56 protein-coding genes and 3 pseudogenes (2 of these 59 only partly in view) are annotated in these 54328 nt (G+C 74.3%); 31 read left to right on the top strand and 28 right to left on the bottom strand.

Annotated elements, in window-relative coordinates:
- A protein-coding gene (locus ABZ135_RS22720) for a mechanosensitive ion channel domain-containing protein (protein WP_356698038.1) crosses the window boundary here: on the top strand, nt 1-355 show its end. The gene continues 725 nt to the left of window position 1, outside the view; 355 of the gene's 1080 nt are visible here — the last part of the coding sequence; its start codon lies beyond the left edge, outside the window; its stop codon occupies nt 353-355.
- Between the two features lie 75 nt (nt 356-430).
- On the top strand, nt 431-1105 hold the full coding sequence (locus ABZ135_RS22715) for a beta-glucanase (protein WP_356698037.1): 675 nt from the start codon (nt 431-433) through the stop codon (nt 1103-1105).
- A gap of 43 nt (nt 1106-1148) precedes the next feature.
- Here ABZ135_RS22715 and ABZ135_RS22710 read toward each other — a convergent pair whose 3' ends face one another.
- Both ABZ135_RS22710 and ABZ135_RS22705 read right to left on the bottom strand, forming a co-directional pair.
- Nucleotides 1149-1793, bottom strand: coding sequence for a hypothetical protein (locus ABZ135_RS22710; protein ID WP_356698036.1), 645 nt, complete (start codon nt 1791-1793; stop codon nt 1149-1151).
- Nucleotides 1794-1831: 38 nt separating this feature from the next.
- On the bottom strand, nt 1832-2365 hold the full coding sequence (locus ABZ135_RS22705; protein WP_356698035.1) for an HPP family protein: 534 nt from the start codon (nt 2363-2365) through the stop codon (nt 1832-1834).
- Nucleotides 2366-2631: 266 nt separating this feature from the next.
- Between ABZ135_RS22705 and ABZ135_RS22700 the strand changes: the two genes are divergently transcribed.
- The 5 genes from ABZ135_RS22700 (at nt 2632) to ABZ135_RS22680 (ending at nt 7410) form a co-directional block, all read left to right on the top strand.
- The gene (locus ABZ135_RS22700; protein WP_356698034.1) at nt 2632-3615 is read left to right on the top strand and encodes an aldo/keto reductase; all 984 of its coding nucleotides are present in this window, start codon (nt 2632-2634) and stop codon (nt 3613-3615) included.
- 177 nt (nt 3616-3792) lie between these two features.
- Complete coding sequence (locus ABZ135_RS22695) at nt 3793-4617, top strand: N-formylglutamate amidohydrolase (RefSeq protein WP_356698033.1); 825 nt, start codon at nt 3793-3795, stop codon at nt 4615-4617.
- A 10-nt stretch (nt 4618-4627) separates the two neighbouring features.
- A complete protein-coding gene (locus ABZ135_RS22690; protein ID WP_356698032.1) occupies nt 4628-4918 on the top strand; it encodes a DUF6296 family protein in 291 nt (96 codons plus the stop codon).
- Between the two features lie 9 nt (nt 4919-4927).
- Nucleotides 4928-5257: a hypothetical protein gene (locus ABZ135_RS22685; RefSeq protein ID WP_356698031.1), complete on the top strand. Its 330-nt coding sequence runs from the start codon at nt 4928-4930 to the stop codon at nt 5255-5257.
- A 101-nt stretch (nt 5258-5358) separates the two neighbouring features.
- Nucleotides 5359-7410, top strand: a complete 2052-nt coding sequence (locus tag ABZ135_RS22680; protein WP_356698030.1) for a protein kinase — start codon at nt 5359-5361, stop codon at nt 7408-7410.
- A gap of 47 nt (nt 7411-7457) precedes the next feature.
- Here the strand turns inward: ABZ135_RS22680 and ABZ135_RS22675 are convergent.
- From ABZ135_RS22675 to ABZ135_RS22660, 4 genes and pseudogenes are all read right to left on the bottom strand, one after another.
- Nucleotides 7458-8208: pseudogene (locus ABZ135_RS22675) on the bottom strand (chitosanase).
- 53 nt (nt 8209-8261) lie between these two features.
- Nucleotides 8262-8600 (bottom strand): annotated as a pseudogene (locus tag ABZ135_RS22670) (discoidin domain-containing protein); the annotation flags it as partial.
- 348 nt (nt 8601-8948) lie between these two features.
- The gene (locus ABZ135_RS22665; protein ID WP_356698029.1) at nt 8949-10322 is read right to left on the bottom strand and encodes a carbohydrate-binding protein; all 1374 of its coding nucleotides are present in this window, start codon (nt 10320-10322) and stop codon (nt 8949-8951) included.
- A 389-nt stretch (nt 10323-10711) separates the two neighbouring features.
- On the bottom strand, nt 10712-11650 hold the full coding sequence (locus ABZ135_RS22660; protein WP_356698028.1) for a LysR family transcriptional regulator: 939 nt from the start codon (nt 11648-11650) through the stop codon (nt 10712-10714).
- 136 nt (nt 11651-11786) lie between these two features.
- On the opposite strand from ABZ135_RS22660, the gene ABZ135_RS22655 reads away from it, so the two are divergent.
- Complete coding sequence (locus tag ABZ135_RS22655; RefSeq protein ID WP_356698027.1) at nt 11787-12692, top strand: arginase family protein; 906 nt, start codon at nt 11787-11789, stop codon at nt 12690-12692.
- A gap of 90 nt (nt 12693-12782) precedes the next feature.
- Here ABZ135_RS22655 and ABZ135_RS22650 read toward each other — a convergent pair.
- Nucleotides 12783-13514: pseudogene (locus ABZ135_RS22650) on the bottom strand (aminoglycoside adenylyltransferase family protein); the annotation flags it as partial.
- A 150-nt stretch (nt 13515-13664) separates the two neighbouring features.
- Between ABZ135_RS22650 and ABZ135_RS22645 the strand changes: the two are divergent.
- Nucleotides 13665-14117, top strand: a complete 453-nt coding sequence (locus tag ABZ135_RS22645; protein ID WP_356698026.1) for a helix-turn-helix domain-containing protein — start codon at nt 13665-13667, stop codon at nt 14115-14117.
- Nucleotides 14114-14476, top strand: coding sequence for a DUF4180 domain-containing protein (locus ABZ135_RS22640; RefSeq protein WP_356698025.1), 363 nt, complete (start codon nt 14114-14116; stop codon nt 14474-14476). The genes ABZ135_RS22645 and ABZ135_RS22640 overlap by 4 nt, the downstream gene beginning before the upstream one ends.
- 50 nt (nt 14477-14526) lie before the next feature.
- Here ABZ135_RS22640 and ABZ135_RS22635 read toward each other — a convergent pair whose 3' ends face one another.
- Nucleotides 14527-14970, bottom strand: a complete 444-nt coding sequence (locus tag ABZ135_RS22635; protein WP_356698024.1) for a DUF4440 domain-containing protein — start codon at nt 14968-14970, stop codon at nt 14527-14529.
- 158 nt (nt 14971-15128) lie between these two features.
- Between ABZ135_RS22635 and ABZ135_RS22630 the strand changes: the two genes are divergently transcribed.
- From ABZ135_RS22630 to ABZ135_RS22615, 4 genes are all read left to right on the top strand, one after another.
- Nucleotides 15129-16043, top strand: coding sequence for a diiron oxygenase (locus tag ABZ135_RS22630; RefSeq protein ID WP_356698023.1), 915 nt, complete (start codon nt 15129-15131; stop codon nt 16041-16043).
- 53 nt (nt 16044-16096) lie between these two features.
- Entirely contained in the window at nt 16097-17737 is a 1641-nt protein-coding gene (locus ABZ135_RS22625; RefSeq protein ID WP_356698022.1) for an FAD-dependent oxidoreductase, read from the top strand.
- A 109-nt stretch (nt 17738-17846) separates the two neighbouring features.
- Nucleotides 17847-18791, top strand: a complete 945-nt coding sequence (locus tag ABZ135_RS22620) for a universal stress protein (protein WP_356698021.1) — start codon at nt 17847-17849, stop codon at nt 18789-18791.
- A 193-nt stretch (nt 18792-18984) separates the two neighbouring features.
- Complete coding sequence (locus ABZ135_RS22615) at nt 18985-19389, top strand: STAS domain-containing protein (RefSeq protein WP_356698020.1); 405 nt, start codon at nt 18985-18987, stop codon at nt 19387-19389.
- Nucleotides 19390-19427: 38 nt separating this feature from the next.
- Here the strand turns inward: ABZ135_RS22615 and ABZ135_RS22610 are convergent, their stop codons facing one another.
- The 6 genes from ABZ135_RS22610 to ABZ135_RS22585 form a co-directional block, all read right to left on the bottom strand.
- Nucleotides 19428-20153 carry a GNAT family N-acetyltransferase gene (locus ABZ135_RS22610; RefSeq protein ID WP_356698019.1) on the bottom strand — a complete coding sequence of 242 codons (726 nt, stop codon included), beginning with the start codon at nt 20151-20153 and terminating at the stop codon, nt 19428-19430.
- A 261-nt stretch (nt 20154-20414) separates the two neighbouring features.
- Nucleotides 20415-21116 carry an RNase H family protein gene (locus tag ABZ135_RS22605; protein WP_356698018.1) on the bottom strand — a complete coding sequence of 234 codons (702 nt, stop codon included), beginning with the start codon at nt 21114-21116 and terminating at the stop codon, nt 20415-20417.
- Nucleotides 21113-22075: an adenosine kinase gene (locus ABZ135_RS22600; RefSeq protein WP_356698051.1), complete on the bottom strand. Its 963-nt coding sequence runs from the start codon at nt 22073-22075 to the stop codon at nt 21113-21115. The genes ABZ135_RS22605 and ABZ135_RS22600 overlap by 4 nt, the downstream gene beginning before the upstream one ends.
- Before the next feature lie 93 nt (nt 22076-22168).
- Nucleotides 22169-23530 carry a radical SAM protein gene (locus ABZ135_RS22595; protein ID WP_356698017.1) on the bottom strand — a complete coding sequence of 454 codons (1362 nt, stop codon included), beginning with the start codon at nt 23528-23530 and terminating at the stop codon, nt 22169-22171.
- 183 nt (nt 23531-23713) lie between these two features.
- On the bottom strand, nt 23714-24628 hold the full coding sequence (locus ABZ135_RS22590) for an AAA family ATPase (protein ID WP_356698016.1): 915 nt from the start codon (nt 24626-24628) through the stop codon (nt 23714-23716).
- A gap of 2 nt (nt 24629-24630) precedes the next feature.
- Nucleotides 24631-25848, bottom strand: coding sequence for a T4 RnlA family RNA ligase (locus ABZ135_RS22585; protein ID WP_356698015.1), 1218 nt, complete (start codon nt 25846-25848; stop codon nt 24631-24633).
- Nucleotides 25849-26112: 264 nt separating this feature from the next.
- Here ABZ135_RS22585 and ABZ135_RS22580 point away from each other — a divergent pair, with 264 nt between their 5' ends.
- Together ABZ135_RS22580 and ABZ135_RS22575 are read left to right on the top strand one after the other, a co-directional pair.
- A complete protein-coding gene (locus ABZ135_RS22580; protein ID WP_356698014.1) occupies nt 26113-26280 on the top strand; it encodes a hypothetical protein in 168 nt (55 codons plus the stop codon).
- Between the two features lie 16 nt (nt 26281-26296).
- Nucleotides 26297-26968: a methyltransferase domain-containing protein gene (locus ABZ135_RS22575; protein WP_356698013.1), complete on the top strand. Its 672-nt coding sequence runs from the start codon at nt 26297-26299 to the stop codon at nt 26966-26968.
- 38 nt (nt 26969-27006) lie between these two features.
- Here ABZ135_RS22575 and ABZ135_RS22570 read toward each other — a convergent pair whose 3' ends face one another.
- Nucleotides 27007-29049 carry a prolyl oligopeptidase family serine peptidase gene (locus tag ABZ135_RS22570; RefSeq protein ID WP_356698012.1) on the bottom strand — a complete coding sequence of 681 codons (2043 nt, stop codon included), beginning with the start codon at nt 29047-29049 and terminating at the stop codon, nt 27007-27009.
- A gap of 183 nt (nt 29050-29232) precedes the next feature.
- Between ABZ135_RS22570 and ABZ135_RS22565 the strand changes: the two genes are divergently transcribed.
- The 3 genes from ABZ135_RS22565 (at nt 29233) to ABZ135_RS22555 (ending at nt 32974) form a co-directional block, all read left to right on the top strand.
- The gene (locus ABZ135_RS22565; RefSeq protein WP_356698011.1) at nt 29233-30126 is read left to right on the top strand and encodes a PRC and DUF2382 domain-containing protein; all 894 of its coding nucleotides are present in this window, start codon (nt 29233-29235) and stop codon (nt 30124-30126) included.
- A 274-nt stretch (nt 30127-30400) separates the two neighbouring features.
- Nucleotides 30401-31408: an SGNH/GDSL hydrolase family protein gene (locus tag ABZ135_RS22560; protein WP_356698010.1), complete on the top strand. Its 1008-nt coding sequence runs from the start codon at nt 30401-30403 to the stop codon at nt 31406-31408.
- Between the two features lie 198 nt (nt 31409-31606).
- Complete coding sequence (locus ABZ135_RS22555; RefSeq protein ID WP_356698009.1) at nt 31607-32974, top strand: NAD(P)/FAD-dependent oxidoreductase; 1368 nt, start codon at nt 31607-31609, stop codon at nt 32972-32974.
- Here the strand turns inward: ABZ135_RS22555 and ABZ135_RS22550 are convergent.
- The gene (locus ABZ135_RS22550; protein WP_356698008.1) at nt 32919-34163 is read right to left on the bottom strand and encodes an MFS transporter; all 1245 of its coding nucleotides are present in this window, start codon (nt 34161-34163) and stop codon (nt 32919-32921) included. The two genes, ABZ135_RS22555 and ABZ135_RS22550, sit on opposite strands and share 56 nt — an antisense overlap.
- A 38-nt stretch (nt 34164-34201) precedes the next feature.
- Between ABZ135_RS22550 and ABZ135_RS22545 the strand changes: the two genes are divergently transcribed.
- On the top strand, nt 34202-34813 hold the full coding sequence (locus tag ABZ135_RS22545; RefSeq protein WP_356698007.1) for a CGNR zinc finger domain-containing protein: 612 nt from the start codon (nt 34202-34204) through the stop codon (nt 34811-34813).
- Nucleotides 34814-34849: 36 nt separating this feature from the next.
- Here the strand turns inward: ABZ135_RS22545 and ABZ135_RS22540 are convergent, their stop codons facing one another.
- The 3 genes from ABZ135_RS22540 to ABZ135_RS22530 form a co-directional block, all read right to left on the bottom strand.
- Nucleotides 34850-35317 carry a hypothetical protein gene (locus ABZ135_RS22540; RefSeq protein WP_356698006.1) on the bottom strand — a complete coding sequence of 156 codons (468 nt, stop codon included), beginning with the start codon at nt 35315-35317 and terminating at the stop codon, nt 34850-34852.
- Between the two features lie 167 nt (nt 35318-35484).
- On the bottom strand, nt 35485-36147 hold the full coding sequence (locus ABZ135_RS22535; protein WP_356698005.1) for a helix-turn-helix domain-containing protein: 663 nt from the start codon (nt 36145-36147) through the stop codon (nt 35485-35487).
- Between the two features lie 173 nt (nt 36148-36320).
- A complete protein-coding gene (locus ABZ135_RS22530; protein ID WP_356698004.1) occupies nt 36321-37115 on the bottom strand; it encodes a L,D-transpeptidase family protein in 795 nt (264 codons plus the stop codon).
- A 189-nt stretch (nt 37116-37304) separates the two neighbouring features.
- Here ABZ135_RS22530 and ABZ135_RS22525 point away from each other — a divergent pair, with 189 nt between their 5' ends.
- The 3 genes from ABZ135_RS22525 to ABZ135_RS22515 all read left to right on the top strand — a co-directional run bounded on the left by ABZ135_RS22525 (nt 37305) and on the right by ABZ135_RS22515 (nt 39786).
- Nucleotides 37305-37787: a GNAT family N-acetyltransferase gene (locus ABZ135_RS22525; RefSeq protein WP_356698050.1), complete on the top strand. Its 483-nt coding sequence runs from the start codon at nt 37305-37307 to the stop codon at nt 37785-37787.
- A 443-nt stretch (nt 37788-38230) separates the two neighbouring features.
- A complete protein-coding gene (locus tag ABZ135_RS22520; protein ID WP_356698003.1) occupies nt 38231-39310 on the top strand; it encodes a dihydrodipicolinate reductase in 1080 nt (359 codons plus the stop codon).
- Nucleotides 39307-39786 carry a carboxymuconolactone decarboxylase family protein gene (locus ABZ135_RS22515; RefSeq protein WP_356698002.1) on the top strand — a complete coding sequence of 160 codons (480 nt, stop codon included), beginning with the start codon at nt 39307-39309 and terminating at the stop codon, nt 39784-39786. Before ABZ135_RS22520 ends, ABZ135_RS22515 begins: the two co-directional genes overlap by 4 nt.
- 65 nt (nt 39787-39851) lie before the next feature.
- Here ABZ135_RS22515 and ABZ135_RS22510 read toward each other — a convergent pair whose 3' ends face one another.
- From ABZ135_RS22510 to ABZ135_RS22500, 3 genes are all read right to left on the bottom strand, one after another.
- A complete protein-coding gene (locus ABZ135_RS22510) occupies nt 39852-41510 on the bottom strand; it encodes a GMC oxidoreductase (RefSeq protein ID WP_356698001.1) in 1659 nt (552 codons plus the stop codon).
- Nucleotides 41511-41679: 169 nt separating this feature from the next.
- Nucleotides 41680-41928: a hypothetical protein gene (locus tag ABZ135_RS22505; RefSeq protein ID WP_356698000.1), complete on the bottom strand. Its 249-nt coding sequence runs from the start codon at nt 41926-41928 to the stop codon at nt 41680-41682.
- A gap of 79 nt (nt 41929-42007) precedes the next feature.
- A complete protein-coding gene (locus ABZ135_RS22500; protein ID WP_356697999.1) occupies nt 42008-42772 on the bottom strand; it encodes an alpha/beta hydrolase in 765 nt (254 codons plus the stop codon).
- Between the two features lie 128 nt (nt 42773-42900).
- Between ABZ135_RS22500 and ABZ135_RS22495 the strand changes: the two genes are divergently transcribed.
- From ABZ135_RS22495 to ABZ135_RS22480, 4 genes are all read left to right on the top strand, one after another.
- A complete protein-coding gene (locus ABZ135_RS22495; RefSeq protein WP_356697998.1) occupies nt 42901-45474 on the top strand; it encodes a SpoIIE family protein phosphatase in 2574 nt (857 codons plus the stop codon).
- A 110-nt stretch (nt 45475-45584) separates the two neighbouring features.
- Complete coding sequence (locus ABZ135_RS22490) at nt 45585-45857, top strand: type B 50S ribosomal protein L31 (RefSeq protein ID WP_356697997.1); 273 nt, start codon at nt 45585-45587, stop codon at nt 45855-45857.
- 123 nt (nt 45858-45980) lie between these two features.
- Nucleotides 45981-46820 (top strand): NAD(P)H-binding protein, encoded by an 840-nt coding sequence (locus tag ABZ135_RS22485; RefSeq protein ID WP_356697996.1) that lies wholly within the window; start codon nt 45981-45983, stop codon nt 46818-46820.
- A gap of 94 nt (nt 46821-46914) precedes the next feature.
- Nucleotides 46915-47676 carry an alpha/beta fold hydrolase gene (locus ABZ135_RS22480; protein WP_356697995.1) on the top strand — a complete coding sequence of 254 codons (762 nt, stop codon included), beginning with the start codon at nt 46915-46917 and terminating at the stop codon, nt 47674-47676.
- Between the two features lie 102 nt (nt 47677-47778).
- On the opposite strand, the gene ABZ135_RS22475 is transcribed toward ABZ135_RS22480, so the two are convergent.
- Complete coding sequence (locus ABZ135_RS22475; RefSeq protein WP_356697994.1) at nt 47779-48276, bottom strand: peptidylprolyl isomerase; 498 nt, start codon at nt 48274-48276, stop codon at nt 47779-47781.
- A gap of 108 nt (nt 48277-48384) precedes the next feature.
- Complete coding sequence (locus ABZ135_RS22470; RefSeq protein ID WP_356697993.1) at nt 48385-48606, bottom strand: hypothetical protein; 222 nt, start codon at nt 48604-48606, stop codon at nt 48385-48387.
- A gap of 184 nt (nt 48607-48790) precedes the next feature.
- Between ABZ135_RS22470 and ABZ135_RS22465 the strand changes: the two genes are divergently transcribed.
- On the top strand, nt 48791-49318 hold the full coding sequence (locus tag ABZ135_RS22465) for a hypothetical protein (protein WP_356697992.1): 528 nt from the start codon (nt 48791-48793) through the stop codon (nt 49316-49318).
- Nucleotides 49319-49370: 52 nt separating this feature from the next.
- On the opposite strand, the gene ABZ135_RS22460 is transcribed toward ABZ135_RS22465, so the two are convergent.
- Both ABZ135_RS22460 and ABZ135_RS22455 read right to left on the bottom strand, forming a co-directional pair.
- A complete protein-coding gene (locus ABZ135_RS22460) occupies nt 49371-50267 on the bottom strand; it encodes a YhjD/YihY/BrkB family envelope integrity protein (RefSeq protein WP_356697991.1) in 897 nt (298 codons plus the stop codon).
- A gap of 95 nt (nt 50268-50362) precedes the next feature.
- Nucleotides 50363-50836, bottom strand: a complete 474-nt coding sequence (locus tag ABZ135_RS22455) for a helix-turn-helix domain-containing protein (RefSeq protein WP_356697990.1) — start codon at nt 50834-50836, stop codon at nt 50363-50365.
- 172 nt (nt 50837-51008) lie between these two features.
- Between ABZ135_RS22455 and ABZ135_RS22450 the strand changes: the two genes are divergently transcribed.
- The gene (locus ABZ135_RS22450) at nt 51009-51497 is read left to right on the top strand and encodes a PaaI family thioesterase (RefSeq protein WP_356697989.1); all 489 of its coding nucleotides are present in this window, start codon (nt 51009-51011) and stop codon (nt 51495-51497) included.
- A 27-nt stretch (nt 51498-51524) separates the two neighbouring features.
- Here the strand turns inward: ABZ135_RS22450 and ABZ135_RS22445 are convergent, their stop codons facing one another.
- Both ABZ135_RS22445 and ABZ135_RS22440 read right to left on the bottom strand, forming a co-directional pair.
- Nucleotides 51525-51902 carry a luciferase family protein gene (locus ABZ135_RS22445; RefSeq protein ID WP_356697988.1) on the bottom strand — a complete coding sequence of 126 codons (378 nt, stop codon included), beginning with the start codon at nt 51900-51902 and terminating at the stop codon, nt 51525-51527.
- An 85-nt stretch (nt 51903-51987) separates the two neighbouring features.
- Nucleotides 51988-53346: a SpoIIE family protein phosphatase gene (locus tag ABZ135_RS22440; protein ID WP_356697987.1), complete on the bottom strand. Its 1359-nt coding sequence runs from the start codon at nt 53344-53346 to the stop codon at nt 51988-51990.
- 113 nt (nt 53347-53459) lie between these two features.
- On the opposite strand from ABZ135_RS22440, the gene ABZ135_RS22435 reads away from it, so the two are divergent.
- Together ABZ135_RS22435 and ABZ135_RS22430 are read left to right on the top strand one after the other, a co-directional pair.
- Nucleotides 53460-53984: an SMI1/KNR4 family protein gene (locus tag ABZ135_RS22435; protein ID WP_356697986.1), complete on the top strand. Its 525-nt coding sequence runs from the start codon at nt 53460-53462 to the stop codon at nt 53982-53984.
- A 106-nt stretch (nt 53985-54090) separates the two neighbouring features.
- Nucleotides 54091-54328 carry the start of a MoxR family ATPase gene (locus tag ABZ135_RS22430; protein WP_356697985.1) on the top strand. 632 nt of this gene lie beyond the right edge of the window, so the window shows 238 of its 870 coding nt (coding positions 1-238); the start codon lies at nt 54091-54093; the stop codon falls past the right edge of the window.

Genomic DNA, 54328 nt, shown 5'->3' with positions numbered 1-54328 from the left:
CTGGTCGCGGGGCGGTGCGGAGATGACGGGCTCGGTCTTCCTCTACTGCGACCACTCGGTGCCGGTCGCGCGGATGCGGGCACGGCTGCGGGAGTTCCTGGAGACCTGTCCCACGTGGGACCGCCGGGCCTGGGATCTCGCCATCACGGACACGTCGCCCACCTGTGTGACGGTCCGTGCGATCGTCACCGCGAAGGACGCCGACGACCTGTGGACGACGCGCGTCGCGGTACGGGAGGAGCTCGTCGACTGGCTCGTGCGGGAGCATCCCGGGGCGCTGCCCCGGATCGTGACCGACCGGGCGGACGACACTCCTCGGCATGACCTGGCGTGGCGACTTCCTGACAAGGAGTGAGGGGTTCCGCATTGTGGCGGGCCGGGCGGGCAGAACAGCGACGGAGGACGTTCGCCGACGCGAGGAGCACACACCATGTCCACCTGGCCGCCGGCCGAGGAGCCGGTCTTCACCGCGGACTTCGCCTCGACGACACAGTGGGTCGCGGGCCGTAGTTGGGCCTATCCCGACGGAGGGCCGATCAACCCGGGCGACAACAAGCTGGATTACCTGGTGGAGGACCCCGAGTACAGCCGCTCCGGGGTCTTCCGCGCGACGCGCCGCTCGGACGGGCGCTGGGACACGGGCCTGCTGACGACGGAGGGCAGCGACGAGGGCTTCGAGGTCCGCTCGGGGGACGTGCTGGAGGCGCGGGTGCGGCTGCCCGAGGAGATCGGCGCCTGGCCGGCTATCTGGACGTGGCGCGACGGCGGCCAGGAGATCGACGTCTTCGAGTACCACCCCGACAACCCCGATCTGCTGGAGCTGTCCAACCGGGTCCGCGGCAGCCACCGCTACCACCGCGACCCGGCGGTGCGGCCCGGCGGCTGGATACGCCTGCGGACCGAGTTCGGCCCGCGTTCGGTGGTGTGGTGGCTCGACGACGAGGAGGTCTTCGCGGACGGGCGCGGCGTCGGGAGGCGCTGGCACGCCTATCTGATCGTCAACCTCTCGATCTCCGCGGGCCGCTACCACCCGCCGCCGGACGACCACACGACCCGGATGTCCTTCGAGGTCCGCGACCTGCGGGTGTTCCGCCCGGGCGGGTGAGCGGGCAGGCCCGGGTGAGCCGGGGCGACCGGGCAGGCTGCGGTCAGCCGAGGTGCAGGGCGACCCCGCACAGGCCGAGTCCGTCCCGAACGGCGGCCCGCCAGACCCGAAGCGGCCCGTCGAGCACGCTCTCCTCCCCCGCCGCGTAGTACAGCCAGTCCTTGTCCTCCGCCGCCGCGCGCTCGGCGGGACGGAAGGCGAGGGCGGCCTCCACCCTCGGCAGGGCGCGGCGCGTCTCGTCGGCGGTCAGGAGGAAGTTCCCGCACCAGCCGGGCAGAAGGGCGGCGCGGGCGGGGCCGACGGCGTGGAAGAGGGAGGTGACCGCGTAGTCCTTGGCGTGGACGGAGACGAAGATGTGGTCGAGGTCCTGACCGTCCCACAGGTCGTCGACGACGTAGAAGTCCGGGTCACGGACGCCGGCGCAGAGCTCGTCGACCCGGGTTCCGGGCGCCGTGAGGTACCGGAAGGACTCGATCGCCTCCCGGTCGGCCGTGGCGGTGCCGCCTCCGGTCCCGCCGCCGTACCAGGTGCGGTGGTCCGGCAGGGGCGCTCGTCGCCAGGCGTCCCAGCGGGCGCGGGCTCCGGGGGCCTCGCGGTCGGCCTCGATCGCCGGCAGGAGGCGCGGGGCGAGCCGCGCGATGACGGGGTCGGGGTGGGCGCTGATGCCCCAGGCGCTCGTGAATCCCATGCGCGGGACGCTACCGACCGCCTCTGACAGGCCGCGGGTCACCACCAGTAGGCGGGGTACTTGGGCGCCGCTCGGCGGATGCGGGAGAACGCGTACTCCATCGCCACCAGGAGCAGCGTGGCGCCGAAGAGCAGGGGGACGAAATGGGTCGGGGCGGGGGTCTGGAGGACGATCACCACGGCGGTGGCGCAGGCGGGTGAGTGCGGGGTGCGGGCGAGGGTGGTGAGGGCCAGGGTGAGGCCGGCCGCGACGGCGGCGGCCCAGGCGCCGGCGCCCGCCACCGCGAGGGTCGCGTAGCCCGCGCCGGCGGCGAGGAGGTGGCCGGCGACGACGCTGCGCGGCTGCGACAGCGGCAGCGTGGGGGCGCTGTGGACCAGGGCGGCGCTGGCGGCCAGCGGCGGTATGAGGACCGGCTCGTGGATGACCGCGCCGATCGCGACCAGGCCGAGCAGGACGACCGTCACGGCGCTGACGCTGTGGAGGGCCGCCGCGGGTGCCGGGCGGGCCGGGGCGCGGCCGGCGGTGATCCGGGGCTTGGGCGGGGACTCGGGGTCCGCGGTGTCGGTGTTCATACGGGGCGGTTTCGGGGCGGGCGGCCTCGGGCCGGAGGGGCGGGGATCGGAAGGGGCGTGCTACGGAGCCTGTGGTCGACAGGCGGCCCGCCCTCGCGCCCATGCGGGCGCCGCCCTGATCGGGGCGGCGCGATCGCACCGATTGTATACAAAACGTTGAAGCCGCAACCGGCTGGGGGCGGCTCCGCTCGGTCCCTCCTCGCCGCCCCACCGGCCTTGCTCGCCGCCCCTCCCGGCCACCCGCCCGCCTGTGGCAGGGTGTGCCCGTGACCTCCACCCATGTGACCTCCGCCGATGCCCCCGTACCGGCCGTCGGCCCCGCCCCCGTCCTGCTCGGCTGCATGGGTCTGGGCGGGAGCTGGGACACCGGCCCGTACGCCCCCGCCGACATCGACGCCGCCGAGGCGGCGGTCGAAGCGGCGCTGGAGAGCGGCATCACCGCCTTCGACCACGCCGACATCTACCGGCACGGCAAGTCGGAGGCCGTCTTCGGCGAGGTCCTCGCCCGCGCCCCGGGACTCCGCGAGCGGATCACGCTCCAGTCCAAGTGCGGCATCCGGCTCCCCGAGGGCGACCGGCCCGGCCTGTACGACCTGCGCGGCCCCACCATCGTGCGGAGGGTCGAGGAGAGCCTGACCCGGCTGCGCACCGACGTCCTCGACGTGCTGCTGCTCCACCGGCCCGATCCGCTGGCCGACCCGGCCGAGGTCGCCGCGGCCCTGGAGTCGCTCCACCGGCAGGGCCTCGTGCGCCGGTTCGGCGTCTCCAACATGAACGCGCATCAGATCGCCCGGCTCCAGGCCCACCTGGAACTGCCGCTGGTGGTCGACCAGTTGGAGATGAGTCTGCTGCGCCGGGACTGGCTGGAGGACGGCGTGCTCGTCAACACGCCCGCGTCGGCCTCGCTCGGCTTCCCCGCCGGAACGGTCGAGCACTGCCTGGACCACGGGATCTCCCTCCAGGCGTGGGGCCCGCTGGCCCAGGGGCGCTACACCGGACGGCCCGAGACCCCGCAGGAGCACGCCACGGCCGCGCTCGTCGCGGAGCTCGCCAAGGCCAAGGGCACCACGCCGGAGACGGTCCTGCTGTGGTGGCTCCAGCGGCACCCCGCGCGGATCTCCCCGGTCATCGGCACCACCAACCCCGACCGCATCCGCGCCTGCCGGGGCGCCGCCGTCGAGCAGCCCGACCTCACCCACGAGGAGTGGTACGAGCTGTGGATCACCGCGCGCGGCGCCGCCCTGCCGTAGCCGCACCGACGCACGGGCCCTGAGGGCGCCCGGGCGCACGCGACACCCCGGGCGCGCGGGCCCGGCGCGGCCCCACCCTGCCCCGGGCCGCACGGAGCCGCCCGGGCCCCCGACAGAGCCCCCTCCCGCCCCCGCAAGGGCGACCCGGCACTCGACGACCGCAAGGAGCCTCGCACCATGACCGACGCCCCCGCCCCCTTCGAGCTCCTCGCCGGGGCGCCCCACTCCCCCGTCCTGCTCCACGTGCCGCACTCCTCCCGGTTGCTGCCGCCGGACGTGCGGGCCGGCATCGTGCTCGACGACGCCGATCTGGAGCGCGAGCTCGACCACATCACCGACTCCCACACCGACGAGATCGCCGCCGTCGCCACGGCCTCGGCCGGCACCGCTCCCTGGCGGTTCGTCAACCGGCTCTCGCGGCTGGTCGTCGACCCCGAACGGTTCCCCGACGAGCGCGAGGAGATGCTCGCGGTCGGCATGGGCGCGGTGTACACCCGCACCACGCACCGCGCCGAGCTGCGGCCGGCCGGCTTCGACCCCACGCCGCTCGTCGGGCGGTACTTCGACCCGTACGCCGAGGCGATGACCCGTGCCGTGGACGCGCGGCTGGCGGCGACGGGCCGTGCGGTGATCGTCGACGTGCACTCGTACCCGACGGCGGCGCTCCCGTACGAACTGCACGGCGACGGCCCCCGGCCGCCGGTCTGCCTGGGCACGGACGCCTTCCACACGCCGCCGGCGCTGCTCGCGGCGGCGCGCCGCGCCTTCGCCGGATTCGGCGGGGTGGGCACGGACAGCCCCTTCGCCGGGACGTACGTCCCGCTGGCGCACTACGGGCGGGACGCCCGGGTCGGCGCCCTCATGGTGGAGATCCGCCGCGACCTGTACATGAGCGAGCCGGGAGGCCCGGCCGGCCCGGGGGCGCGGGCGCTCGGGGCGGCGCTCGCCGCCCTGGTCGACGCCGTGACCGACGAGATGCCCGGCGCGGGCCCCGCCGCGTAAAATAGGGCAGGTGAGCGCCCCCAGATACGAGCTGGTGTTCTCCGACGCGGTGGGTTCGGCCCGCGACGTCGTGGTCGTCGAGCGCACGTCCGCGACGGGACCCGGCGGCCATCCCGTGTACGCCGATCCGACCGGGATCATCCGGGCGGAGATCAGCGACCGCGACGAGGTGCGTGTCCTCGCCTCCGGCGGTCACCAGCAGCCCCCGCAGGGTGTGGTCGCCCACCGGCTGCGCGAGGCACCGGAGGGTGGGCTTCCGGACGCCGGGGGCCAGGGCGACGGGTCCCGCGACGTCGCCTAAGCTTCGCGGATGACCACCATCGACCCCTCATCCGAGCAGCCCGAGCCGCGGTACGTGCGCGTCACCATCGAGCTCGTCGCCGAGATCACCGACGAGCAGGCGCTGAAGGCCGCCGCGCTGGACGCCGTCAAGGACGACGAGTACCTCGACGACGCGGAGCGCGCCCAGTCCGTCGAGGCCATCGAGCTGGACCCGTCCGGTTCCCTCGCCCACTTCATCGACCCGATCGCCCTCCTCGGGGACGTCCCCGGCGTGGAGCTGACCTCCGCCACCTGGGAGTCCGCCCACACCGAGTACGACCCGGACGACGAGACCTGGGAGGAGCACCCGGTCGACTGACCGGGGCGCCGGCCGAGCGGCGTACGGGCCGCGCCGCTCGACCGGGACACCGTGCGGCTGGTAGGAGATCCCTGCACGGTACGACTTGCGAGGGGGGCACCATGAAGCCGCTGGAGGCGGGGGATCCGGAATCGGTCGGCGACGGCAGATACCGGCTGGTCGGGCGGCTCGGTCAGGGAGGCATGGGCGTGGTCTACCTCGGCCGCTCCCGCTCCGGCCGGGCGGTGGCGGTCAAGGTCGTCCGGCCCGATCTCGGCACCGACCCGGAGTTCGTGCGCCGGTTCGCCCGCGAGGTGGCGGCGGCGCGCCGGGTCGGCGGCTTCCACACCGCCCCGGTGGTCGACGCGGACCCCGACGGGCATCCGGCCTGGCTGGTCACGGCGTACGTGCCCGGTCCCACGCTGCGGGTGGTGCTCGACCACATGGGCGCGCTGCCCGCGGACAGTCTGACGGTGCTGGCCGCCGGGCTCGCGGAGGCCCTGGAGGCGATCCACCGGGCCGGGGTGATCCACCGGGACCTCAAGCCGGCCAACATCATCGTCGCCGAGGACGGGCCGCGCGTCATCGACTTCGGCATCGCGCGCGCCCTCGACGGCACGGCCGCGCTGACCCGGACCGGCCTGCAGGTCGGTACACCCGGCTATCTCGCGCCCGAGCAGCTCACGGACGGCGCGATCACGCCCGCCGTGGACATGTTCGCGCTGGGCGTCGTGCTGTGCCAGGCGGCGGGCGGCTCGCCCTTCGGCGACGGCACGTCGGCGGCCTGGCTCTACCGGGTCGTCCACGAGGCCCCGGACATCGCCGCCGTCCCCGCGCCCCTGCGGGAGCTCGTCGCCGCCTGCCTGGCCAAGGACCCGGCGGGGCGGCCCACTCCCGCGGCCTTCCTGGACCGGCTGACGATCAGCCACCGGGCGGACGGGGGCTGGCTTCCCGACGAGGCCACGGTGCTGCTGTCCACGGCGCCGCAGCCCCCGGAGACCGTCGTCGTACGCGAGGAGACGGAGCCGGCCGGGCAACCGCAGCTCCCCGCGCCCGTCCCCGCACCCGCACCCGCGCCCACCCCCACACGCGCACCCGCACCCGCACCCGCGCCCGTGCCCGCCGCCGGTCCGGAGACCGAGGGCGGTCCGGCGACCAGGCCGGCGGACGGCGTGGACCGGCGGACCGGGCGGCGTCGGGGCCGACGGACGACCGTGGCGGCGGTGCTCGTGGTGTGCGCGGCCGTCGCCGCGGGCCTGCTGGTCTGGCGGCCGTGGGCGCAGGACGCCGGGAACGGTGCCCAGCCCGGCGGCGGCCCGTCCTCCCCCGGCCCCTCCGCGCCCGCCGCGTTCCCCGACACGACCCTGCTGGTGCGCCAGGACACCGCGCCCGGCTGGCCCCGGGAGTGCCACGGGATCATCGCGGTCCGCCCGGCGGGAACGGACCGGCCGCGCCGGCTCGTGCCGGACGGGACGTGCGACTACCTGCCGCAATGGGCTCCGGACCGCGAGTCGTTCGCGTTCACGCGCGTGACCTCCGAGGGCACGGCGGTGTGGACGGCGAAGGCCGACGGTTCCGGTGCGCGGCGGATCGCGGCGATCTCCGGCGGGCGGGTGTCGTGGTCGCCGGACGGCACCCGGCTCGCCGTGCTGCGCGTACGGGACGGTGTGCAGCAGCTCTTCGAGGTGCGGGTGGCGGACGGGTCCGTCCGGCAGCTCACCGACGGACCGGGACGGGTCGAGGACCCGGCGTGGTCCCCGGACGGCTCCCGGATCGCGGTCTGCATGGAGGCGGGTCCGGGTGACTGGCAGGTCCACACGGTGGACCCGGCGGCCCCGGACCGGGTGCCCCGTCAGGTGACACGGCTGCCGCACCCGGCGCTCGACCCGGTCTGGTCCCCCGACGGCCGGACCTTCGCCTACACCGCCGGGTCCTACCGGGGCCCGACCAAGGGGGACATCCGCCTGGTCGGCACCGACGGGAACGGGGACCGGCCGCTGGCGGTGACGGCGGAGCACGAGATGGACCCGGCCTGGTCGGCGGACGGCAAGTGGCTGGCCTTCGTCCGGGGCCCGTACGAGAAGCCGGTCATCTGGGCGGTGCGCGCCGACGGCACCGGAGAGCGTCGCCTCACCACCGGCGACCTCCCCGAGGGGCACCCCGCCTGGCGATGACGGGGGCCCGGTCGAGGGGTGCGGTGCCGCCGCGGGAGCGGGGCGGTTCAGCTTGTGAGGGAGAAGGCGTCCCCGTACACGCTCCAGTAGAGCGGCGTGTTGAGGTCGAAGTTGCCCTCGTCGAGGAAGCGGCGCTGGGCCGTGCTCACGCGCGTGGTGTCGCTGTGGGCCTCCTCCGTGCGCATCTCCTCCTCGCGCGCGTCGAGGAAGGCGTTCAGGTACGTCCGCTCGTCGCCGCCGCGCGACGGCGGGAGGGCGCGGGAGAGGGCGACCGCGCGGATGCTGCGGAAGCCGGACTCGCCGTGCATCACGGCCGCGTCGTAGTAGGCGAACTGGCCGAGCGCGCGCAGGCCGTCCGCCTTCGCCTGGGAGACGGCGGGGTTGAAGTAGACCCGGTCCCGCTCCTCCTCCTGCGTCTGCTGGAACACCGAGTCCTGGGCGGCCCGGCGCCAGGCGTCGGGGAAGCCGGGGTCCAGGCCCTCGTGGGAGTCCGTGCCGTCGACCTTGCGCAGCGCGGGCAGGTAGGGCGCGAGCGGGTTCGAGGGCTTCTTGGCGGTGTACCGCTCGACCAGTTCGAGCATGTCGCCCGTACCGGAACAGAAGCCGATGATCCCGGCGGTGTAGCCGCGACCGTCCCTGATGTCCTCGATGTAGGCGAACTGGGCGCGCCAGTCGAGGGAGGAGTTCTCGAAGGTGGAGACCAGCTTCATGGCGATCTCCTTCTTCGCCGGGTCGTCGAGGCCCGTGCCGGTGGACGGCGGGGTGGTGGCGCCGGTGCCGTACGCCTCGACCTCCCACAGCGAGTAGCCGTACGGGGTGCCGCGCTGAGTGCCGTAGACGCGCAGGTAGCGGCCGGTGCCGTTGACGGTCAGGTCGTCGGTGCCGCCGTCGCCGGCCGTGGTGGAGTGGATCTGGCGCCAGGTCGAGCCGTCGTCGGAGAGTTCGACGCGGTACGCCTTGGCGTAGGCGGCCTCCCACTTGAGGACGACCCGCTTGACGGCGGTTCCGGCGCCGAGGTCGATCCGGATCCACTGGTTGTCGACGCCTTCGGCGCTCGCCCAGCGGGTGCTGAGGGAGCCGTCGACGGCCTTGGTGCCGGTGAGCGTGCTGGTCTCCGTCGAGGAGGTCGTGACGGGGCGGCCTTGGGCGAGGTTGCCGACCGCCGCCGTGGCGGGCGTGAGGACGACCATCGCCGGGAGCAGGGTTCCGGCGGTCGCGGCGGCGACGGCGAGCGCGGCCGTGCGGTGGCGCCGGCGCGCGTTGATGGTGGGAGGCATGCCACTCCACTTCTCGGAAGAGAATAATAGGAAAGCTTCCTAACTTTCGCTGCCGCGAGATTATGGGGCGCACGGGGGCGGCGCAAGGGTCGGGTCGGCCAAGGGAGTTGGCGCGCCGGGCGAAGCGGCGGACACGGAGAGAGGGCGAGGGCGCGGGATCGGCTCCCGCACCCTCGCCCTCGCCTTGGCCTTCGTCCGCGCCCTCGCTCTCGCTCTCGCCTTTGCTCTCGCTCTCGTTCTCGCTCTCCCGGCCGCCGGTGGTCAGACGCGCTGCCAGAGCGCGGGCACGTTCGGCGGTTCCCAGCCGGTCTGGGCCTGGTGGCCCTGGAGGCAGCGGTAGCTCGCGCCGCCGTACGTGACGACGGCACCGGCGGTGTACACCGTGCCCGCCTTCCACGTGCCGCCCGGCTCCGGCTCACCCGGGCCGGGTCCCGGGCCCGGGTCGGAGCCGGTGGTGCGCAGCGTCAGGCCGTAGTTCTGCAGAATCGGGTTCAACGGCTGGAAGAAGGTCGTGCCGCCGCTGGAGCAGTTGCCGGAGCCGCCCGAGGTCACGCCCTGCGCCTGGCTGCCGGAGATGTACGAGCCGCCCGAGTCACCCGGTTCGGCGCAGACCGTCGTGCGGGTCACGCCCGAGATGGTGCCCTCCGGGTAGGTGACGCTGGTGTTGTGCTGCTGGATGGTGCCGCAGTGCCAGCCGGTGGTCGAGCCGGACCGGCACACGGAGGCTCCGACGGGCTGCAGGACGGAACCCGTCACCTGCACGTTCGCGCCGCCGGCGCCCTTGACGTACGGGGTCGCGGTCCAGTTGGTGTTGGTGGCCACCCAGGCCATGTCGCTGCCGGGGAAGACGGATGCCTGGAAGCTGCCCTGGGCGACCTGGTTGTAGCCGGTGGTGGCCGTCCCGGCGCGACCGCAGTGCCCGGCCGTGGCGAAGCCCTGGGTGGTGCCGCGGGTGATCGCGAAACCGACCGAGCAGCGGCCGCCGCCCATGTAGTAGGCGTCGCCGCCCCGGATGTCGTAGAGCGGGCGGGGCGCCTCCGAGGCCCGGACGACGCGCACCAGTTCGCGGGGCACGCCCGTCGTGGCGAGCAGGCGTGCTCCGGCGCCCGGGCGGGTCTCCTCGACGACGATCCGGTTGGCGCGGACGTCGACGTAGCGGACGGGCGTCTCGGCGCCCGCGGAGTGGTCCAGGGTGCTCTTGGCCGATTCCAGGGCGGTCAGACCGTGGGGCACGACCAGCGCCCGGGCCCCGGTGGCGCGTATCGCCCCCGCGTCGGCGGCGCGGGTGGTCGCCACCGTGAGGGTGGCGGACTCGGGTCCGTCGACCCACGCTCCGGCGTACGTGCCGCCGAGGGCCTGCCGGACACGGGCGGCGGTGGCCCCCGCCTCGGCCTCGTGGGCGAGGCGGGTCAGGGCCTGGGTACGGGTCAGGCCCAGGTCGCGTTCCATGGCGCGGAGCAGCTCGGGCGGGGCGGCGTCCGTGCGGAGCGCCGCGGCGGCGGAGGCGGGGCGGGCCGACGGGTCCGGCGGCGCCGACGGGGGCGCCGCGGTGGCGGAGCCGGCCTGGAGGCCGGCCAGCGCCAGTGCGGCGGCGGCCAGCACGGTCCAGGCCGCGCGGGCGGGTCGTCGGGGCATGGGAGGTCTCCTCGGTGTCGTGGGGGAACTGCCGAAACCGTAGGAAGGGCGGTGCGTGCGGCGGGAGTTGTCAGTCGGCCCTCTACGCCGCGTTATGGGCCGGGGAAGGGGCCGTTCGCCGCTCCCGGAGCGGGACGGGTACCGGGCCCGGGGTCGCAGTCGGGGGCGGGTCCGGGTCGGGGTCTGGGGTCAGGGGTCAGGGGGCCGGGGTCGGGGTCGGGGCCCGGGTCCGGGTCTGGGGTCGGGGTCCGGGGTCCGGGGTCCGGGGTTGGGTCCTGGGTCCAGCCATGGAGCGGCCGTCGTCGAGCGCCCGTCGTCGAGCGCCTGTGGCCGTGGTCGAGCGGCGCAGGACCCCCTCCGCCGAGCGTCACCGCCGAGGAGTCGCGGCGTCACGGACCGGCGAAGGCGACCGGTGCGCAAGCCGCGCTGCGGGCCAGGGCGTCGGCGTGGGCCGCTCGGGCGTGGGCGAGGACGGCCGGGGCGTGGCTCGCCGCGCGTCCCTCCGGGTGCCAGCCGAGCAGATGGCGCCAGATCAGCGGGGTACCGGCGAGGGGCCGGGTGACGAGGCCCGGGGTGGCGGGGAAGGTGGCCCGGCACAGGCCGACCGCGCGCCCCACCTGGACCAGGTGCACACAGGAGGCGGTGTCCGTCTCGTACACGCAGGCGGGGGTGAACCCGGCGCGGACGCAGGCGGCGGCGAAGCAGTCGCCGAAGCAGCCGTCGCCGGGCACGTCGGTCCATGCCTCGGCGGCCAGTTCGGCGAGCCCGATCTCGGTCCTGGGCGCGAGCGGATGGCCGGCGGCGAGCATCACGTACACGGGGTCGCGGGCGACCTCGGTCCAGGCGAGCCGTCCCGCCTCGGGCGGACTGCTCTCGCCGCAGACCCCGACCAGCGCGAAGTCCAGGCGCCCGGCGACGACCCCGCCGGCGATCTCCCGCTCCGACCAGGAGGTGTACGTGGTGACGGGGGCGGAGCCCTCCCCCGTACGGGCGAGCCGGTCGACCAGGCCGCCGAGGAGGGGGCCGTGGGTGCCGCCGAGGCGGTGCCCCGTCGCACCCTCGCGGGCGAAGCGCACCGCCTCCTCCTGGAGCTCGCAGACGGCGGGCAGCACCACCCGGGCGCGATCCAGGACGAGGTCGCCGAGCGCGGTGGCCCGCACGCCCTCCCGGCCGCGTTCGAACAGCGCCCCGCCGAGGGCCCGTTCGATGCGTTTGAGCTGGGCGCTGAGGGCGGGCTGGGCCAGGCCGAGGGCGGTGGCGGCCCGGGTGAGACTGCCCGCGTCGGCGATGGCCCGGATCGTCTTCAGGTGCCGCAACTCCAAGTCCATGCGCAGAGCTTGCCGCCCTCCGCCGGAAAGGTCCAGACCAACGGCCGAGGTCGTGGACCGGTGGCGTTCACCCGGGCATCCCCGTGCCGGGGCGGGGCGTTGCGGTCGGCCACGCCGCACGGCGAGGATGCCCCCCATGCGGAACATCGTGGTCGTCGACGCCCCCTCCAATCTCGGTCTGCGACCCCCCACCCCGGGCACCGTGCCCGGTTGCCACAAGCTGGCCGGGGCGCTCCGCGAGAACGGGATCGTCCGGCGGCTGGGAGCGTTCGAGGGCGGGGTCGTGGTGCCGCCCCGCTACGACCGGGGCAACTGGCAGGAGGGGGACGGCGTCTTCCACGCGGCCGCCCTCGCCCGGTACACCGTCCGGCTCGCCGACCGCGTCCGACGTCACGTGGAGGCAGGGGACTTCACCCTGGTCCTCGGCGGCGACTGCTCCATCCAGCTCGGCGCCGCCCTCGCGCTGCGCCGGCTCGGCCGCTACGGGCTGGCCTCCGTCGACGCCTCCCCCGACTTCCGCCATCCGGGCAACTCGGACCGGATCGGCGCGGCCGGAGGCGAGGAGCTGGCGCTGGCGACCGGGCGCGGCCAGGCGGACCTGACCGACCTGGAGGGCAGGCGGCCCTATCTGCGGGACGAGGACGTCCGGGTCCTCGGTACCCGGGACGCCTTCCTGGAGGAGGCCGAGGTCGTCGAGCTGCGCGCGCTGAAGGTGCCCGTCGCCACGGTCTCGCAGCTACGGGAGTGGGGGCCGGGCGACGTGGGGGCCGCGACCGTCCTCAGCCTGGAGACCACGGCCCTGGACGGGTTCTGGACGCATCTGGACGCGGACGTCCTCGATCCGACGGTGATGCCGGCCGTCGACAGCCCCGACCCGGACGGACTGCTGCCGGACGAACTCACCGCGCTGCTACGGCCGCTGGTGCGCTCCCCGCGCTGTGCCGGACTCACCGTCACGATCTACGACCCCGATCTCGACCCCGACGGCACCGCCGGCGCCCTCCTCACGGACATCGTCGTAGCGGCCTTGAGCGAGACCTGAACCTCCTCCCCCGGCCCCTTCCTTGCCCCCCTCCTCGGCGCACTCCTCGACCCCCTCCCCTGCCCGTTCCGCCCGGCGGATCCGCTCCAGCAGGTGGGCGGCGTGCGGGCGTACGGCGGGGCGGAGAGGGGCCCAGTCCTCCTCCGCCTGCCCCGTGTACACGGCGCGCGCGTGGGCGAGGACCGGCCGCTGCTCGGCGGGCAGCCGGACCAGGGCCCAGTCGGCGGCCGCGTCCTTGGAGCGGATCCGCCCCGTCTCCAGCGTGGTCCAGATCCGGGCGAGCGTGAGCACGACGTTGCGGGTGTCGGTGTCGAGTTCGGCCATGAGGTCCGGGACGCCGGCGACGATCGCGCTGCGGACGTCCTCGGCCGGTACCGGGTCGAGGAGCGTGGCGGGCGGGGGCCCGAACAGGGGTGCGTCGCCCGCGCGGACCATGGTGAGCAGCGGCGCCAGGTCGCGGCTGACCTCCGGCCGGGGCGAGCGGCCTCGTTCGTACCCCTCGCGCAGCCACTCCCCGTACAGGTAGTCGCAGACGGCCGGATGGCGCCACGGCCGGATCTCTCCGGCGACCACGACGATCAGCTCGACGGGGCGAGCCGGCCCACCAGGGGCGCCGGGCCCGGAGAGGGCGAGCAGTCCGTCGGTGAGCGCCCGGCGCTCGTCGGCGGTGAGGCCGCGGCGGGCGACGACGAGCACGTCGAGGTCGCTGTGGGGCCGCAGCCCGCCGAGCACGGCGGAGCCGTGCAGATACGCGCCGAGCGCCTCGTCGCCGAGCACGGTGCGGACCAGGCGGACGACGGCGTCGGTCTGGGGCGTGGTCATGGACCCTCCTGCGGTGGCGGCGCGTCGGCGGAGCCTACCGGCGGGCGCCGCGAGAGGCGATTCCACGCCCCTTCCCTCGACTTCCCTATCGGACCCCTTGTGGGTGTACTTTAGGGAGCCTAAGAGGCAATAGGGGCAGGAGGGGGAGCGGTGCAGCGGTTCTACACGGTGGAGCAGGTCGCCGGTCTGCTCGACCTGCACGTCAAGACGGTCCGCGGGTACGTGCGCGACGGGCGGCTCCCGGCCACGCGGGTGGGCCGGCAGTACCGGATCCGCCCGGAGGACCTGGACGCCTTCACGGGCACGTCGCCCGCGCCGGCGGCCGTCGCCCCCGCCCCGGCGCCGCACGCGGACGTGTCCAGCATCGTCCAGGTCGACGGGGTGGACCGGCGCACCGCCGACCGGCTCGCCAATGCCGTCATGGCCACCGCGCTCGGGCGTCACGGGCGGGCGGGCGAGGCGGAAGCCGGGCGGAGCAGGCTGCGGGTCGAGACCGTCTTCGACGAGGAGCGGGAATCCCTCAAGTTCGTCGTCCTCGGGGATCTCGACACCACGGCCGGCCTGCTCAAGGTGATCGACGCACTGATCGGAGACCCGCGGTGAACACGCTTCAGGACATCCACGGCACGACCGTCATGGTCTGCCCGCCCGACGGCCCCCTCCTGCTCGGGGAGCGGGACGCGACCGATCTGATCGGCGAGGGCACGTACAACGGGGCCACGTGGGTGGCGGTGCCGGTCGAGCGGTTCGCCGAGGACTTCTTCTGGCTGAGCACGCGCATGGCCGGGGACATCGTGCAGAAGTTCGCCCAGTACCGGCTCGGGCTCGTCGTCCTCGGCGACATCAGCGCCCACCTGGAGGCCAGTTCGGCACTCCGGGACTTCGTCCGCGAGTGCAACCGCGGCACGCAGGTCTGGTTCGTCGCCGACACGGAGGCCCTCGCCGCACGCCTCGCCCCCTGACGGCGCCCCGCCCCCGTGGCCCCGTGAAACCCTGCCCGTCACACGGGCTTTCAGCCCTCGGGGACGGGCGTGCCCTGGTGGTAGTAGAGGCGCCAGCCGCTGTCGACCCCGACCCCGTCGCCCACGCCCTCCCCCGCGCCTTCCGCCTTGCGCCAGATCGAGCTGCGGCGCGCCCGGCGACCGCCGAAGTCGGTCTCGTACGTCAGGTGGACGAGGCCGGGGGCGAGGAGCACTCCGCGCATGGCCGTCGGCTCGAAGCGCGGGCCCTCGGTGGCAGCGCCGTCGAGCTCGGGGAGCTCGGCGAGCATCTCCTCGTACGTCCAGCGCCGCCCGGAGGCGCCGACCTCGACGAACTCGGGGTCGAAAAGGCGACGGGCCTCGGTGGCGGAAGCGCGCACGGCGGGGTCCAGCAGCCGCAGTTCGCCGTCCACGGCCGCGGCGATCGCGGCGCTCTCCTCGTCCCCGCGCACGGCACTCTCACTGTTGTCGATCATGAAGGCATCCTCCCCCGGCCGGAAGGCCGTGGCAAGGAATTCGGTACCGACGGGTAGGCGGACGGCCGGTCTTGCTATACCTTCCGTCCAACAGCTTGCTAGACACCGCGTCTAACAAGCGACCGTTTCCGCCCCCGAGGTGACCGAGGAGCCGCACCATGGCAAGCAGCACCGTCCAGCCCGCGGACCAGGCCCGCCAGCCCGAGCGCGAGGCTGCCCGCCGCCTGCTGGAGTCCTCCGCGAAGCTCTCGTACGACCCCGCGACCGAGGTGGACTGGGACACTCCGCTCGACAAGGACTTCCACGGACTGAGCCCCGAGTGGAGCACTCTCTACGGCACCCGCTACTGGCAGGAGCTGACCGAGGCCCAGCGCAAGGAGCTGACCCGCCAGGAGTCCGCGTCGGTCGCCAGCACCGGCATCTGGTTCGAGATGATCCTGCAGCAGATGGTGCTCCGGGACATGTACGCCAAGGACCCGACCGACCCGCGCTTCCAGTGGGCCCTGACGGAGATCGCCGACGAGTGCCGGCACTCGATCATGTTCGGCCGGGGCGCGGCCAAGCTCGGGGCCCCCGCCTACCGGCCGCCGCGCTTCGTCCGCGAGCTCGGCCGGGCGTTCAAGACGCTGGCGGTCGGCGAGGCGGCGTACGCGTCGATCCTCGTCGCCGAGGAGGTCCTGGACGTCATGCAGCGCGACTGGATGCGCGACGAGCGGGTCGTCCCCTTCGTCCGGACCATCAACAACATCCATGTCGTGGAGGAGTCGCGGCACATGAAGTTCGCGCGCGAGGAGACCCGCGCCCGGCTCCGCAAGGCCGGCCCGCTGCGCCGCCACCTCCAGGCGCTCGTGGTCTCCATCGCCTCGTACTTCATCGTCACCAGCATGGTCAACCGCGAGGTGTACGCCAACGCCGGACTCGACGTGGAGCGGGCCCTCGCCGAGGCGCGGGCCAACGAGCACCACAAGGCCCTGATGCGGTCGAGCTGTTCGGGCCTGATGGAGTTCCTCGCCTCGGCGCGGCTGCTCACCCGCCCCGCCGTCGCCGTCTACCGGCGCGCGCACCTCATCTGAGCCGCAGACCCCGCCCGACCGCCCGCCCCGGAACCCCGCGAGCTGACGACGACATGACCTACGCCATCACCCAGACCTGCTGCAACGACGCCACCTGCGTCGCCGTCTGCCCGGTCAACTGCATCCACCCGACGCCCGACGAGCCGGACTTCGGCCGCACCGAGATGCTGTACATCGATCCGAAGTCCTGCATCGACTGCGGTGCCTGCGCCGACGCGTGCCCCGTCGACGCGATCTTCCCGGCGGACTCCCTCTCCGCCGGGCAGCAGGACTACGCCGCCGTGAACGCCGCCTTCTACGAGCAGCGTCCCTCGCGGCCCGCGCCGGAGGACGGCCCCGTCTTCCACGCCTGGGGCGCACCGTCCTTCCCGCGCACCCTGCCCGCCGACTTCGCGCCGATCCGGGTCGCCGTCGTCGGCACGGGGCCGGCCGGCATGTACGCCGCCGAGGACCTGCTCCTGCACACCAACGCCGAGGTGACCCTGGTCGACCGGCTGCCGGTGGCCGGCGGCCTCGTACGGTACGGGGTGGCACCGGACCACCCGGCGACGAAGCGGATCGGCGACACCTTCGCCCGGTTCCACACGCACCCCCGGGTACGGATGTACCTCGGCGTCGACGTCGGTACGGACGTCACGGCGGAGGAACTGGCCGCGCACCACCACGCCGTCGTGTACGCGGTCGGCGCGGCGGCCGACCGGCGCCTCGGCATCCCCGGCGAGGACCTGCCCGGCAGTGTCTCCGCCACGGCCTTCGTCGCCTGGTACAACGCCCACCCCGAGGTCGCGCCGGACGCGATCGACCTGTCGGGCACCGAGCGGGTCGTGGTGGTCGGTACCGGGAACGTCGCCCTGGACGTCGCCCGCATCCTGGTCTCGGACCCCGAGGCGCTGGCCGCGACGGACATCGCGGACCACGCGCTCGCCGCGCTGCGGGCCTCCGCCGTGCGCGAGGTGGTGCTGCTCGCCCGGCGGGGCCCCGAGGACGTGTCCTGCACCGCGCCCGAACTCCTCGCCCTCGGCAGGCTCCCGGGCGTGCGCCTGGTCGTCGACGACCACGACCCGCGCGTCTGGGAGGCCGTGGCCGGCGCGGCGCCGCACGAGAAGGCGGCGCTCCTCCGGGACGCCGAGCGCGAGCGCGTGGAGTGGACGGCGGCACCGGGGCCGGAGCGGCGCATCGTCTTCCGCTTCCACTCCGCACCCGAGGAGATCCTCGGCGGGGCGGTGCGCGTGACGGGCGCCACCGGTCCGGTCGAGATCCCGGCGGGAGTGGTGCTGCGGGCGGTGGGCTATCGCGGACTTCCGGTCGCGGGGCTGCCGTTCGACGAGACGACCGGCACGGTCCCGCACCGGGGCGGGCGGGTCGAGGGACGGCCCGGCAGCTACGTCGTCGGCTGGATCAAGCGCGGCCCCTCGGGCGGCATCGGGGCCAACCGGACCTGTGCGGCCGAGACCGTGGGCACGCTCCTGGCCGACGCCGTCGACGGCGCCCTGCCGGTGCCGACGGGCACGGCGCGCGCCTTCGACCGGCTGGCCCGGGGACGCGCCCGGCAGGTGGTCGACGCGCGCGGGCTCGCCGCGATCGAGCGGGCGGAGCGGGCGCGGGGCGAGGAGACGGGCCGGCCGCGCGTGAAGCTGGGGACGGTGCCCGACCTGGTCGCCGCCGCCCGGAGCCGGCGCCGGCTGCTGCGCTGAACAGAGGGGCGCGGGGTCCACTCCCGTGCCCCCTTCGCCCCTTCCCCTCGCTCACACGCGCGGCGTGGCATCCGGAAAGGTCCGGAAGGTCCCGGTATGAGTGCCAAGCATGAGCGAGCAAGCACGCGAGCAGTCACGCGAGAGATCGGCCGTCGTGGTGGGCGTCGACGGTTCCGAGCACAGCCGGCGGGCCCTGGAGTGGGCGCTGGGTGCCGCCCGCCGCCTGAAGGCCCCGCTCACCGTGGCTCATGTGCGTTCCGACGCGCTGCAGCTCGGCAGCGCCCGGATCGCCTCGCTGGGTACGGAGCCGACGCTTCCGGACACGGTCGTGGACGCCCTCGCCCTGGAGGTCGGCCCGCGTGCCGAGGGCCTCGACGTGCGGTACGCCTCGCTGGACGGGTCCGTCGTGGACGCCCTGTCGGAGGCGGCCCGCGACGCGCGGCTCCTGGTGGTCGGTTCACGGGGGCGGGGCGGCTTCACGAGCCTGCTCCTCGGCTCGACCAGCCGGACCCTGGCCGCGTCGGCGCCCTGCCCGGTGGTCGTGGTGCCGCACGAGGCGCGGGCCGCCTCCCTGGAGAGCGGGTCCGGAGCGGGCCGGGTGCTCCTCGGGCTGCACCCCGAGGAGACCCCGGACGAGGTCGTCGACTTCGCCTTCCGGGCCGCACGGTCGCGCGGGGTGCCGCTGGAGGTGGTGACCGCCTATCCGGTGCCGCCCTCCCCCGCGCTGCTGATCGGCGCGCCGGCGCCCGCGCTCCAGGTGCCGCCGCCGATGCCCGACGAGACGCCGGACCTGGTGGACGCCACGGCCCGCCACCAGGAGGAGCGGCTGCGGCCCTTCACCGAGCGCCATCCGGAGGTCGAGGTGATCCCGGCCGTCACGCCGGCCGACGCGGCCGGCCGCCTGGTCGAGGACTCCCATGACGCCGGCCTGCTCGTCGTGGGCCGCCACCGCAGGCACCGGGTCGAGGCGCTGCTCGTCGGCTCGGTCACCCATGCCGTGCTGCACCACGCGGCCTGTCCGGTCGCCGTGGTGCCGCCCCTGGCGAAACCCTGAGGCCGCCGGTGAGGCGAACCGGGCCCGCGCCCCGCCGTGCGCCGTCGCGTGAGCCCGGGCAGCGCCCGAGCAGGAGCGGGCGGGAATGCGCCGCTTTCACCTCTTCGGGTGATGGCGGATGTGGAGAAACGTGTCTTCCTCCGGACCCGCCACGACCCTCGATGCACGGGGACCGATCCAGTGGAGCGTGTCCATGCATCTGATCCGACGCGGCGATCCGCATCTGGCCGTCCGGTCGAGCGAGGACCTGACCACGGTCGAGCTGTACGGCGAGCTCGACCTGGTGCTGGTCCAGCGCGTCCGGCCCGAACTCGACGTGCTGGCCCGCGAGGCGGCCGCACTCGCCGTCGACCTGCGCCACGTCACGTTCTGCGACGCGTCGGGGCTCGGGCTCCTGGTGCGCTGTGCGCAGCGCGTGCAGGGGCGGGGCGCGGTCTGGCGCCTGGTGTGCGACCAGCCGATGATCCTGCGCCTGGTGCGGCTCGCCGGGCTCGACGACGTACTGCGGCCGTCGCCGCCCGCCCCGCCGGGCCCGTCCCCCGGGGACGACGGGCCTCCAGGGCAGCGCGCGGGCCTGCCGGGGCGGCTGCCGGTGTGACCGGCGGTGGCCGCCGCCCCGGCCGGGGCGGTACGGGGTCAGGCGGGGAGCAGCTCGCCCGCGCCGCCGTGCTCGCGCGTCTCGCCGGGGAAGGCGGACGGGTGTCCGGCCGGCGGTCGCAGGCCCGGCAGCCGGAGCTCGATGATGCTCCGGACGGCCGACCACTCCTCGTCGAGGACGGAGTAGAACGCGGTGTCGCGGACCACTCCGTCCAGGCCGCGCGAGTGGGCCCGGCGGACGCCTTCGCAGGTGGCGCCGAGCCGTTCGATCGCGACCCGGGAGCGGGTGTTGCGGGCGTCGGCGCGCATCGAGATCCTGCGGACGCCCCAGGTCTCGAAGGCGTGCCGCAGCATGAGGTACTTGGCCTCGGTGTTGACGCCGGTGCCGCGTGCCTCGGCCGAGATCCAGGTGTTCCCGATCTCGGCCGCGTCGGGCACGGCGGTGAGCGGGTCGCCGTGCGGCACGCCGGTGACCGGCGGCCACACCAGGGGCCCGCGCCAGTAGTCGAGTTCCAGGAAGCGGGTGGACCCGAGGACCCGGCCGGTCAGCGGATTCACCAGGGCGAAGGGCAGCGCCTTGCCCGCCGCCTGTTCGGCGAGGGCACGGGCGATGTAGTCGCAGGAGGCGTCGAGGCCGTGGGGCACGGCGGTGTAGGAGTAGGACGCACGATCCAGTGCGCCCGCCCAGGCGATGCCCTCGGCGTGGCGCATGGCCAGCGGCTCCAGGCGCACGGTGCGCCCGGCAAGGACTACAGGTACTGGCACGGAACCTCGGGTCTTTCACGGGCAGGGGTCATCGCACGCCGGATCGCGGCGGGATGAAGGGGTGAGGTTCTCGTCCGGTGCCGCCCCCTTCGCCGAAGGGCAGACAGGCGACTGAAACGGTTCGTCACCGGTGCGAGGAGGAACAGTATGCAGCCCCGAGCGCCCGGAGAACAGAACCCCACACGAACCCGAGCGCACAGCCGGGTGAATGTCCGGTTCACCCCGATCCCGCGTTCGACCCGAGGGGTCCCCGCCGATGCCCTAGGAAGCGGTGTCCGCGCAGGTCGGATGGCCCCAGCCGTCCGGATTCTTCATGATCGTCTCGCCCTTTCCGTACGGCTGTCCGCAGCGGCACCTGCCGGGGAAGCGGGCCTTGAGCGTGGGCCCCGAGGAACCCGAGCCCGCGCGCCTCGGCCGGGCGGTGCCGGCGGAGGCCCTGGGGGCGCGCTTGGCGGCCGGGCGGGCGGAGCCGGGCTCGGGCGGCGGCAGCGGTGAGCCGGCGGCGGACCCGGCGGGCTCCTGGGTGCGGGCGCTGTGGCTGGCGGCCCGGTCGGCGGCGTCGTTGAGCGGGTCGCCGTCGACCTGGTGGGCGGGCGTGTAGACGAATTCCACGCGCCGGTCGGCGAGCAGTTCGTCGATGGCCACCACCAGTTCCTTGTTGGCGACCGGGGTGCCCGCCGAGGTCTTCCAGCCCTTGCGGCGCCAGCCGGGCAGCCAGGTGGTGACGGCCTTCATCGCGTACTGGGAGTCCATCCGCACCTCGGCGGGGACGGCGGGGTCGAGCCGCTCCAGGAGCCGTAGCAGCGCGGTGAGTTCGGCCACGTTGTTGGTCGCCGTGCCGAGCGGGCCGGCCTCCCAGTGGGCGACCTCGCCGCCCTCGGTCCCGATGACCCAGGCCCAGGCGGCGGGCCCGGGGTTCCCCTTGGAGGCGCCGTCACACGCCGCGATGATCTTCTCTGTCATCCCTCGATCCTGACATGCCCCGGGACCGCCGGGGGACCACCCTCGGCGGCGGCCTGGCGGGCCACCCCGGCGGCCAGGGCGTCCCGCCCGATGGCCTCGGTACGGGTGGAGGGCACGGTGCAGGCGTAGGCACCGGCCACCACGCCGTGCCGGGCGCACGTCGAGGCGTCCGCTCCGGCCAGCCACGCGTACAGGAAGCCGGCGGCGAAGGCGTCGCCGGCACCGTTGGAGTCGACGACGGGGGCGGGCGGGGTGGCGGCGGGGACGTGGAGCAGCGCGTCGTCCGGGCCGGTCAGGAGGTAGGCGCCGGCGGCGCCCGCGGTGCCGACGACCACGGAGGCGCGGCCGCGGGCGGCGATGTCCCGCAGGGTGCGCTCGGGGTCGTCGAGCGCGGTCGTGGACAGGAACACGATGTCGGCGGCGAGCGCGAAGGGCTCGTGGTAGGCGGAGCGGCCGTCCCAGTCGTGCAGGTCGGTCGAGATCGTGACGCCCGCCTCGCGCAGCACGGGCAGGGCGTGGGCGCAGGGCTGGGTGAGGGAGACGTGGGCGTGCCGGCTGCGGGCGGCGAGGGCCTTGACGGTCCGCGGGGGCAGCCGGTCGTCGTCGTGGCCGCGGGTGGCGTCGTAGAGGGAGAGCCGGCGCCCGTCGGGGCCGACGAGGTTGACGGCCCGCTTGGTGCCGGCGGGCTGCCGCACCTCGGTGAGCGGGATGCCCTGGTCGCGGTGGAAGGCGCGCACGAGGTCGCCCTCGGGGTCGGCGCCGATCATGTCGAGGTGATGGGTGCGCAGCCCGAGGCGGTGCAGCCCGAGGGCGACGAAGTCGCCGGTCTGTCCCGCCCGGGTCTCGATGCCGGGCCGGATCATGTGGCTGTCGGCGTAGGGCAGGGGCAGTTCGGGGACGTGGACGATGGTGTCGACGCCCGCTCCGCCGAGGACGAGGACGTCGATGAGGACGTCGATGTCGGACCCGGGGCCGGGCCGGCCGGGGCCGCTGTCGTGGGGGCTGCTCATGCGGGCAGTCAAACAGCGGCCACCGACGGCCTGCAAGATCCTTCAGTTGTTTTCCGCAAGACTCGGGGAGGAGGCCCCGGTGTCCGTGGTGTCGGCCGCCGGGAGGCTGTCCATGAAGGAGCTCACGGAGAAGACCGCGCGGCCGGGGCCCGCCGGGCCGTAGCCGGGGGGCGAGCTCAGGCCGTGGGACTCCATGGTGGCCCGGTAGGCGTCGAGGAGCCGGATGTGGTACTCCAGCGGGGCTCCGGCCGGGTTGGCCTTGCCGAGCGGTGTGGTGGGCTCCGGGCACCAGGTGGTGAAGCGGGGCGTGATGCCGCGGGACATGAAGTACTCGAGGCCCTCCGTGGTCGAGGCGATCGCCTCGTCGACCGTCGTGAAGCCGAAGGGCTCGGCCATCTCCACGCCCGCCACGAAGTTGGGGATGACGTTGCGCGGGCCGAAGACCTCCGCGGAGTCGAGGATGCGGCGGTGCCACTCGTCGCGGCCGACGTAGCGCTCCTTGCCGGGGCAGTACAGCTCGAACAGACGGCGGTCCCACACCTCGTAGTTGGGGTGGTAGATCTGGATGCCGTAGTCCTTGAAGCGCTGCACGTCGGCCTTGGGCAGGGCCTGGGCGACGACCTTGCCGATCCAGCGGCCGGGGAAGCGCTCCTCGATGGCCTGGGCGTACTGCCCGTAGAAGTCGGCCTCGTCCTTGCCCGCGACGCGGGAGGTGACGGCGCCTCCGGTGAGGGTGTACGCGGTCGAGGCGCCGGCCGTGTCGTACTTGTCGATGATCTCCAGCGCCTCCAGGACCTCCTCCACCGGCTTGACCCCGGTGTAGGGGCGGCCGGCGGCCTTGTGCTGGCGCCAGTTGTGGTTGATGTCGCAGTACTGGCACTCCTCCTTGGCGCCGAAGTACTGGCAGACCCGGAAGACGGTCAGATAGATCAGATAGCCCCACTGGATGGTGGGGGCGACCTCCATCACCGACTTCCCGTTGGCGAGGGTGTGCCGGTAGTACTCCGGCATCGGTGGCAGGCCGACGTCGGCGATGCGGCGTCCGTCGAGGTAGAGCCCGAGCAGGCCGTCCTCGCCCGCCGCGACCCGGTACGGCGAGGTGGGGTTCACGCGGACGGAGACCACGGTGCGGCGCAGCTCGTACGGGCCGCCGGTGAGGACGATCTCCTCCGGCGGGCGGCGCAGCGCGGCCTGGCCGAGCTCGGGCAGGGTGCGGTGGTCGAAGGAGAAGATGAAGTACGACTTGGGCTTGACCTCGCCGGACGCCTCGTCGCCGGACTCGGTGAGCGCCGAGTCGTCGAAGGCGATGCCGCCGCGCAGGAGGTCTTCCTTGATCACCGCCTCCTTCGGGACGTGCGGGAAGCGGTGCATGAGGTCTTCGACCTCGTCGGTGCGGCGGATCATGCGCGAATACATCTCCTCGGTCGTGCGGTCACGAGCGTGGTGGGCCACCGTCCACCCTAGGACGGCGCCGCGGCGGCCGGCATCCGGCCCCGGTCGCGGCCGTGCTCCGTCTCCGGGCGGGCCGCCCGGGCGCCCTCGGCGTGCCGGACCGCCCGCGGCGGCACCTCCCTGGGGAACGGCCGTCTAGAAGTTGCCGTAGTTGACCTGCCAGGTGGGCAGGCCCATCCGGCGCCAGACGGCGACGACCCGGTCGCGGTCGTCGAGCGAGACGCGGACCGCGTAGCGGTGGCGGACGTGCGCGTCGAAGAGCTCGGCCTTGACGAGGTCGTCGGAGCGGCCGTCGTCGGAGGGCCGCATCCACAGCTCGTCGTACGGCACGCCGTGCCGCTCCAGCCATGTCTCCGTCATCTCCCGGTGGTCCTCGCTGCGGCCGGAGAGCAGCACGATCCGGTCCTGGTGGGAGCCGCGGAAGGCGCGCAGGGCGTCGCGGACGGGGACGTTGAGGAGATCGAGGTCACAGCGGGTGAAGTCGTACGGTCCGCGGTCGCCGCGCAGCGCGAGGGTGCCGTCGATGTCGCAGAGGACGGCGGAGGGCAGAGCGGTGTCGGGGACGTAGGGGGTGGCGGCGGGGCGGTCGTTGAGCCAGTCGTCGGTGAGGCGCCAGCCGCCGCGGGTGGCCTTGGCGTGCTTGTCGGCGAGGATGCGGATGATCTCCTCGCCGACGGGCCGCGCACGGGCGGCGTCGCGGCGGACGCACTCGTCGACGGGTACGTCGGTGAAGTCGTGCACGACGAAGGTCGCCTCGCGGCCCGCCAGCGCGGCCTTGAGACGGCGCGGGATGTGCGGGGTGAGGTGGGTGTTGTCGACGACGACGTCGAAGCCGTCGTCGACGGCGGCGCGGATCGCCGCGTCCTGGATGCCGAGGACGGTCTGCTCGTGGGCGTGCGAGCGGCGGTCGCCGCCCGGCAGGTCGAGCATGGTGCGCAGGTCGTCGAGGTTGACGCGGCGCATCCGGCCCTCGGACCGCTCCTGCAGGGCGCGGGCGGCGGTCGTCTTGCCGGAGGCCGGCAGTCCGGTCATGACATGGACCAGGGGCACGGTCAGTTCTCCTCGTCGGTGGTGAAGGGGTCGGCGGCCTCGGGGCGCAGCTCGCGCCAGACGAGGAGGTCGGTCGGGCGCCCGTCGAGGCGCAGGAAGAGGGCGGAGCGCAGGCGCGGGTCGGGCAGTTCGCGGGCGGCCCGCGCGAAGGCGCGGCGGTCGCCGGCGAGGTGGGCGAGGGAGGCGTATGCCTCGTCGACGGCACGGGTACGGGCGGCGAAGTCCTCCTCCAGGCGGGCGATCACGGATCGTACCCAGGCGTCGAACTCGTCGGGCACCTGCTCCAGGAGGGCGTCGAGCGGACGTCCGCCCTGGGAGCGGATGCCGCCGAGTTCGGCCTGGGAGAGGCCGAGGCCCTGGGCGAGGGTCTTGGCGGACATGCCGGCGAAGCGCTGGATGCCGTGGCCGCGCCAGATGTCCCGTTCGGTGACGCCGGTGAGGACCTTGTGGAGCCGTACGTACTCGGAGATCTTGGCCTTGGCGCGGACGCCGGAGGCGAAGCGGAGGACGAAGCCCTCGGCGTCGGTGCCGGTGGCGGGGCTGCCGTCGGGCAGGGTGTTCGTCTCCGTCAGCTTCAGCAGGGCGTCGAGCGGCATGGGCGGGTGGACGGTGACGACCGAGCCGATGCCCCGCCAGGCGGTCGCGGCCTCGGCGAGCGGCGTCTCGGTGCCGTCGGGGCCGAACGCGGCGAGCAGGACGAGGTCCCTGCGGTCGCCGTAGTCCACGACGATACGATTCTGCGGGTAGACGATCTCCGCGAGGTACGTGGTCCCGGGCACCAGCGCCGAGGTGTCGGCGCCGTCGAGGTGCCGCTGCGCCCAGGTGGCCTGGGTGCTGATGAAGGAGCCCTTGGAGGCGACCCGCCACCGGCCGTCGTAGTGGAACACCACGCCGAGGCTGCCGTCCACCTTCTCGTACACCTCGAACGGCTCGTCGGGCAGCGCCGGCGCGTAGGGGCGGCCGGTCTCGTGCTCGGAGACGTTGAAGAACTTGGGCAGCGGCAGGGCGACGATCCGGCCGGTGCTGTCGTCGGCGACGAGTCCCCGGCAGCGGGTGGTGACGCTGTTCCAGACGCCTTCGTACTGACAGGTCCGCGTGTACGTGTAGATCGACAGCGGCAGCTCGGGGTGTGACTTGCGGGTCACGTGCCCGGCTTCGACGGCGGCGGCCAGCTCGTGCGGCGGCAGCAGCGCGTCGAGAGTCAGGTGGGCCTGGCTCATGGGGTTTCCCTCCCGGTTTCGAGGGGGCCCATTCTTCTGCCCCGCGCCCGCTCCGACCAGCGAATTAGCTCGCGGACCGGTGGACTTGGCCGGTGCGGTGCCGGCGGTGTTCCGGTGCGGTGTCCGGCGGGGTGCCCCGGCGGAGGGCCGGGCGCGGCCGGCCGGGGCGGGGTCCGGCATCCGGGCCGGTGCCCGGCGCTGTCCGACGGGCCCCGTAGACTCGCCGCCCGAAGAACGTCGCGGAAAGCCGAGGAAGCGAGCGCAATGAATTACGCGGACACCACCGCCCCCATCTACTCCGAGCTCATACGCGAGCAGGGGGACGTTCCCGGGGACGTACGCCGGACCGCCGAAGAAGTGCTGCGCGACCTCAGCCGTGTGATCCAGATGCCGCCGGCCGGACTGGGCCCGGCCGGCGCGCCGATGCAGTAGGAGGGAGTCCGTCGGCATGACGGATACCGGCGGGACGACGGGCGGGGCGGGCACGCCCGGCCATGAGCGCGTGCGGCGCGGTTACGACGCCGTGGCCGAGGAGTACCGCGCCCGCATCGGCGGGGAGCTGGACGGCAAGCCGCTCGACCGGGCGCTCCTCGCCGCGCTGTGCGAGCAGGCCGGTGACGGAGCCGTGCTCGCCGACCTGGGCTGTGGCCCCGGGCACGTCGCCGCGTGGCTGGCCGGCCGAGGGTGCGCGGTGGTCGGGGTGGACCTGTCCCCCGCCATGGTCGCGATCGGCCGCGAGCGGCACCCCGAGGTCGCGTTCCGCGAGGGCGACCTGCTGCGGCTGCCCGCCCGGGACGGGGAGTTCGACGGCGCCGTCGCGCTCTACTCCCTCATCCACCTCTCCCCCGCCGAGCTCGGGCCCGCCCTCGCCGAGATCCACCGGGTCCTGCGCCCCGGCGGCCCGCTGCTGGTCTCCTTCCACCGGGGCACCGGGGTGAGAAACCTCACCGAGTGGTGGGGGCACCAGGTGGACATCGACTTCCACCACCTGGAGCCCGCGACCGTCGCCGCCGCCCTGCGCGAGGCCGGGTTCCTGATCGAGGCCGAGCTGGAGCGGGCGCCGTATCCGCACGAGGCGGAGACCCGGCGCTGTTATCTGCTGGCCCGCCGCGCGGACTGACACGGCGGGACTCACCGCACCGCGCCGTGTGCGTCGCGTCAGCCGTTGCGCGCGCCGAGCGTCCGCCAGAGGAAGGTGTGCTCCAAGGCGCTGTTGTGGGCGACCTGTTCGTGGTCGGTGGCCCCGGCGTGGCCGCCGGACAGGGTCTCGTGCAGCAGCACCCGGTGCCCGAGCTCGCGCAGTCGCGCGGCGGCCTTGCGGGCGTGCCCGGGGTGGACCCGGTCGTCGCGGGTCGAGGTGGTGAGCAGCACGGGCGGGTAGGGCCGGTCGGCGGTGAGCCGGTGGTACGGCGAGAGCTCGGCCAGGTGCGGCCGGTCGGCGGGGTCGTCGGGGTCTCCGTACTCGGCGGTCCAGCTCGCTCCGGCGAGCAGGGTGTGGAAGCGCAGCATGTCGAGCAGCGGGACGTGGGCGACGATCGCGCCGAACAGTTCGGGGCTGCGGACCAGCATCGCGCCCATGAGCAGACCGCCGTTGCTGGCGCCGGTGATGCCGAGCCGGTCGGGGGTGGTGATGCCCCGGGCGACGAGATCGCGGGCGACGGCCTCGAAGTCCTCGTAGGCGCGGTGCCGGTCGGCCTTGAGGGCACTGCGGTGCCAGCGGGGGCCGTACTCGCCGCCGCCGCGGATGCCGGCCACCACGTACGTACCGCCGCGGGCGAGCCAGGCCCGGCCGCGCACGCTGTCGTACGAGGGGGTGAGGGCGACCTCGAAGCCGCCGTACCCGGTGAGCAGGGTGGGGGCGGGGTGGTCGGTGCCGCCGACGACGGTGTACGGGACGCGGGTGCCGTCGGCGGAGCGGGCGAAGTACTGACGGGCGGTCAGGCCGGTCGCGTCGAAGCGCTCGGGCGCCTGTTTGATCGGCTCGCCGGGCAGGCCGATCTCGCCGCGGTGCAGGGTGGTCGGCCGGAGGTGGCCGGTGAGGGAGAGGAAGTACTCGTCACCGGTGTCCGGGTCGGTGTCGGTCAGGGTGGCGGAGACGAGCGGCGGGACGTCGGCGAGCTCGCCGCGCTCCCATCGGCCGGTGGCGTCGTCCGGGGTGAGGACGTGGATGCGGCTGGAGACGTCCTCGAGGGTCTCGACGATCAGGTGGTTGCGGGTCCAGGCGTGACCGGCGAGGGCCGTGCGCTCGTCGGGGGCGAACAGCACGTCGGGTTCCCGCCGGCCGGCGAGGAAGTCGTCGAGGCGGAAGGCGAGCAGGGAGCCTTCGGGCTGCCCGAGCCAGGGCCGCTTGGGGGTGACGAGGAGCCATGCGCGGTGCACGGAGGTGTCGGCGTCGTCGGGGACGTCGATCCGGCGCAGCTCGCCCTCCGCGGTGAGCAGATAAGTGTCGTGGTGCCAGAAGTCGCGGTAGCGGACGACGAAGTCGCGCTCGAAGCCCTCGGTGGGGTCGTGCCAGGCGGAGACGGCGAGGTCCGACTCGGCGACCTCGTGGACGAGTTCGGCCTCGGCGAGCGGGGTGCCGCGGCGCCAGCGGCGGACGGTTCGGGGGTAGCCGGACGCCGTCATGGAGCCGGGGCCCTCGTCGGTGCCGACGAAGACGTGGTCCTCGTCGATCCAGCCGATGTCGGTCTTCGCCTCGGGCAGTCGGAAGCCGTCCGTGACGAAGGCCCGGTCCTGCAGGTCGTACTCCCGCACCACGACGGCGTCGCCGCCGCCCCGCGCGAGGCTGACGAGGGCCCGCCGGAACGCGGGCCGCAGGACCCGCGCCCCCGCCCACGTCCAGTCCTCGCCCTCCGTCTCGGCCAGTGCGTCGAGGTCGAGCAGCACGTCCCAGGAGGGCTCGTCGGTGCGGTACTCGTCCAGGGTGGTGCGGCGCCAGACGCCTCGGGTGTGCTCGGCGCTCTGCCAGAAGTTGTAGAGGTACGGGCCCCGGCGCGTGGTGTACGGGATCCGGTCGGGCGCGTCGAGCACCTCGCGCAGCTCGGTCACGAGCCCGGCGAACTCCTCGCCCCGCGCGAGCTCGGCCTCGGTCTCGGCGTTGCGCTCCCGCACCCAGGCGAGCGCGCGCTCGCCCTCGACCTCTTCGAGCCACCGATAGGGATCGGTGTCGCTCTCGCGGGGATCGGTGTCGCTCTCGCTCACGCCCGGTGCTCCTCTTGTTCGTCCCGCTCGTCCACCGAAGGACGGTACACCTGCCCCGGACGGCCCTTTCGCTTCAACGATCAACTGGTCACAAGTCAACCAAATCAGGAGCAAGTCAGGCGTTTTCTCCCCCTATGAGGTGGTTAGCCGCAGGAGGACCGCGACAACGCCAGGAGGGTAAACATGATCGCCCAGGAACAGATCCCGACTGTGCTGGACCATCCCGTCTACGACGCGGAGGGCAAGAAGGTCGGCGAGGCCAAGCACGTCTTCGTCGACGACGTGACCGGGCGCCCCGAATGGGTCACCGTCAAGACCGGGATGTTCGGCAGGAGCGAGTCCTTCGTGCCCATCAAGGACGCTTCTCTGGTCGACGACCATCTGGAGGTCCCCTACCCCCAGGACCGGATCAAGGGAGCCCCGCACGTCGACGTCGACGGCGGCGGTCATCTCGACGCGAGCGAGGAGCAGCGCCTCTACGAGTACTACGGCATCGCGTGGGACGAGGCGTGGCAGCGTGCGAACCAGCCCGGTGAGGAAGGCTGGGCGGCGCAGGGCACCGCCGGTACGGCCGGAGCGGCGGGCACCGCCGGAGCGGCCGGCCTGAGCGACCGGCGCGGAGGCGGCCTCGGGGACGAGGACATGGGCATGGCCCGGACGGGCCGCGGGGTCGGCGACGACGCGATGACCCGGTCCGAGGAAGAGATGCACGTCGGCACCGAGCGGGTCGAGACCGGACACGTGCGGCTGCGCAAGTACGTCGTCACCGAGGACGTCCAGCAGACCATTCCGCTGCGTCACGAGGAGGTTCGCGTGGAGCGCGAGCCGATCACGGACGCGAACCGCGGCGAGGCCCTCTCCGGGCCGGAGATCGCCGAGGCCGAGCACGAGGTGATCCTGCACGAGGAGCGCCCCGTGGTCGAGACCAAGGCGGTCCCCGTCGAGCGGGTCCGTCTCCGCACGGACGAGGTCACGGACGAGGAGACCGTCACCGGTCGGATCCGCAAGGAGCGCATCGAGGTCGAGGGCGACGACGCCGGTGTCCTCCGGGACCCCGACGAGGGCCCCGGCAGGTGACGAGGTCGCACCGCCCGTACTGAACGCGGGCGTTGTCGGCACGGTGGGATCGTGAGCACGGCGAAGACCTCCGGTGCGGTGGAGGCGTGAGTCTTCACCGCACACGGAGGTCCTCGTCGTGCCCGGCACCCGGTCCGAGCCCGGGTGCCGGGCGAACCCGCTCGACCGCCCGGCAAACCCGGCGCGCCTCCGTGCGCCGCCGGATTCGCTCTCCCAGGTGGAGTCGGCGCCCGGGGACGCCTCGGGGCCGCCCGGCAGCCGTTGAATGTCCTTCATGAGGCTGACGAGGACGCTCTGCGCGGCGGCCGCGCTCCTGGTGGCGACGGCCGCCGGGACCGCCGCCCCCGCCGCCGGCGTGAACCCCCCGAAGATCCCCACCGTCTTCCTCGGCGACGCCTCCGTCGCCGGGTGGGGCATCGCTCCCGTCGACCCCGGCGGGCTGCTCTGCGTCCGCGCCCAGGAGAACCTTCCGGACGTCGTCGAGGACCAACTCGCCGACCAGGCCATCCTTCTGGACATCACCGCCGACGTGTCCTGCGCCGGGGCCGCCCTCCACCACGTGTGGGAGGAGCAGGACCTCGGCGGCGGCGCGAGAGCCGTACCGCAGAAGCGGGCCCTGACGAAGGAGACGCGACTGGTCGTGGCCGGCCTCGGGGCGGGAACCGCCGGCCTCGGACAGGTGCTGAAGCAGTGCTCGCAGCGGCTGCGCGGCACCGAGGGTTCCCATCTGCCGGACGCTCCCGTGGACGCCGCGTCGCCGGCCGGGAAGTGCGCCGCGTACTTCGCGAGCGGGGCCGGAGCCGACTGGCTGGAGCGGCGGTTCGAGCAGACGGGCAAGGACCTCGACAAGCTGTTCTCCGAGATCACCAGCGAGTCGCCCTCGGCCAAGGCGGTCCTCGTCGGCTATCCGCGGCTCGTCCCGAAGGACCGCGCCCGCTGCCGCGCCGCCCTGCCCGGCGGCACCGAACGGCCGCTCGCCGACGTGCCGGAGGCGGCGTGGGGCTTCCTCGACACCAAGGTGCAGGCCCGGCTCAACTCCCTGATGGCGGCCAAGGCGAAGGAGCACAAGGCCCACTTCGTCGACCTCTACGCGGCCACCGGCGCGGCCACGGCCTGCGACGGCACGGACCGGGCGGTCGGCGGACTGCTCGAACCGTCCGGGGTGACCCTGCTCCACCAGCGGCTGCCCTGGCTGCTCGCGGCCGACGAGACCGGCCGCGACGGCAACGGCGACACCGTCGCCCAGTCGATCGCCGCGATGTACGGGCACGGCCCCGCCTGATCCCGCAGGACCCGCCTGACACGGCGGCCGCGGCGACCTTGAGTGCATCGCCCGCGGGCGGGTAGCCGACGTCGTAGCCGCTTCTCACTCTTTTGCCGGATATGAATGATTTCCGGATGATGGGTTCGGTTAGTCAGGCTGGGAGGGCCTCCGTGGGCCCGTGCTGCAGGACAAGGCGTGGAAAGGCGGTCTTTCACCGTGTCTCGACCGAGAATCCTCGTGGTGGGCGCCGGTTTCGCCGGGGTCGCGTGCGTACGGCGCCTCGAACGGCGGCTGACCGGGCGGGAGGCCGCGATCTCGCTCCTGTCGCCCTTCTCGTACCAGCTCTATCTGCCCCTGCTCCCCCAGGTGGCCTCCGGCGTGCTGACCCCGCAGTCGGTCGCGCTGTCCCTGCGGCGCAGCGAGCGGCACCGGACGCGCATCATCCCGGGCGGCGCGGTCGGCATCGACACGGAGGCCAAGGTCTGCGTGGTGCGGACCATCAGCGGCGAGCTGGAGACGGAGCCGTACGACCACCTGGTCCTCGCGCCCGGCAGTGTGACCCGCACCTTCGACATCCCGGGCCTCGCCGAGCACGCCCGCGGCATGAAGACCCTCGCCGAGGCGGTGTACATCCGCGACCACGTGATCGCCCAGCTCGACCTCGCGGACGCGAGCCAGGACGAGGCGGAGCGGGCCGCGCGCCTGCAGTTCGTGGTCGTGGGCGGCGGCTACGCGGGCACCGAGACGGCGGCCTGCCTCCAACTGCTCACCCACAACGCGGTCAAGCGCTATCCGCGGCTCGATCCGAGGCTCATCAAGTGGCACCTGGTCGACATCGCGCCGACGCTGATGCCCGAGCTCGGGCCCAAGCTGGGCGCGGCGGCGCTCGACATCCTGCGGCGGCGCGGGATCGAGGTCTCCCTCGGGGTGTCGGTGGCCTCCGTGGACGAGAAGACGGTGACGCTCACGGACGGCCGGGTGCTGCCCAGCCGGACCCTGATCTGGACGGCGGGGGTCGCGGCCAGCCCGCTGATCGGGACCCTCGGCGCCGAGACGCACCGGGGCCGGCTGGTGGTGGGCACCGACATGGCGGTGCCGGGTGTGCCCGGCGTGTACGCGCTGGGTGACGCGGCCGCAGTGCCGGACCTCGCCAAGGGCGATGAGGGCGCGGTCTGCCCGCCCACCGCCCAGCACGCCATGCGCCAGGGCAAGGTGGTCGCCGACAACCTGGTGGCGACGCTGCGGGGCGAGAAGACGCGTCCGTACGTCCACAAGGACCTGGGGCTCGTGGTGGACCTCGGCGGCAGGGACGGCGTCTCCAAGCCGCTGGGCGTGGAACTGCACGGCATGCCGGCCCAGGCGGTGGCCCGCGCCTACCACTGGGGGGCGCTGCGCACGAATGTGGCGAAGACCCGGGTGATGACGAACTGGCTGCTCAACGCGGTGGCGGGCGACGACTTCGTCCGCACCGGTTTCCTGGCCTCGAAGTCCGGGTCGCTGCGGGACTTCGAGTACACGGACGCCTATCTCACTCCCGAGCAGGTCCGCGCCCACACCGCCTCCCTGCGCGCGACCGCGTCCTGACCCCCGTCCGGCCCACCAGCGCGTGGGCCGCCGCGGCGAGCAGTTGCGCCGCCGCGGCCGCGAGGAGCGCGCCCTGCGGCGTCCGTTCGGCGAGCGGCCCGGCCACGGCGGCGCCGAGCGCGAAGGCGGTGATCTTGACGCTGGCCCCGGTGGTGAACACCTGGGCCCGCAGCCGCTCCGGCGCCTCCCGGTGACGGACCGCGAACAGGGCGGTGAGCTGCGGCCCTTCGGCGGCGCCGGCGAGCAGCGCGGCGGCCACGAGGACGTCGGCCCGGTGGCTCGCGGTCGCGACGCAGGCCGCCGCGAGGGCCGCCGCCAGGACCAGGGGCGCGATCCACAGGACCGTGCCGGGATCGGGCGCACGGCGGCGCCGGGCGAGCACCGCTCCCGCGCCGAGCGCCGCGAGGGCGGCGCAGGCGAGCAACAGGGCGCCGTCGCCGGGGGATCCGAGGACCCGCGCCCCGAGCAGGGGCACGCAGGCGACGAACAGCCCCTGGCCCAGGCACGAGAGGGTGGTGTTCACGGTCGCCCTGGCCAGCGGCGCGGAGCGGGCCAGGCAGGCGAAGCCGCGTACGAGATCTCCCGCCACCGCCCGTACGGTCGGCGGGTCACCCGTGCCCGGCCGACGGGGCAGCCCTCGGGTGGCGGGCAGCGCGAGCAGGATCAGCGCGGCGGAGGCGGCCACGGCGGCGGGGGCGCCGAGGAGGCGGCCGAGGAGTCCGGCGAGGGCCGGTCCCAGCAGGCTCGCGGCACTGAAGGTCATCGCGTCGAGGGCGTGCGCCCGGTGCAGCCCTTCCTCCGGTACGGCCGTGGAGAGTTGTGCGGTCCAGCCGCCCGCCAGGGCCGGCGCGAGCGTCCCGGCGGCCAGCGCGACCGCGAGGGTGAGCGGGAACGGGACCCGTCCGAGGCTCAGCAGGACGGCGGCGAGCCCGGTCGCGTACAGGACGAGCGAGGCGGCGAGCAGTCGGCCCGGCCGTCCCGAGCGGTCGAGGAGCGCGCCGAGGACCGGTCCGCCGAGCGCCGCGGCGGCCGTGATGCCGGCGAGCAGCGCGGCGGCCGTCGCCACCGATCCGGTGGAGGCGTAGCCGAGCAGCAGCAGCGCGGGCCCGGACATCTCGTCGCCGGTGCGCGCCGCCGTGGCGCCCGCGAGGAGGCGCCGTGCCGCGTGGTGTCGCCGGTCGTTCCGCACCGGCCCGACGCTACGTGGGTAACTCAAATCTCCACAACATGCGTTACATTCGCCGCGTGTCTCCCGCCCCCGCGACCCCCGGCGACGGCGCCGCGCGCCATTCCGTCCTGGCCAACGCCCGGCGCGCCGCCGACCTGGTCAATGTGCTGAGCCGACCGGATCCGCGTCCCGCGCGCCTGGCCGAGGTCGCGGCGGTGCTGCGCGCGTACGGCGAGAGCGAGCCGCTCGGGCTCACGGAAGCCGACCTGCCGGGGCTCCGGGAGGCCGCGGACGCGCTGCGCCCGGTGTTCGCCGCGGACGGCGTGGACGCGGCGGCGCGGGTGCTCAACGCGCTGCTCGCCGAGCGGACCGGCCCGCTGCGGCTCACCGCGCACGGCGGCGCGAGCCCCTGGCATCCGCATGTGGACCGGGACGACGAGGCCCCCTGGGCCGAGTGGTTCCTCGCCTCTTCCTGCCTCTCGCTGGCCGTGCTCCTGTGGGACCGGGGACGCGCGCCGGGCGGGGTGTGCGCCTCGGGCACGTGCCAGGACGTGTTCGTGCCGCAGGGCAGCGGCCAGGAGCGCCGGTACTGCTCGCGCCGCTGCGCCACCCGCGAACGGGTCGCGGCCCACCGGCGGGCCAAGGGCGCGGGGCGGTCCGGTCCCGGGTGACGGGTGGCGGGTCAGCCGGGACCGGACCCGAGCGGCTCAGATGTCGATCACGCGGTAGGCGATCGTGTAGACGCCGCCGGAGCCTTCCAGGGAGCGGTACTGGACCTCGGCGCCGGCCTCGCTGCCGGTGACGAGCGTGGCGCCCAGCTTGTCCGCGCCGAAGGTGTCCTTGTCCCACAGGGTGAGCGTGCGGGCCTGCTGGCGGCCGAGGACCAGCGCCGGGTTGCCGTTGCCGTCGGTCATGGAGCGGACGTAGCCGGCGCCCATCGTCTGGTAGGTGATGCCGCTGCCGGGCCACACCTTGACCTGGTTGCCGTTGGCGTCGGTGATGTTGAGGTACGCCTCGTCGTGGTTGCCCTCGCTGTTCTTGTGGCAGGTCAGCTCCAGGAGCTCGATCTTCACGTAGTCGATCGGCTCGGCCTGGGCGGTGCCGGCGAAGACCCCGAGGCTGCCGAGTCCGAGCAGGGCGGCGGCGGCCATCCGGACGGTGCGGCTCTTGCTCATGGTGAATCCCCCATGTTCGTGACGTCACGTCAGATGACGTCCGGTGTGCGGTCCCGCCGTCCCGGCGGGTCCGTTCGTGCCGTTCCCCTCGGCACGTCCCTCACTGTGCCCGGCCCGCCGGAGCCCCTTCTACGCGCGTTCCACTGGGCGGAACAGCAGGGCGGCGGTCACACGGGAAGCCCCCGGGCGAGTCCCCGCGCGAGCGCCCCGGCGGCCTCCGCGACGGCGTCGGCCAGCGGTTCGAGGCGCCGCCCCGCCCGGACCATGGCGGCGAGCGCGGCCACGGTCCGGCCGTCCGGGGACCGTACGGGCAGGGCCGCGCAGCACACCCCCGCCATCACGTCCTCCCGGTCGAACACGGCGCCCGCGCCCCGCGGCCCGCGCAGCGCGAGGCCCGCCGCCGTGTCGAGCCGGAAGGCGGACCCGTCCCGCAGCGGCAGCACGGGTTCGAGCTCCCCCGGCACCGAACTCACCGTCAGGGCCTGCTCCTCCCGCATCACCACGAGCAGCACGCTTGCCCCGGTCGAGGCGCGCAGCCGGTGCAGCGGCAGCCGGGCGGCGGCCCGCAGGCCCGGGTGCGGCTCCCAGGCGAGGCCGAGCCGGTAGAGCTGCGGACCGACCCGGTAGCGGTGGCCCCGGCGCTCGACGGCACCGAGGGCCACGAGCTGGTCGAGCAGCCGGTGCGCGGTGCCCTTGGGGACCCCGCAGCTCCGGGCGAGCTCGGTGACGCCCGCCGCGTCGCCGCCGTGTCGCCGCAGCGCCTCCAGGAGCGCGAAGGCCCCTTCGAGGACTCCTCTGCCCCGCTGCGCCGTGCACGTGTCCGCCGTCATGTCGCCGTCTCCCCCCGTCTTCCGGCCCGCCCTGCCGCCGTCCCCCGACGGCGCGGCCCCGGACGCCGGGGACACCTTGCGGCAGAACGGACGTACCGGCCAAGCCTTTGCGCGGCGTGGCGTCAGGGCCTGGCGCGGCCGCCCGGGGCGGGCACGGCAGGGGGCGGGGTCCCTCAGCCGGCGAGGACCTCGGCCGGTCCCATGACGACGACGGGCTCCCGCACCGGATCCAGGGCGCGCAGCAGTTCCGTCATGTCCTCGCGCGGGAGGGAGACACATGCCTGGGTGGGCCCGCCGTGGTCGACGTGGATCCAGACGCCGCCGCCCTTCTCCGGACCGAGCGGGCGCTCCTTGTTGAGCGGGGTGGTGCCCGGCACGCGGTTGTAGTCGATGGCGACGACGTAGTCGAAGGAGCCTTCCAGGGGCTCGCCGAGGAAACCGGTGCCGGAGACGGCGAACTCCTCGTCCTGGTCGTACGGCAGGCGTGCGCCGGGGTCGGGGAGCCGGCCGCCGGCGTCGCCGAGGCGGAAGACTCCGGTCGGCGAGCGCAGGTCGCCGGCCACGTGGTTCTCGGTCCAGCCGCGCAGGGCGTTGTGACCGGCCCAGGGTCCGGCGGTCCGGTGCCACCGTCCGGCGGTGTCCCGCTCGTACAGCACGGCGCTGACCATGTTGCCGTCGACGCCGTCGCCGCTGACGACGAGGGCCTGGGTGGTGCCGTCGGGGATGCGGGCCTGGGTGCGGGGGCCCACGCCGGGGATGCGGGACGGGGCGCGGTTGGCGCCGTCGCGCGCCTCCCGCGGCTGCGTCGCGGGCGCGGCGGGCGTCTTCGCGGGTGCCTTGGCGGGCGCGGCGGCCGGCGACGGGGCCGGGGAGCAGCCGGCAAGCACCAGGACCGCGGACAGGGCGCAGGTCAGCACCGTTGCGGTGCCCGCGCGGGCGGGCCTGCGGACGGGCGTGCGGACGGCCATGGGCGGGCCACCTCCGAGGTTCGGGGCAATGCGGGCATGCGTACCCGGTCCGCGCCGGTGCCTGTCGTCCCGGCCGGGTCCCCTCACCCGTCCGGGCCCATGCCGGTCGGCCCCGGCAGGGAGTTGACGGCCCGTGGGGCGAGGGGATCTCCTGCACCGGTGACCGACTCCCCCGCGGACGTCCTCCGCATCGAACGGATCGACCCGGCCGACCCGGCCGCCTCCGCAGCGCTCCTGACGGACTGGCGGCTGATCCACAACGCGATCATTCCGACTGCCCCGCTCTCCCCCGACGAGGTGCGCGCGCGGGCCGGCCGCAACCGGCTCGACGTGGCCTACGCGGCGGACGGCACCGCCGTCGGCTGCTCCACCGTCCGGCCGCCGGACGAGGAGACGCCCGCCGCCACGGTCAACTCCCGGGTCCTGCCCGCCCACCGCGGCCGGGGCTTCGGGACGGCGCTGTACGAGCGGGGCCTGGCGCACGCGAGGACGCTCGGCGGCGCGGGCGTGGAGACGGTGGTGCTCGCGAGCAACGCGGAGGGGCTGCGGTTCGCGCTCGCGCGCGGCTTCGTGGAGGTGGAACGGTACGTGCTGCCCGGAGACACCGTGCCGTTCGTGACTCTGCGGCTCGACGAGGGGACGGCGACGGCAGGGGCCACGACGGGCCCGTAGCGGAAACGCGCTGGACAGGGCGCCGCCGGGCGGGGCACTCTCGGGGCATGGTCGACGGAATCGAGTACACCTCCGCCCGGTGAGCGCCCCGGACGAGCGCCTCGCGCTCGCCTGTCGGCCCTGCCCGTACGCCGTTGTCCTCGACCGGCTCGCGGCCGAAGGGGCCGCCTGCGCACCCACCGGCGGGTGCGCCGTTCCTGAAGAGCGGCCACTCCCCCGGACCGGACCGTGGTCGCGCGGCGAGAGGGCCGCCGCTGCCGTCCCGGGCCCGCGGCCGGGCGGGCCGCGCCGGCTGGACGAGGTGGGCCCGCGCGGTCCCCGTGCGGCCGTCCGGGGCCGCTCCCGGAGCCCTCCCCCGGGCCCGCCGGAGCATCCTGACGAGTCGTCAGATCTGCTCCGTCCCGACTCTGGGAACCTCACGGCCCCGGCGCTACCCTCCGCGCATGATTCCGACCGTGGTGTGGGGAACCGGGAACGTCGGGCGCGCGGCCATCCGGGCCGTCGACGCCCACCCGGCGCTCGAACTCTCGGCCGTCCTCGTCGCGAACCCCGCCAAGGTCGGCCGTGACGCGGGCGAGCTCGCCGGACTCGGGCGCGCGCTGGGGATCGTGGCGCGGGACGACGTGGCGGCCGTCCTCGCGCGGGGCCCGGGCGCCGTGGTGTACGCGGCCTCCGGGGACCTGCGCCCCGACGAGGCGCTCGCCGACGTCGTGCGGGCGGTGCGGGCCGGGGCGGTCGTCGTGACGCCTTCGCTGTACCCGCTGTACGACCGGCGCGGCGCACCGCCGGAGTTCCGGGACCCGGTCCTGGCGGCGGTGGAGGAGGGCGGCGGCTCCCTCTTCGCCTCGGGCGTGGACCCGGGGTGGGGCAACGATGTGCTGCCGCTCCTGGTGAGCGGGCTCGGCAGCACGGTGGAGGCGATCCGCTGCCAGGAGATCTTCGACTACTCGACGTACGAGCAGGAGGAGTCGGTCCGCTTCCTCGTCGGCATGGGGCAGCCCATGGAGTACGAGCCGCCGATGCTGCTGCCGTCGGTCCCGACGATGGTTTGGGGCGGTCAGGTGCGGCTGATGGCCCGGGCGCTCGGCGTCGAGCTCGACGAGATCCGCGAGACGCTGGAGCGGCGCCCGCTGGAGACGACGGTGCGGACCCGCGGCATGGGCGAGTTCGCGGCCGGCACCCAGGGGGCGGTCCGCTTCGAGGTGCAGGGCGTCGTCGACGGGGAGCCGCTGCTCGTGATCGAGCACGTCACCCGGATCCATCCGGACTGCGCCCCGGACTGGCCGGTGCCGCCGGACGGCTCGGGGGCGCACCGGGTGATCGTGGAGGGCCGGCCGCGGATCCAGGTCACCGTCGAGGCGACGGACGAGGGCGAGAACCGCTCCGCGGGCGGCAACGCGACCGCCGTGGGCCGGCTCGTGGGAGCGATCGACTGGCTCGCGGCGGCGGAGCCGGGACTGTACGACGCGCTGGACGTGCCGTTGCGCCCGGCGGTGGGGAAGCTGGGAAGGAGACCGCGGTGATCATCGACATTCCCGAGGGACAGGAGCCGATCGGGTACGTGTGGGGCGACATGGTGCCCGGGATCGGGACGGCGGCGGCGAACTTCTCGTTGTCGGTCTACGCCCACACGACGCTCGGGCTGCGCGAGTTCGAGGCGGCACGGCTGCGGATCGCGCAGATCAACGGCTGCCGGTTCTGTCTGGACTGGCGGACCGACCGGGACGGCGAGAAGGTCGAGGAGGAGTTCGCGGAAGCGGTGCTCGCGTGGCGGACCACGGACGCCTTCGACGAGCGGACCCGGCTCGCGGCGGAGTACGCGGAGCGGTACGCGCTGGACCACCACCACCTGGACGAGGAGTTCTGGTCGCGGATGACGGCGTCGTACAGCCAGGTCGAGATCGTGGAGCTGACGATGAGTCTGGGCTCGTGGCTGGCGTTCGGGCGGCTGAACCGGGTGCTCGGGCTCGACACGGTGTGCGTGCTGCCCCCGCACTGAGGCGGTGACGAGGGGGCCGGCCCGGATGCCCGGCCGGTCCCCTCGCGTCCGTAGCGCCGCAGCCGTCACAGGTCGGTGGCGATGATCTTCTCGATGTTGCGTTCGGCGAGCGCCGTGATGGTGACGAACGGGTTGACGCTGGTGTTGCCGGGGATGAGCGCGCCGTCGATGACGTAGAGGCCGTCGTAGCCGTGCAGGCGGCCGTGGTTGTCGGTGGCGCGGCCGAGGACGGCGCCGCCGAGCGGGTGGTACGTGAGATGGTCGCCCCAGATCCTGTTGCCGCCGAAGAGGTCGGTGCGGTAGATCGTGCCCTCCTTGGCGTTGATCCTGTCGAAGATGGTCTTCGCCGCGTCGATGGACGCCTTCTTCCAGGCCCGGTCCCAGGTGAGGTCGACGCGTCCGGTGGCCGGGTTCCAGCGGAACTCGGCCCGGTGCGGGGTCTTGGTGATGGAGAGGTAGAACGAGGCGTAGGTCTCGATGCCGGTGGGCAGGGGGGCGACCTCGGCGAAGGCGCCGCCCGCGTCCCAGTTGTCGATGCCGGCGGTGGGCATGGCCGACTGGAGCTTTCCGGTGGCGTCCCACATGTGGTTGGCCCGGCCGCACATGACGTTGCCGTTGTCGCCCCAGCCCTTGCCGATCTGGTCGTTGAGGGCGGGCAGCGCGCCGGTGGCCTTGAGGCGGGTGAGGAGCTTGCTCGTGCCGACGCTGCCGGCGGCGAAGAACACCCGGTCGGCGACGACGGTCTTGGTCTCGACGGTGGCGCCGGCGGTGTCGAGCCGCTCGAGGGTGACGGTGTAGCCGCCGCCGGACGCCGGCGTGACGGTGGTGGCCTTGTGGAGCGGGGAGACGGAGAGCCGCCCGGTCGCGGCGGCCCGGGCGAGATAGGTCTTCCGCAGGGTCTTCTTGCCGTGGTTGTTGCCGTAGATGACCTCGCCCTCCAGGGCCGACCGGGGCACGGCGCCCGCGGCCTCCTGCCGCATGTAGTCCCAGTCGTAGACGTTGGGCACGAAGACGAAGGGGAAGCCGGACCGTTCGGCGTGCTTGCGGCCGACCCGGGCGTACTGGTAGCAGTCGGCGCCCTCCCACCAGGACGGGTCCACGGAGGTGACGCCCAGGCCCGCGTTGGCGCGGGGGTAGTAGACGTCGTACATCTCGGCGGGGTCGACGGTGGGAAGGATGGCGGGGAAGAGCTCCCTGCGGGGCGTGACGGCCATGCCGCCGTTGACCAGGGAGCCGCCGCCGACGCCGCGGCCCTGGTAGACGGTGATGCCGGCGAAGTCCTCGGCGTCGAGGATGCCGGTGTGGCGGGGGACGTCCTTGTCGAGCGGGAAGCCGAGGAAGTTGCTCAGCGGCTGCCTGGTGCGGGTGCGCAGCCAGAAGGAGCGGTAGTCGGGCTTCGTGGTGTTGGCGAAGACCTTTCCGTCGGAGCCGGGGGCGTCCCAGGCCATGCCCATCTCGACCATGTGGACGTCGACGCCGGCGAGGGTCAGCCGCAGCGCGGCGACGGAGCCGCCGTATCCGGTGCCGATGACGAGCACGGGGACGTGGGCGCCGGAGGGGATCGGGGAGGTGAGGGCCGCGGCGGTCACGCCGGGGTCGGCGGCGCTCGTGGAGGTGGCGGTTCCGGCGAGGGCGAGGCCGCCGAGAAGAGAACCGGTTCCTGTGACGAATCGACGACGGGTCAGACCTCGGGAAGCCGAGGCCGAAAGGGATCTGTCACGCATATGATGTTCCTCACTCGACGAGTGAATGGGAACACGTTCTACTGGGGCGTTCATGGGAAGTCACGCGAAACCGCCGGGTAACTTGTGGCCGGAATCGGCCGATCACGATCAGCCCGGGGGCCGGGCGCGGGCCGGGTCCGTCGACCGGGGTGCGAGGGAGGCGGCGGCCTCAGCCGGTGGCCGTCAGGGCGGCCACCAGGACGGCCGCGAGCGCGGCCCAGGCCACGGCGCCGGGACCGGCCGCGCGCCAGCCCAGGGCGGCGAGGAGGAGCCCCGCGAGAAGGCCGGCGGCGAGGGCGCGCCGGTCGCGGGTGAAGGAGAGGGCGCGGCGGGCCGTGCCGGGCGTGTGCCGTTCCCGCAGGGCGAGCCGGCAGACGAGCAGCGCGGCCGCGACGGCCGCCGTCAGGGCCAGGACCATGCCGCACCGCCTCTCCCCGCCGCCGTACCCGGGTCCGCGTCCTGCGGACAGTGTCCCCGGGTACGGCGGCGGGCGCGCGTCAGGCCGCGAGGAATGCCTCGATGGCCTCGGCGAGGGCCTTCGGGGTCTCCTCCGGCGCGTAGTGGCCCGCGTCCGGCAGGACCGTGAGCCGGGCGTTCGGGTACCAGCGCAGCCAGGTCGCCTCCATCGCCTCCGCCCCGAGCGCCGGATCGTGGGCGCCGACGACGAGGAGGACCGGCGCCGGGTTGTCGCGGACCCGCTCGTGGAAGTCGGTGCGGGACCAGGAGTCGAGGTAGGCGCGGAAGGCGGTGGCCGAGGAGCGCCGCAGCGAGCGGTCCACGAGCCCGGAGAGCCACTCGTCCCCGTACCGCCCGCCGGTGGTGTTGTCGATGATGGCCCGGCGGTTGCCGGGGTTATCGGCGGCTCCCGCGAAGAGCTCCCAGGTCTCCGCGTCGAGCGGGAAGCCGGCCGCCGACACCGGGGAGACGCCGATGATCGAGCGCACCCGCTCGGGCGCGTCGAGCAGCATGAGCTGGGCCGCCTTGCCGCCCATGGAGTGGCCGACGACGGAGAAGTCGTCCCAGCCGAGGTCGTCGGCGACGGCGAGGGCGTCGGCAGCCACCTCCTCCATCGTGTACGCGCCGTCGGCGTCCATCGCCTCCCCGTAGCCACGGCAGTCGAGGAAGGCGTAGGACCCGGTGTCCTTGTCGAGGTGTTCCCGCAGCGGCGCGAAGCTGGTCCGGTCGCCGAACCAGTTGTGCAGGACGAGGACGCGGTGCGGACCGCTGCCCTCCAGGTCGTACGGAAGAACCCGGCCCGTCATCAAGCCCCCTGGTCGCGAGGTGGTGGGTGTGGGGCCGCGCGGGGCGCGGCGGCCGACGACCGAGTCTCGCGAGCGGCGTCGAGCGGGGTCAATGCCCCCGAGGGGTGGTTCGCCGGTGCGCACTCCGGATGCGTGGCCCTTCCGGGCGGGAGCATGCTGGCTGTGTGACCTCGTACGGCGCGGCAGGCCCCGTCCCGTCGGCCTCGACCGGGCCCCCGCGGGAGGCCGGCGCGGACCGGCCGTCGACGGACGCGCTGGCGGTGGTGCTCGCGGAGTCCGTGCTGCGGGCGGTCGAGGCGGCCGGCGGATACGCGGGCGGGGTCTATCTGCGCTCGGGCACCCCCGGGCTGCTGCGGCTCGCGGTGCTCGCGGGCCTGCCCGCCTCCCTGTTCCGCCCCTGGTGGCGCATGCATGTGAACCGGCCGTTCCCGGTGGCGGAGGCCCACCGGTCGGGGCAGCCGGTGCACCTCGGGGACGTCGAGGAGGCCATGCGGCTCTTCCCCCAGCTCGTGGCGAGCCTGCCGTTCCCCTTCGCCTCCCTCTACACCCCCGTGATCCGCGGCCGGGAGCGCTATGGCGTCCTGGTGGTGCTGCGCACGCCGACGCCCGGGATGCCGGTCGACGCCCGCGACCGCGGCCGCATGCTGGAGGAGGCGCGCCGCCTCGGCTCGGTGCTCGACGGCCTCGCCGCCCATGGGACGAGGGTGGAATGGCCGGGCGAGCCGGAGTCCGTGCAACTGCCGGTCAGAACCGGCCCGCCGGTGCGGATCGGCTACTTCGACTGGAACCTGGACACGGGAACGGTGACGGCGGACGCCGGTCTGCGGGAGATCCTCGGGGAGGCCGCGCCGTCCCCCTGGACCGTGGAGGCGCTGACCGCCCGGCTCGTGCCCGAGGACACCTACGCCCTGTGGGCGCTGGCCCGGCAGGCGGCGGGATCGGGCGGCCCGGCCGCGCGCAGGATCCGGCTGAAGGGGCCGGACGGCGGGCTGCACCTCCTCGAGGTGACCGCGCGGCCCCTCGCGCACGGCCGGGAGGGGAACGTGCTGACCGGCTCCCTGGTCGACCTCGGCACCGGTCTCCTCGGCTCCGACGCCACCGACCGGCTGCCCCGCGCGATCCTGGCCATCGACCGGCTCGGGCGGATCACGTACGTCAACGCGCGCACGGAGGCGCTGCTCGGCCTGCCGCGCGGCAACCTCGCCGGACGGGCGCTGTGGGAGGCGCTGCCCTGGTTCGCGCACCCCTACCACGAGGAGCAGTTGCGCGGGGCGCTCCTCTCCGACCAGCCGATCCACTTCCTCGCGCATCCGGGGCGCGGGGAGTGGCTGTCGGTGTCCTTGTATCCGGGGCAGGACGGGGTCACGCTGGTGCTCGTCCCGGAGGGCGATCCGGCCGCCCGGCCGCCCGGCTCCGGGGCGGGATCCGGGGGCGCCGCGCACGCCGACGACGCCGACGGGCTGTCCTCGCCCGAGGGGCGGGCCGCGGCCCTCTACCGTCCGGTGGCGCTCGCCATCGCGCTGTCCGAGGCGGTGACGGCGCGCCAGGTGTCGGCGGTGGTCACCGAGGAGCTGCTGCCGGCCTTCGGCGGCCGGCAACTGGCGATCTACCTGCTGAGCGACCGGCATCTGTACCTGGCGTGGGAGACCGGATTCCCGCCCGGCTTCCTGGAGCCCTTCGACGGGGTCGCGCTGGACGCGCGGCTGCCCGGGGTCGAGACGCTGACCTCGGGCCGGCCGCTCTTCTTCGAGTCGATGCAGCAGCTCGGGGCGGCCTATCCGGGACTGCCGCTGGACGCGCACACGGGTGCGCGGGCGTTCCTGCCGCTGATCGCCTCCGGGCGGCCGGTGGGTTCCTGCATCCTCGGCTTCGACCATCCGCGCGGCTTCACCGCCGAGGAGCGCACAGTGCTCACCGCGCTCGCCGGCCTGATCGCCCAGGCCCTCGAACGGGCGCAGCGCTACGACTCCGAGTCGGCGCTCGCGCGGGGCCTGCAGGACGCGCTGCTCCCCCACCGGCTGCCGGTGCACGAGGGCGTGGAGACGGTCGGCCGCTATCTGCCGGGCACGCAGGGCATGGACGTGGGCGGCGACTGGTACGACGTGATCGACACGGGCCACGGCCGGCTGGCCCTCGTCATCGGGGACGTCCAGGGCCACGGGGTGGCCGCGGCGGCGACGATGGGTCAGCTCCGCAGCGCGGTCCGGGCGTTCGCGCTGAGCGGGCACTCCCCGCAGGAGGTGGTGCGGGGCACCAACCGGCTCCTCATCGACCTGGACCCGGGGCAGTTCGCGAGCTGCTGCTACGTCGTGCTCGACCCGGAGACCGGTGACGTACGGGCGACCCGGGCCGGCCATCCGCAGCCGCTGCTGCGCCGCACGGACGGCTCCACGGTGGCCGTGGACCTGGCGGGCGGGGTGGTGCTCGGGGTCGACGACGGCGCCACGTATCCGGTGACCCGGTTGCGGCTCGCACCGGGCGAGGTCCTCGCCCTGTTCACGGACGGGCTCGTGGAGCGGCCGGGCACGGACATCGACGAGGGGATCGAGCGGCTGCGCAGGGCCCTGGCGGCCACCGGTTCGGCGCCGCTGCCGGAGACCGCCGACCGGCTGATCCGCGAGGCGCGGCAGGCCACCGACCGGCCGGACGACATCGCCCTGCTGCTCGCGGCCCGGTGGGGGACGCACGCCCACCGGTCGTGACGGCGGCCGGCGCCGTCACCCGGTCGGATGTGCGGCGGTGGTCGCGGCGGCGGCGCGCGGGGAGGCTGGGCGGACCGGGGGAAGACTGGCAGGCCGTCCGAGGAGGACAAGTGCAGCAGGACAAGCAGCCGGAGTACGGGCCCGTGGTGTTCCGCGACCGGTCCGCCGGGTTCGCGTTTCTGACCCGGTCCACGGCGACCAGCGACCAGACCATCGAATGGGACGACGGCAACACCTACCCGGTGGTGGACGTCGAGATCTCCTCCGAGAGCCACCCCTTCTACACGGGCAAGGCGCGGACCGTGGACACCGAGGGGCGGATCGCGAAGTTCGAGCGCCGTTACGGCGAGGCGGCGCCCGAAGGACCTGCCCCGGGCGTCTGAAGGCCGCTGTCGAAAGTGGCCGGGAGATGACCGGTTCACCTTCCAGGATGAGGGGCGTGACCGCGGCGGGGCGCTTTCGCTCCGCGCGGTCGGCACCCCATGCCCCGAGGGAAGGAACGGACCGTGATCGTGGTGACCGGAGCGACCGGGAACGTCGGACGACCGCTGGTGGAGGCGCTGGCGGCGGCCGGTGAGGAGGTCACGGCGGTGAGCCGCCGTGCGCCGGAGGCCCCGCTGCCCGAGGGGGTGCGGCACCGCGCCGCCGACCTGGCGCGGCCGGAGGACTCGGCGGCGCTGTTCGAGGGCGCCGACGCGGTGTTCCTGCTGGTCGCCGGGGTCGGCGACGAGCTGCGCCCCCGGCAGGTCGTCGCCGCCGCGGTGGCAGCCGGGGTGCGCCGGATCGTGCTCCAGTCCTCGCAGCTCGTCGGCACGCGTCCGGAGTCGGAGTCGCACGGTCCGCTGCGGGAGTTCGAGGCGGCGGTGCGCGATTCCGGTGTGGAGTGGACGATCCTGCGGCCGTCCGGCTTCGCCTCGAACGCCTTCCTGTGGGCGGAGTCCCTGCGCACCGCGCGGACGGTCGCCGCGCCCTTCGCCGAGGTGGCCATGCCGGTGGTCGACCCGGCGGACATCGCGGACGTGGCGGCGGCCGCGCTCCTCGAGGACGGTCACGCGGGGCGTACGTACGTGCTGACCGGCCCGGTGGCGGTCACGCCGCGCGAGCAGGCGGCGGCGTTGTCGCGGGCGGTGGGCGAGCCGGTGCGGTTCGTGCCTCAGACGCGGGCGGAGGCCCGTGCCCACCTGGTGCGTTTCCTTCCCGGGCCGGCCGTGGACGGGATGCTGGCGGTGATGGGCGCGCCGCACGCGGAGGAGCAGCGGGTGAGCCCGGATGTGGAGCGGGTGCTCGGGCGGGCGGCGCGGCCGTTCTCGGCGTGGGCGGCGCGCCACGCCCTCGCGTTCGCGTGAGGGGCGGGAGGAGGGCCGTTGTCAGTGGTGCCTCGTAGGGTGGCCGGGCCGGTGGGGAGCCGGTGCGACGGGGCGTCAGGGGAGGCGAGGGGTCATGCGGGAGCTGTTTCTGGCGGAGGCGCCGGGGTATGTGCGGTGGATCGATCTGCCGGGCGGAGGCCGGGGACGGGCGCGGGTGTACGTGCACGGGCTCGGCTGCACCGGCGCGTCCGACTTCGCGCAGGTCGCGGTGCGTCCGGAGCTCGCCGGGCGGCGCTCGCTCCTCGTCGACCTGCTGGGCTTCGGTCTGAGCGACCGGCCGCGCGCCTTCGACTACCGCATGGAGTCGCAGGCGGCGGCGGTGGCCCGGATCCTCGACCACGAGGGGCTGACCGGGGTCGAGCTGGTCGGGCATTCGATGGGCGGGGCCGTCGCGATCCATCTGGCCGCGTCCCGTCCCGATCTGGTGGACCGCCTGGTGGTGGCCGAGCCCAACCTCTGGCCGGGCGGGGGCGCGTTCTCCTCCCCCGTCGCCGCCCAGGACGAGGAGTTCTTCGTCCGGGAGGGTTTCGCCGCCATGGTCGAGGGCCAGGACCGCGCGGACTACGCGGCGCGGCTGCGGCTCGCCGATCCGCGGGCCCTGCACCGCAGCGCGGTGGCGCTGGTGGAGGGTTCGGTCCCGGCGCCGGGCGAGCTGCTGGCCGCGCTGCCGCGGCCGAGGGCGTTCCTGGTGGGCGAGTTCAGCCTGCCGGACGCCGACGCCGAGAAGGTCGCGGCGCAGGGCATACTGGTGTTCGAGGTCCCGGGGGCCGGTCACAACATGACGATCGACAACCCGGCCGGCTTCGCCCGGGCCCTGGCGCGGGCCCTCGCGTGAGCGGCCTCGCCCGAGCGCTCCTCCGGTACCGGGCGTGCCGCCGCCCCCGGGCCTGCGGCTCGGGGGCGGTGGGCGGTGTTCGGCGTGGGCCGTGGGAGCGGATCAGGCCCCGACGACGCCGGACTTGGCGACCCGGATCTCGGCGCTGGTGCGACCGGAGGCGGAACCCAGCTTCTCGATCTTGTCGACGATCTCCTGGCCCTTGACGACCTCGCCGAAGACGACGTGCTTGCCGTCGAGCCAGTCGGTGACGACGGTGGTGATGAAGAACTGGGAGCCGTTGGTGTTGCGGCCGGCGTTCGCCATCGACAGCAGGTACGGGCGGTCGTGCTTGAGCTGGAAGTTCTCGTCCGCGAACTTCTCGCCGTAGATGCTCTTGCCGCCGGTGCCGTTCTCGTTGGTGAAGTCACCGCCCTGGAGCATGAAGTTCGGGATGACGCGGTGGAACGGGGAGCCGGCGTAGCCGAAGCCGTTCTGGCCGGTGCACAGCTCGCGGAAGTTGCGGGCGGTCTTGGGGACGACGTCGTCGAAGAGCTTGAACTCGATCCGGCCGGCCTCTTCGCCGTTGATGGTGATGTCGAAGTACACGTTGTTGCTCATGGGGCCATCCTGTCATTCCCTGCGCACTGCGCGCACACGGGGCGTGCCCCGCACGCCCCGGGAGGGGCTGTACGGGGCACGGGGCGGTCTCTCCAGAGGTGCACGCGGTCAGAGGAGCCCGCCGGCCTCCGGGGCCTGGAGGCCGCCACCGGCGCCCTCGACGGTCTCGCCCACCAGGGAGCCGACGCCCTGGTCCTCCTGGAGGAGGCCGGTGACGCCGGCGGCGGGGCCGCCGGCCTCCGCGGCGGAGGCGTCCTGGGGCGGGCTGACGAGGGCGGTGACGACGCCTGCGGCGAGGGAGGCGATGGCGAGCATGCTGCGCTTCTTCATGCCCTGGTCAACTACCGAGGGGCGTCGAGGTTACGGCGTCGGCGGCACCGATTCCGTAGCCGCGCGGGCGCATAATGAAGCGACTCCGAAAATTCGCATTTCGGGCGGAACCATTCGGCCGAGGCGGAATGTCTCTCCCAGTGACACCACTGTCCCCATCACAGATCGAGAACCGGGGGACGCCATGCTTCACCGTCAGACCCTCGCGGCCGCGGCCGCGGGCATCCTTCTCACCGCCGGGATCGGGGCCACGGTCCCCGCGGGCGCCACGGCCGGCCCCTCCCGTACGACGACGACCGCACCGGCCATGGCCCAGGTCGTCAACGTCCGCTGGGGCGGCCACTCCACCTTCGACCGGCTCGTGATCGACGTCCGGGGCACCATGCCCCCGGTGAGCGTCAAGGCGGTCAAGGAACTGCGCTACGACGGCTCGGGCAACAAGGTGCCGCTCGCCGGGAAGTACTTCCTGGAGATCAAGCTCTCGCCCGCCGCCGCCCACAACGAGTCCGGCCGGTCCGTCTACCAGGGACCCCGGCTGCTCAAGATCTACCTTCCCACCCTCAAGGGCGTCGCCCTCACCGGCGACTTCGAGGGTGTCGTCACCATCGGAGCCGCCTTCGCCACCAAGCCCGTCCCCAAGACCTCCGTCCTGCACCACCCCGAGCGCTTCGTCCTCGACGTCGCCCACCCGGCACCGGTCTGCCACCGGTGATCCCGTCCGCCCACGGGCGGTGGCCGTCCTCCGTTACGGCCACCGCCCCTCGTCAGTGCGGCCCGGGATCCGGGTGTTCGGCGTCCCTGGGGTCGCGGGCCAGCCGGCGCAGCACGAGCTGTTCGTGGACGAGACGCCCGACGAGGGCGGCTCCGTACACGACGAAACCGACGCCGACGAGCCAGGACTGCAGGACGAGGACGGTGCCGAACTGGCCGTAGGTGACGGCGTTGGAGGCGATGAGCGGGGAGAAGACGAACTGGGAGAAGATCCGCAGCCCCAGCAGCCCGAGGGCGGTGAGCAGGGAGCCGGGCAGGAGGGCCCGCCAGCGGATGCGGCCGCAGAGCAGGAAGCGTTGCGACCACCAGAAGAAGAGGAAGGTACCGGTGACGTCGCCGACCGCGACGAGGAGGGTGACCCCGGCCGGTGAGCGCTCGGGGGCGGGGGTGGCGACGAAGAGCAGCAGCGCGGCGACCAGGACGGCGAGCCAGACGACGTGCCGCCACATGGTGTGCCAGCGGGCGGTGGGCAGGTCCCAGACGCGTTCGTAGCCGGTCTGGACGGCCGATCCGAAGGTGACGCCGAAGGCGGCGAGCGCGGCGAGACCGAAGGCGGTGGTGCGCTGGAGCGCCTGCCCCGGCTTCCCGAAGAGCTGTTCGACCTCCTCCTGGGAGACCTCGGAGACGCCGAGGCCCTGGACGAGCCAGCGGGCGAAGCCCTGGCCGCTGGCGAGGTCGGCGGCGGCGACCACGATGAGCAGCGGCACGAGGGTGAGCAGGCTGAGTGCGGCGAACCCCATGGCGCGGTGCATGAGTTCCATCTCGCGCCCCCGGTTCCAGGTGACTCCGACCGGGGAGGCCATGACGCGCGTGTGGAGCCGGTGGAACCGGTGTCCGTGCTCGTGCTCGGTAGGGGCACCGCCGTGCGGCGCACCGGAAGTGGGGGGCATGCCTCGTCGAGTACCCGCCGGTGGGCCGAACCCGTCCGGCATGCCGCCGAACGGGTGGGGGCGGGCCGCCTCGGCGGCACGGGGGCCGGTGCGCCTCAGCGCGCGCGGGGCCGGGCGCCGGGGCCGGAGCGGACGGTCACCTCGTAGGGCGTGAGGGTCGCGTGGTCCTCGCCGCCGCAGACGACCTCGACCCGGACCGGGGCGCCGCAGTCCTCGTGGCGGATGTCGAGCGGGGTGCCGGCCGGGTCGGCGGCATGGGTGTCGCCCCACTGCTTGAGGGCGAGGAGGACGGGCCAGAGGTCCCGGCCCTTGGGCGTGAGGCGGTACTGGGAGCGGGTCCGGGCGCCGGGTTCGCGGTAGGGCTCGACGCGCAGGACGCCGGCGGCGACGAGTTTGCGGAGCCGGTCGGCGAGGACGGCCTCGGAGAGCCCGAGGTGGCGGCGGAAGTCGTCGTAACGGCGCACTCCGTTGAAGGCGTCCCGCAGGATCAGCAGCGACCACTTCTCGCCGACGACGTCGAGGGTGCGGCGGACCGGGCAGTTCTCGGTGTCGATCTCCAGGTACTGCATCGTCCCACTGTAGCGAGCTGGCTTCGGCGTTGACAGTCAGCCGACGCTCCCTCTAGCTTCGATCTCCGAAGTCAGATCACGGACGATGAGCAACGGGCAACGGGCAACGGGCCGAGCGGTTCACGGGCTCACGGCCCCGGGGCTCAGGGGCTCACTGCGGAGGGAAGCGGCGATGGAGCGGTCACGGACGGTGCACTGGCAGGACGCGGCGGCCACCGCGGGCGCGGCGGGGACGATGGCCGGTCTGGACTTCCTCCGCGAGATCGCCGCCGGCCGGCTGCCCGGCGCCCCCATCGGCGCCCTGCTCGGCTTCACCCTGGAGGAGGTGGAGGACGGCCGGGCCGTGTTCGCCTTCGAGCCGGGCGAGGAGCACTACAACCCGATCGGCAGTGTGCACGGCGGCATGTACGCGACGCTGCTGGACTCGGCGGCCGGGTGCGCGGTGCACTCGACCCTCCCCCAGGGCATGGCGTACACCTCGCTCGATCTGTCGACGCGCTTCCTGCGTCCGATCACCATGGAGACGGGCAAGATCCGCGCGATCGGCACGGTCCTGAGCCGGGGACGCCGTACGGCGCTGGCCGAGGCGGGACTGTACGACGCCGAGGACCGGCTACTCGGCCACGCGACCAGCACCTGCATGCTGTTCCCGGTGGCCTGAACCGCCGGGTGCGGGGCGGGCCCTGCTTCAGGAGCAGGCGAAGGGACGGCCGGTCCGGGTGCAGTGGTCGGGGGCGAGGTCGTCGGCGGGATACGGGTCGCCGGTGGCCTGGAGCGCCGCGCTCACCAGGGTCGCCAGCAGGTCGATGTCCGAGCCGGTGTCCAGACGGACCGTCACCCAGCCGGAGCCGGCGCGCAGGCGCAGCGCGCTCGATCCGAGGAGGGCCGGCCGGATCCGGGCGATCATGGCGCGGGTGAGATGGACGTCGGCTTCGCGGTCACCGTGGAAATGCACGATCTGCTGCGTCGCGGTGCGCAGTCCGAGCTCGGCGCCGCAGGACGCGCGGTCGGCGATCAGCGAGGGCCAGCTCATCAGGCGTTCACTGGCGTGCCTGGCTGTGTTCATACCGAGGAGCCTGCCGCCCCTCGGGGGACCTGCACAAGCGTCCTGCCGAAAGAATCGCGCCGAGGCGTGAAACCGTCGATTCGCTTCAGGCCACGGGGCGTTCGCGGACCCTCGCCGCGAGGACGGCGACGTCGTCCTCGGCGGTGTGCGCGTCGAGCCTCCGCAGCACCTCGTCGACGACCGCCTCCGGCCCGGATCCGGGCGACAGCCGCAGCGCGGCGAGCCGGGCCAGCGAGTGGTCGATGTCCTCGCCGCGCCGCTCGACGAGCCCGTCGGTGAACAGCAGCAGGGTGTCGGCCGGGGTGAGGGCGCGTACGGCGTGTTCGTAGCCGCCGAGGCCGGTGCCGAGCGGCGGGCCGACGGGCAGGTCGACGAGTTCGGCGGAGCCGTCGGCGCCGAAGACGACCGGCGGCAGATGGCCCGCGCTGGCGAAGGTCGCGGTCAGCCGCCCGGGGTCGATCTGGACCAGCAGACAGGTGGCGGGGCGCCGGCCCTCGTCGTCGGCGACGACGGCGTCGAGGTGGCGCAGGACCCGGTGCGGCGGCAGATCGGTGGCGGCCACCTCGCGCAGCGCGCCCCGGTAGGCGTTCATGTCCACCGCGGCGTCCAGGCCATGGCCCATCACGTCGCCGACCACCAGCAGGCTGCGGCCGAAGTGGAGCCGTACCGTCTCGAACCAGTCGCCGCCGACCAGGGTGCGCGGACCGGCCGGCAGATAGCGGCCGGCGATCTCCAGATTGGGGTGCGGGCGTCCGGGCTCGGCGACCAGGGCGCGCTGCAGGTGCAGGGCGGTGGCCTCGGTGGCGGCCAGTCGGCGGGCGTGCCCGAGGTGGAGAGCGGCGAGCCGCGCGGCGTGGGCGACCACGGCGGTGTCGTGCGCGGAGAACCCGCCGGCGGCACGGGCCACCCGTATCCGGCCCATCTCCTTTCCGGTCCGGGTCAGGAGCGGCAGCGTCAGGACGGCGCCCCTGCCGGGGGCGCCCGGGCCGGCCGTACCGTGCGGGCCGCCCGGGGCGTCTGGTGCGTTCGGTGCCTCCGGGGTGCTCGTACCGCTCGTACCGTCCAGGCCGTGGAGTCCGCGGGGGCCGTTCAGGCGGTTCGGGGTGGTCCGGCCGGCCGGGGCTTTCAGGCCGTCGGGGGCGTCGCCGTCCTCGGGGGCCTCGTCGCCGTCGGAGCGGTCGAGGAGCGCGACCGCACCGGCCCTGACGGACGTCCCGGGGCCTGACGTCCCCGGGCCTGGCGTGCCGTCCTCCGGCGGAAGGAGGTCGACGGCGGCGGCCTCCGCGACCCTGCGCACCAGGAAGCCGGCGAGCTCGGCGCAGATGGACCGCTCGTCGAGGCGGGTGCCGATCTCGGCGGCGGCGTGCTCCAGCGCGTCGAGCCGGGCGAGGACGGCCTCGTACTCCCCCTCCGGCCGGGACCGCTCCCCCGCTCGCTCCGCCACCGTGCCTCCACCGCCGTTCGCCTCTCCCCCATTCCATCAGCGGCCGGCCCGCCCCGCGCGCGGCACCCCCCGGCCGGAAGGCGTTGTCAGTGGCCGGCGCTACCGTTGCGGGCATGATCGACAGCGATGACCGCGCCTTCCCCGAGGCCCTCACCGCCGTGGCGGGGATCTCCTTCGACTACGACGGAGGCGAGGGCGTCGACTACGAGCCCTACTCCGCCTTCCCGAGCGCCGAGGAGACCACCGACTGGATTCGGGCGTGGACCGGTAACCAGGAGCTCGACGGCGACGCCTTCCTCCCCTTCGGCATGGACGGCACCGGCGGGCAGGTCGCCTTCCGGCGGGTCCGTCCGGGACGGCCCCTGGTGGAGCAGCCGGTGGTGTTCCTCGGTTCGGAGGGCGAGGTGCGGGTGCTCTCCCAGGACCTCTCGGGCTTCCTGTGGCTGCTCGCCGACGGTTTCGGCCCGCTGGACTTCGTCTGGCCGCCGGCCCGTACCCCGCGCCCCAGGGCCGAGCTCGCCGCCATCGCCGAGCGGCACGGCGGAGCCGCCTCGCGTCGCCCGGCGGCGGAGATCGTCGGCGCGGCCGCGGCGGAGTTCCCGGACTTCGAGGACGAGATCTTCGGCATGTGCCGCTGAGGGCTTCCCGCGCGAACAGGAGTCACGCGGAGGCGTGGCCGGGCGGCGCGCCGTTCGCTAGGCTGCCCTACTGGCGGGTAACCATGTGCACCTCGGGGGAGCGGCAATGACGACCGGGTACTTCAGCTCCGTGGACGACGTCGCCGCGCGGCTCGCCGGCACCGGCTATCTGGCCTCGCCCGCCGTCGCCACCACGGTGTTCCTCGCCGACCAACTGGGCAAGCCGCTGCTCGTCGAAGGCCCCGCGGGCGTGGGGAAGACGGAGCTGGCCAAGGCGGTCGCCGAGGTCGCGGGCGCGCGGCTGGTGCGGCTCCAGTGCTACGAGGGCGTCGACGAGGCCCGCG

Origin of the sequence: Streptomyces sp. NPDC006339 (genome assembly GCF_040612775.1) — a bacterium.
In the GTDB taxonomy this organism is placed as follows: Bacteria; Actinomycetota; Actinomycetes; order Streptomycetales; family Streptomycetaceae; genus Streptomyces.
Note: the sequence above shows the minus strand (reverse complement) of the source record. Positions and strands in the feature narration are given on the sequence as shown.

Bases quoted from the DNA above. Each gene is read 5' to 3' on its own strand.
- ABZ135_RS22715 (WP_356698037.1), top strand. From the start codon at position 431: ATGTCCACCTGGCCGCCGGCCGAGGAGCCGGTCTTCACCGCGGACTTC.
- ABZ135_RS22710 (WP_356698036.1), bottom strand. From the start codon at position 1,793: ATGGGATTCACGAGCGCCTGGGGCATCAGCGCCCACCCCGACCCCGTC.
- ABZ135_RS22705 (WP_356698035.1), bottom strand. From the start codon at position 2,365: ATGAACACCGACACCGCGGACCCCGAGTCCCCGCCCAAGCCCCGGATC.
- ABZ135_RS22695 (WP_356698033.1), top strand. From the start codon at position 3,793: ATGACCGACGCCCCCGCCCCCTTCGAGCTCCTCGCCGGGGCGCCCCAC.
- ABZ135_RS22685 (WP_356698031.1), top strand. From the start codon at position 4,928: ATGACCACCATCGACCCCTCATCCGAGCAGCCCGAGCCGCGGTACGTG.
- ABZ135_RS22680 (WP_356698030.1), top strand. From the start codon at position 5,359: ATGAAGCCGCTGGAGGCGGGGGATCCGGAATCGGTCGGCGACGGCAGA.
- ABZ135_RS22665 (WP_356698029.1), bottom strand. From the start codon at position 10,322: ATGCCCCGACGACCCGCCCGCGCGGCCTGGACCGTGCTGGCCGCCGCC.
- ABZ135_RS22660 (WP_356698028.1), bottom strand. From the start codon at position 11,650: ATGGACTTGGAGTTGCGGCACCTGAAGACGATCCGGGCCATCGCCGAC.
- ABZ135_RS22655 (WP_356698027.1), top strand. From the start codon at position 11,787: ATGCGGAACATCGTGGTCGTCGACGCCCCCTCCAATCTCGGTCTGCGA.
- ABZ135_RS22635 (WP_356698024.1), bottom strand. From the start codon at position 14,970: ATGATCGACAACAGTGAGAGTGCCGTGCGCGGGGACGAGGAGAGCGCC.
- ABZ135_RS22630 (WP_356698023.1), top strand. From the start codon at position 15,129: ATGGCAAGCAGCACCGTCCAGCCCGCGGACCAGGCCCGCCAGCCCGAG.
- ABZ135_RS22625 (WP_356698022.1), top strand. From the start codon at position 16,097: ATGACCTACGCCATCACCCAGACCTGCTGCAACGACGCCACCTGCGTC.
- ABZ135_RS22620 (WP_356698021.1), top strand. From the start codon at position 17,847: ATGAGCGAGCAAGCACGCGAGCAGTCACGCGAGAGATCGGCCGTCGTG.
- ABZ135_RS22615 (WP_356698020.1), top strand. From the start codon at position 18,985: ATGCATCTGATCCGACGCGGCGATCCGCATCTGGCCGTCCGGTCGAGC.
- ABZ135_RS22605 (WP_356698018.1), bottom strand. From the start codon at position 21,116: ATGACAGAGAAGATCATCGCGGCGTGTGACGGCGCCTCCAAGGGGAAC.
- ABZ135_RS22595 (WP_356698017.1), bottom strand. From the start codon at position 23,530: ATGATCCGCCGCACCGACGAGGTCGAAGACCTCATGCACCGCTTCCCG.
- ABZ135_RS22585 (WP_356698015.1), bottom strand. From the start codon at position 25,848: ATGAGCCAGGCCCACCTGACTCTCGACGCGCTGCTGCCGCCGCACGAG.
- ABZ135_RS22580 (WP_356698014.1), top strand. From the start codon at position 26,113: ATGAATTACGCGGACACCACCGCCCCCATCTACTCCGAGCTCATACGC.
- ABZ135_RS22575 (WP_356698013.1), top strand. From the start codon at position 26,297: ATGACGGATACCGGCGGGACGACGGGCGGGGCGGGCACGCCCGGCCAT.
- ABZ135_RS22565 (WP_356698011.1), top strand. From the start codon at position 29,233: ATGATCGCCCAGGAACAGATCCCGACTGTGCTGGACCATCCCGTCTAC.
- ABZ135_RS22560 (WP_356698010.1), top strand. From the start codon at position 30,401: ATGAGGCTGACGAGGACGCTCTGCGCGGCGGCCGCGCTCCTGGTGGCG.
- ABZ135_RS22545 (WP_356698007.1), top strand. From the start codon at position 34,202: ATGCGTTACATTCGCCGCGTGTCTCCCGCCCCCGCGACCCCCGGCGAC.
- ABZ135_RS22540 (WP_356698006.1), bottom strand. From the start codon at position 35,317: ATGAGCAAGAGCCGCACCGTCCGGATGGCCGCCGCCGCCCTGCTCGGA.
- ABZ135_RS22535 (WP_356698005.1), bottom strand. From the start codon at position 36,147: ATGACGGCGGACACGTGCACGGCGCAGCGGGGCAGAGGAGTCCTCGAA.
- ABZ135_RS22530 (WP_356698004.1), bottom strand. From the start codon at position 37,115: ATGGCCGTCCGCACGCCCGTCCGCAGGCCCGCCCGCGCGGGCACCGCA.
- ABZ135_RS22520 (WP_356698003.1), top strand. From the start codon at position 38,231: ATGATTCCGACCGTGGTGTGGGGAACCGGGAACGTCGGGCGCGCGGCC.
- ABZ135_RS22510 (WP_356698001.1), bottom strand. From the start codon at position 41,510: ATGCGTGACAGATCCCTTTCGGCCTCGGCTTCCCGAGGTCTGACCCGT.
- ABZ135_RS22505 (WP_356698000.1), bottom strand. From the start codon at position 41,928: ATGGTCCTGGCCCTGACGGCGGCCGTCGCGGCCGCGCTGCTCGTCTGC.
- ABZ135_RS22500 (WP_356697999.1), bottom strand. From the start codon at position 42,772: ATGACGGGCCGGGTTCTTCCGTACGACCTGGAGGGCAGCGGTCCGCAC.
- ABZ135_RS22495 (WP_356697998.1), top strand. From the start codon at position 42,901: ATGCGTGGCCCTTCCGGGCGGGAGCATGCTGGCTGTGTGACCTCGTAC.
- ABZ135_RS22480 (WP_356697995.1), top strand. From the start codon at position 46,915: ATGCGGGAGCTGTTTCTGGCGGAGGCGCCGGGGTATGTGCGGTGGATC.
- ABZ135_RS22475 (WP_356697994.1), bottom strand. From the start codon at position 48,276: ATGAGCAACAACGTGTACTTCGACATCACCATCAACGGCGAAGAGGCC.
- ABZ135_RS22470 (WP_356697993.1), bottom strand. From the start codon at position 48,606: ATGAAGAAGCGCAGCATGCTCGCCATCGCCTCCCTCGCCGCAGGCGTC.
- ABZ135_RS22465 (WP_356697992.1), top strand. From the start codon at position 48,791: ATGCTTCACCGTCAGACCCTCGCGGCCGCGGCCGCGGGCATCCTTCTC.
- ABZ135_RS22460 (WP_356697991.1), bottom strand. From the start codon at position 50,267: ATGCCCCCCACTTCCGGTGCGCCGCACGGCGGTGCCCCTACCGAGCAC.
- ABZ135_RS22455 (WP_356697990.1), bottom strand. From the start codon at position 50,836: ATGCAGTACCTGGAGATCGACACCGAGAACTGCCCGGTCCGCCGCACC.
- ABZ135_RS22450 (WP_356697989.1), top strand. From the start codon at position 51,009: ATGGAGCGGTCACGGACGGTGCACTGGCAGGACGCGGCGGCCACCGCG.
- ABZ135_RS22445 (WP_356697988.1), bottom strand. From the start codon at position 51,902: ATGAACACAGCCAGGCACGCCAGTGAACGCCTGATGAGCTGGCCCTCG.
- ABZ135_RS22435 (WP_356697986.1), top strand. From the start codon at position 53,460: ATGATCGACAGCGATGACCGCGCCTTCCCCGAGGCCCTCACCGCCGTG.